Raw genomic sequence first — 56,242 nt, 5'->3', positions numbered from 1 at the left:
CGGGCGGCTCGACTGTGGCCGCACGCCGCCCACATTGCTGTTGCGCGCCAGCTCGCGGATGCCGGCATAGTGGCGCTTGACTTCGGCCACGTACGCGGGCTCCAGCGGCACATTGCGCATCGGCATCGTAAAGCTCGGCGTGCGCTGAAACACGAACAGCTCGCCCGCCTGCTTGCCCACTTCCTGCACGATCTGGATGCCGGTCGATCCGGTGCCGATCACGCCGACCCGCTTGCCGCTGAAATCCACCGGCTCATGCGGCCAGCGCGCCGCACGCAAAATCTGCCCGCCAAAGCGCGCAATGCCTTCAATCTCGGGCTCCTTGGGCACCGACAGCGGACCGGTCGCCATGATGCAGTAGCGCGCCTCATAGCACGCGCCCCGGTTGGTGCGCACCACCCACAGCTGGCGTGCATCGTCCCAGCGGGCGCTGTCGACGCGGGTATTGAACTGGTAGTGCTTGCGCAGGTCCAGCCGCTCGGCGACAAAATTGAAGTAGCGCATCAGCTCGGGCTGCGCGGCAAACTGCTCGGACCAGGTCCATTCCTGCTCGATCTCGGGTGAGAAGGAGAAGCTGTAGTCGATGCTGGGCAGGTCCACCCGCGCGCCGGGGTAGCGGTTCCAGTACCAGACGCCGCCCACATCGCCGCCGGCCTCGAAGGCCTGGATCTTCAGCCCCATCTCCCGGAACTTGTGCACTGCGCACAGACCGCCAAAACCGGCGCCCACGACGACCGCATCCACTTGGTGGATTGTGTGATTGTCCATTGCTCTTTGTCTCCTGCTGGCTGGTGCCGGCCGCCCCGCCACACCGCAGCGGGTCACCGGCTCGATAGGGGATGGCAGGCCGCCTCCGCCTTGTTCTCGCTGCATCATGCCTACTTGCCGACCGGTAAACAACAGGGTTTCCCCGCAAGCGCTTTGGAGGGGACAGGTCCAGGGTAATCCCGGGCTTGCAGCGCTGCTGCGGCTGCTAAACTTTTTACCTGCCGACAGGTATATAAAACAAAACAAGGAGCAACATGCAAGGGCTAATGCAGCAGCGCGCGCTGCGGATTTCCGGCTTGCTGGAACATGCAGCACGCTTTCATCCCCAGGTGGAAGTCGTCTCCCGCACGCCGGATGGTGCGCTCACGCGCTCGAACTGGCTGACCGTGTCCCAGCGCTCGCGGCGCCTGGCCGCTGCCCTGCTGCGCCAGGGCATGGCCAGCGGTGCGCGCATCGCTACCTTGGCTTGGAACACGCACCGCCACCTGGAGCTGTACTACGCCGTATCGGGCGCCGGCGCCGTGCTGCACACCGTCAACCCGCGCCTGTTTGCCGACCAGATCCGCTACATCCTCAACCACGCGGCCGATGACTATGTGTTCTTTGACCTGAGTTTTGCCGGCCTGGTGGCCGAGCTGGCGCCCAGCCTCACAACCGTGAAGGCCTATGTGGCGCTGTGCCAGCCCGGCCAGCTGCCCGCCATGGACCTCCCCGCCCCACTGCTGTGCTACGAGGACCTGGTGGCCCAGGACGCGGGCGATTTTGACTGGCCCGAACTGCCCGAAGACAGCGCCTCCTCGCTGTGCTACACCTCGGGCACCACCGGCAACCCCAAGGGCGTGCTCTACAGCCACCGCTCTACCGTGCTGCATTCCTGGGTGGTCTGCGCTGCCGATGGCCTGGCCTTGCGCGCCCGCGATTGCGTGCTGCTCACCGTGCCGATGTTCCATGTCAATGCCTGGGGCCTGCCCTATGCCAGCGCCATGTGCGGCGCCAAGCTGGTGCTGCCCGGGCCGGATTTGAGTGGCAAGGCGCTGTACCAGCTGATGCGCGAAGAGGGCTGCACCTTCTCGCTGGGCGTTCCCACCGTCTGGATGGGCTTTTTGCAGTATGTGGAAAGCCTGCCTACCGGCGACAAGGATGCGCTGAAGCTCGAACGCATCATGATGGGCGGCTCTGCCGCGCCCCGCGCAATGATCGACCAGTTCGACAGCCTGCTGGGCGTCACCGCCAACCAGGCCTGGGGTATGACCGAGACCAGCCCTGTTGCCACCGTCAGCACCCTGCTGCCCCGGCATGAGGCCCTGGCCCGCGACGCGCGCATTGATGTGCGCGCCCGCCAGGGCCGGCCCATGTATGGCGTGGATGTGGCCATCTTCAATGACGAGGGCCAACAACTGCCGCCCGGCGACCCGGCCCCTGGCGAGCTGCGCGTGCGCGGCCCCTGGGTCATCTCCGCCTATTACGGGCAACACGCTGGCTCGGCGCTGGATGACCATGGCTGGTTCAGCACCGGCGATGTGGCCCGGATCGATGAAGAAGGCTTTGTGCAGATCACCGACCGCGCCAAGGATGTCATCAAGTCCGGCGGCGAATGGATCTCGTCGATCGACATCGAGAACCTGGCGCTGGCCCACCCCGCTGTCAAGGAAGCCGCCGTCATCGGCGTGCACCACGCGCGCTGGCAGGAACGCCCGCTGCTGGTAATAGTGCGCAAGCCCGGCACCGATGTGAGCGGCCAGGACGTGCTGGACTTCATGAAGGACCGGCTGGCGCGCTGGTGGCTGCCCGATGCGGTGGAGTTTGTCAATGAGCTGCCCCACACGGCCACCGGCAAGCTGCTCAAGACCCGGCTGCGCGAGCAGTTCAAAGGCTACCAGCTGCCGGCGGCAACAGCCGCCCACTAACTAAAACACCCGCCCGGTACGCGCACGGCCCCACCAGAAAAGGCCGGCGCAGCCGCAGCAGCCAGGCCCCGTTGGCTGCCGCACCAGGAGACAAGACATGAACGCCCTCACCGCGCAGGCGCTGGCCGCGCGCATCCATCCTCTGCTGCCCCAGCGCGATCTGCTGGGCGAATGCCCGCTGTGGGATGTGGCCACGCAATCGCTGTACTGGATTGATGGCCGCGCCCAGTTGGTACACCGCTACTGGCCGGCAGATGGCCGCCAGCAGCAGTGGGCGCTGCATGCCCATATCGGCTCGATGGCGCTGTGCCGCAGCGGGCGCCTGCTGCTGGCACTGGAGGATGACTTCCATTTTCTGGACCCGGACAGCGGCCAGACCACGCCGATGGGCGTGCAGGTGCAGCACAGCGCAGAGCGCATGCGTTTGAACGACGGGCGTTGCGACCGGGGCGGCCGCTTTGTGGTGGGCTCGATGAGCATGACGCCGCAGTCGCCCACCGGCAAGCTTTACCAGCTGAGCGGCGATGGCCGCCTGCGTGAGCTGGACCAGGGTTTTCAGGTCGCGAACGCCACCTGCTTCAGCCCCAATGGCCGCTGGCTCTACTTTGCCGACAGCCCGGCGCGCCAGATCTGGCGCTATGCCTATGACCCGGCCACCGGCGCCTGCGGTGCGCGTGAGGCCTTTATCGACACCGCCGCGCTGGGCCTGGCACCCGATGGCGCCACGGTCGATGCCCAGGGCCATCTCTGGGTGGCCATGGTGCTGAACGGCCAGCTGGCCCGCTTTACGCCCAATGGCAAGCTGGCGGCCACGGTGGATTTCCCCGCCGATGCCTACGTCACCTGCCCGGCCTTTGGCGGCCCGGCGCTGCAGACCCTCTACCTCACCTCGATCAGCAACAGCGGCAACCTGCTGCGCTCCAGCCACCCGGATGCGGGGGCCGTCTTCGTCATCGACGGCCTGGCGGCGACAGGGTTGGAAGAAGCGCGTTTTGACGACAGCCAGAGCCCCCGCTGAGACCGGCGCGGCGAACCCCATTTTTATTGAGACCAGGAGACAAACACCATGACACAACGCTTTGCAGGCAAGGTCGCACTCGTGACCGGCGGCGCACAGGGCATCGGCCGCGCCATCGTCCAAGCCATCGCTGATGAAGGCGGCAGCGTCGGCATTCTGGACCGCGCCGAGGACAAGGCCGCCAAGGTGGCCGCAGCCATCGTGGCCCAGGGCGGCCGCGCCCATGCCTATGGCGGCAATGTGGCCGACCGCGACAGCTTCCGCAGCGCGATTGCCGATCTGAAGCAGCGCTACGGCCGCTTCGACATCCTGGTCAACAACGCCATCTGGGTGCGCTACGGCCCGATTGCCGACATCACGCCCGAAGCGCTGCAGCGCATGGTGGGCACCGGCTTCAACTCCATCGTCTGGGGCATCCAGACGGCAGCCGAAGCCATGGACGACGGCGGCAGCATCGTCAACATCGCCTCGGCGGCCGCCTTTATCGGCATGCCCCAGGGCATGGTGTATTGCGGCGTCAAGGCCGGGGCGCTGGGCCTGTCGCGCGCGGCAGCGGCAGAGCTGGGGCCACGCGGCATCCGCGTCAACTCAGTCTGCCCCGGCTCCATCCCGACCGAAGGCGTGGGCATCAATGTCGATGCAGAAAAAGTGCGCCTGCGCATCGCCAAGACGCCGATGGGGCGCCTGGGTACGGTGCAGGACATTGCCCGCGCCGCCTGCTTTTTCGCGTCTGACGACAGCCGCTTTGTCACCGGCGAATCGATGCTGGTCGACGGCGGCGCCACCCAGTCCTTCATCTGACCGGAGGCGCCGCGATGACTGCTCCCCCCGAGGCCGATGCCCCCATCCTGGAAGCGCGCCAGCTCTGCCGCCAGTTCAGCGGCTTCTATGCCGTCAAGGACGTGAACCTTAAGGTCAAGCGCCATTCGGTGCATGCGCTGATAGGCCCCAATGGTGCCGGCAAGACCACCTGCTTCAACCTGCTGACCACTTTCCTGCGACCCAGCTCGGGCCAGGTGCTGTTCAACGGGCGTGATATCTCGCGCAGCGACCCGGCCAGCGTGTCGGCGCTGGGTCTGGTGCGCTCGTTCCAGATTGCGGCCGTCTTCAGCCACATGACGGTGCTGGAGAACGTGCGCATTGCGCTGCAGCGCAAGACCGGCGGCACCTTCACGTTCTGGCGCTCGGTCAAGGTGCTGAGCGCGCTGGACGAGCGCGCGATGGACCTGTTGGGCAGCGTGGGCCTGACGCGCTGGAAAAACGTCAAGGCTTGCGACCTGCCCTATGGCCGCAAGCGCGTGCTGGAGCTGGTCACCACCATCGCGATGGAGCCCGAAATGATCCTGCTGGACGAGCCCATGGCGGGCCTGGGCCATGAGGACATCTGGCCGGTGGTGGAGCTGATCCGCAAGGTAGCGCAGGGGCGCACCGTGCTGATGGTCGAGCACAACATGAAGGTGATATCGCAGCTGTGCGAAACCGTCACCGTGCTGCAGGCCGGCCAGGTGCTGGCCGAAGGCAGCTATGACGAGGTATCGCGCGACCCCAGGGTCATTGAAGCCTATGTCGGAGGGGCCGCCCATGCCTGAGAACAACAACACCGCACCGCGCCAGATGCTGCAGGTGCAGAACCTGCGCGCCTGGTATGGCGAAACCCTGGCGCTCGACGGCATCGACCTGCATGTCGGCGAAGGCGAGGTCGTCTGCCTGCTGGGCCGCAATGGCGCCGGCAAGACGACCACCTTGCGCGCCATCATGGGCCTGCTCAAAAAGCGTGAGGGCCGGATCAGCATCCAGGGCAAGCCTACCGAAGGCCTGCCGCCCGAAGCCATTGCCCACCTGGGCGTCGCCTATTGCCCGGAGGAGCGCGGCATTTTTGCCAGTCTCAGCACCGAAGAAAACCTGATGCTTCCGCCCGTTCTGCACCCCGGCGGGCTGACGGTGGAGGAGATCTACCAGGTCTTCCCCAACCTGCAAGCGCGCCGCAAGAGCCCGGGCACCCGCCTGTCGGGTGGTGAGCAGCAGATGCTGGCCATTGCCCGCATTCTGCGCACCGGCGCACGCCTGCTGCTGCTCGACGAGGCCACCGAAGGGCTGGCACCGGTCATCGTGCAGAAGATCGGCCAGACGCTGGAGATGATCCGCGCGCGCGGCTACACGGTGCTGATGGTGGAGCAGAACTTCCGCTTTGCCGCATCGGTGGCCGACCGCTTCTACGTGATCGAGGAAGGGCGCGTGGCCAGCCACTTTCACCGCGCCGAGCTGGAAACGCGGCGCGACGAGATCGAAGCACTGCTGGGACTGTGACAGGCGGAGACAACACTATGGATACTCTTTTCGGAATTCCGACAGCCGCGCTGATCGGCCAGCTCGTGGTGGGCCTCATCAATGGCTCGTTCTACGCGCTGATGAGCCTGGGCCTGTCAATCATCTTCGGCCTGCTGCATGTGGTGAACTTTGCCCACGGCGCGCAGTACATGCTGGGCGCCTTTGTGGCCTGGGGCCTGCTGCACTACCTGGGGCTGAGCTACTGGTGGGCGCTGATCCTGGCGCCGCTGGTGGTGGCGGCCTTCGGCATCCTGCTGGAGCGCACCATGCTGCGCCACCTCTATGCGGTAGACCATGTCTACGCGCTGCTGCTCACCTTCGGCATCTCCATCCTGATGGAGGGCGCCTTCCGGCTGTGGTTTGGCGTCAGCGGCCAGCCCTACCCCAACCCGCTGCAAGGCGGCATCGATGTGGGCCTGAGCTTTTTGCCGATGTACCGCGTCTGGGTGATCCTGGCGGGCCTGGCGGTCTGCCTGGTGACCTGGTACTTCATCGAAAAAACCAAGCTGGGCGCCTACCTGCGCGCCGCCAACGAGAACACGCCCCTGGTGCGCACCTTTGGTATCAATGTGCCGCGCATGCTGACCCTGACCTATGCGCTGGGCGTGGGCCTGGCCGGCTTCAGCGGCGTGATGGCCGCACCCATCTACCAGGTCAGCCCGCTGATGGGCTCCAACCTGATGATCATCGTCTTTGCCGTGGTCGTCATCGGCGGCATGGGCTCGATCATGGGATCGATCATCACCGGCTTTGCGCTGGGCGCCATCGAGGGCCTGACCCGCGTCATCTACCCCGAAGGCGCCGGCGTGGTCATCTTCATCGTGATGATCATCGTGCTGGCTGTGCGCCCCAACGGCCTGTTTGGCAGAGCGCACTGATGCGCCCGCACCGCCCTGCCCCCTGGGTCTCCACCCAAGCTCTTGTCTTTCCCAAGGATTGAACATGCATTTCTTCTCACAACGCACCAACACCATCTTGCTGGTGCTGGCGCTGGTGGCCCTGCTGCTGGCGCCGCTGGTGGCCTACCCGGTCTTTCTGATCAAGCTGATGTGCTACGCGCTGCTGGCCGCATCGGTCAACCTGCTGATGGGTTACGCCGGCCTGCTGTCCTTTGGCCATGCCATGTTTTTTGGCACGGCCGGCTATGCGGCCGCGCATGCCATCAAGGTCTGGGGTTGGGACGGCTCGGCCGCCATCCTGCTGGCCATGCTTTGCGCCATGGCCGTGGCCGTGGTCACCGGGCTGCTGGCCATCCGCCGCCACGGCATCTACTTCTCGATGATCACCCTGGCCTTCTCCCAGGTCATCTACTTCTTTGCGCTGCGCCTGCCCTTTACCGGTGGTGAGGACGGCATCCAGAACGTGCCCCGGCCGGAGGTGTTTGGCTTTATCTCGCTGGACGACAACACCACGCTGTATTACTTTGCCGCCACCCTGGTCGCCGCCGCCTTCTGGCTCATCTACCGCATCGTCTACTCGCCCTTCGGCCAGGTGCTGCGCGCCATCCGCGACAGCGAGGCGCGCGCCCAGTCGCTGGGCTACCAGGTGCTGCGCTACAAGCTGGTGATCTTTGTGCTGTCGGCCGCGCTCGCCGGCCTGGCCGGTGCGCTCAAGGTCATCACCTTCCAGCTGGCCACCCTCAACGATGTGAACTGGACCACCTCGGGCGAGGCGCTGCTCATCTGCATCGTCGGCGGCCTGCAGACCTTGCTGGGCCCCGTCATTGGCGCGGCCATCATCGTCAGCATGCAGAACTACCTGGTCGCCATGGCCGAGTGGGTGCTGATCATCCAAGGCCTTGTCTTTGTCGTCGTCGTGATGCTGTTCCGCAAGGGCATCATCGGCCAGCTCTACGCCTGGCTGGAAACCCGCCAGGCGCGCCAGGCGGCACCACAGCTGGAAGCCCAAAGCCAAGCCGAACGCCAGAGCCGCAGCCAGACCAGCCAAGGAGCATAAGCATGAGCGATCCAACATCCGTACCCACGCAAGCCCCTGTTCAGCCCCAGGCCCCCAGCCATTTCCCCGAGACGCCCGGCTTGCTGCAAGGCCGCCTTGCCCTTATCACCGGCGCAGCCAGCGGCATTGGCCAGGCCATTGCGATCAGCTTTGCCAAGGCCGGCGCCCGCGTCATCGTGACCGATCTGGACACTGCGCGCTGCGCCGACACCCTGGCCCAGGTAAAAGCCGCAGGCGTAGAGGGCTGGGCCTTTGCACTGGATGTGACTGATCTGGAGGCCTGCCAGGCGCTGGCCGCCCGCATCGGCAGCGACATCGGCCCGGTGGACACCCTCGTCAACAATGCCGGCCTGCTGATCCGCGAAGGCATCGACCACCCCCAGGCATCGCGCCACCTGCGCCAGGTCATCGATGTGAACGTCTTTGGCCTCTACAACATGGTGCAGTCCTGGCTGCCCGCGCTGCGCACCACGCGCGGCTGCATCCTCAACATCGCCTCCGGCGCGGCCTTTATCGCCCAGGGCAACGCCATGGGCTACTCCGCCTCCAAGGGCGCCGTCAAAATGGCCACCCAGACCTTGGCGCTGGACCTGGGCCGCGACGGCATCCGCGTCAACGCCCTGGCCCCCGGCGTCATCCACACCCCCATGACCGAAGCCACCCGCAACAACCCGCAGCGCCTGCAAGGCTTTATCCAGCGGACACCTGCCGGGCGCATTGGTGTGCCGCAGGAGCTGGCCGGGCCGGCGGTGTTTTTGGTGTCGGTGTTGGCTAGTTATGTGAATGGGGTGACGTTGCCGGTGGATGGGGGGACGCTGGCGGTTTAGGGGGGAAGTTGATGGGGGCGATAAGGGTTTAGTTGGTCGCGGTCTGCAATGGATTCTGAAATTGGCAGTGAGTTAGGACGGGAGCTTGCACGAAGTTGGGTCGTTAAGGCTCCAAATCTCCTTTTTCTCAGTTTTGCACTTCGTGCAGTTCTAGTCGCTAGGTTCTAAGTTTCGGGAGTGACTGGGTAGCGTCTATTAGCGCCGATAGTTGGCCTATTCAGGACGTCAAAGGGCTGATATGCAGCGATTGCAGCCGGCCGAGGCTATCTCGCTGGCTGGCCGCTGATGGCCAAAAAGCGGTTACTGGCTTGTGACCGCATCGGGGTATCCAAGGCGTTTTTTTGAACCGATCACCCAACAGATGCGAGCTTCATTTACCATAGACCTAGGCAGTACAAAGGCCCGCCAGTCATCAACCACAAAGCTAGGACATATCTTCATGAAAAATGTAAATTGGCATCTTTTTCAAGCAACATGCACGTTGCTTGCACCTCAACTGACGAATGTGCCAACACAAAAGGCGCTTGCCGACGAAACAGCACGGCGGTTTCGCAATCTCTATTTCAGTCTTCATGAAATTGCTCAGGAGATCGAAAGCGAGGTGGCTTCCGGCGAAACAATTATCCCACCCATCTCAGAGGATTGAGGAATCTCGAGGCACATATATTAAATCATTTCTAATAGGGAAATCATTTAATCGAAAATATGGCCTAGTTGCACATCCACCTAGGCCCTACTTATAAATTGCGACCTCTATTTAAAATAGGCCAAGCTCAATGTTGTCTTTTTCGTGCTGCGAATTGGCCGAGAGCCTTTCTCTATCGTCGCCAGCATTTCATACTGCCGCTTCAACCTAAAATTGAAGAAAGCACTATCATGGGAGGTGCCTAGACGCGGGACGAAAAAATACCGTTTAGTATGCCCTCGTCACTGACATTATGGTGGCACGGGCCACCACGAGCGGATGGAGAGAAGACAGGAGTCAGAGGCTGGCGCTGTTCCAGAGCTCTTTACTAGCAGGGCTTGGAACATGAGCTGTCAAGCGCGCCGATCTTCTTTACTCTTTTAACAAGTGGTACTAGCCGTGCCTTAAGCTAAAGGAGCTGCAGGCATACGCTCAGAGAGTGTCAGTTCAAATTTTTCCTCAATCATAGATCTAAGAGCATGCTGCACAGTGAAATTAATCTCTTTCCTCGCATCGGCATTCGGTGCATCGTTATAGGACCAGCGCAAACATGCAAAGGTCAGTTCGGATTTTTCCCCAATTATTCTCGAGCCACTAAAGAAAAATGAAACGTGGCAATGACCACTATTAGCTGTCACGTTGAAGGGGAATGTCACATTCATCCGAGTAATATAATAATGCTTATAGTATTTTTCATCATTAATTAGAAAAATATCATTTAGGCGCTCGCCATCCACATTAAGACGTCGAACAGTTTGCTTCATCCAAGAAACCTCTAAATCATCCGGAAGTGCAGGACCATCAGGATCAAGGCAGATTTCAATATCCCCAACGCTTCCGGCTGACAAGCAACTGCCATGCCCCGCAGTCAAACGTTTAAAGTAACGCACTCTCTCTTCGTTATCAAACGACCCAAAAGATACGGATACAGCCTCATCGGACGTTGCGACACCTGCATTATGAAGAATTTTAGAGACGCGAGAAGTTAGTTTTTTATTAATTACGTCGGTTTCTTTAGAGGAATGAGTTGAAATAAAATCGAGCTTTAATTTATCATCGATTTTCTCTAGTACGACTTGGCCATCAAATGTTAGCTCACGCTCAATCCAATCTTTACTAATATCCTGCCTGCAAATCTGATACGAGATTTGCACTCTATCTGCACCACGGACCACAAGAGATGGGTTTCTTGTAAATACTATTCCTGAATCATCACGGGTAGGATTAAAGGATGCATCAAATAGATCTTTCTTTAAAACAGCAATCCAATCGACATCATTTCCAACGAGAGCTAGTCCAGCCACCTTTACCTTAGGTTGAGACTCCCGATTAACACTCGCCTCGATGAGACGAGTAAAATTATCAGGAGTTAAAAGAGTGGATGATAACAGGGGAACCGTTATAGATTTATCTGAGTTCCCAACAAAAACCCCTTTCTCCTTTAAAGTCGAATGAACCTCTCCATAGCTAAGATGGTCGCTGTTGAGAAGAATGCGGAGATCAGAACCACAAACAATTGTTGAATTCAAGTCAATTACACGCCCCACTATCATGGTCAATTCTCCTCAAGTAGAGACAGGATGGAACGATTAAAAGAGAAAGGCTCTATCTTCTCGTCACGCTCCGAAAAAGCAAGCCTCGCTCTCTCAGCCTCAGGGGCATCTGTCGCTGCGTTGTAATCAGGCAATCCTATCTTGATCGTTGAAACAAGGCCTAGGCTAAATTTCAAACCATACGCCATCAACTTCTTATAAGAGTTTCCATCAAATGCTTGATTAGCATAAATTAGCAACTCACTCCTCTCACCTTCGCGAGTCAAAATTGGTACAACATCGGATGCAATGATTTCCAAAGGCAAAAATGTTCTAGTTCTTGACTCATCGACCGTCAACGCAGTGCCTATGCTTGGAAAATAGAAACTCCAAGATTCGCATCGCATTTTGACATCATCCAAAATTTTCAACAAGAAGCCTGCACGACCCGCATCTATTAGGTAGACTGGTATATCGGACTCTTGTTCCAGGCGCATCTTAGAGAGGACTGGCTTTATATCTCTATCTATGCTATTTGAGTCATTGTGCACCCATATTAATAGCCCGGAATGAAATGTATTTTTTCGGCCTTTGAAATGTGTTAATGCTTCAGCGACCTCCTGACTATAAATTGCACACTCCATAATCTCATGAAGCTCGGCCAAATGCTCTTTAAATTCACGACGCAAGGATGCCTCCGATGTCGGATAAGCGCCCAATTTATTTTTTACAGATACATGAACAATGTCTGTTCTAGCATCGTGAAAAGGATTATTGTAGAAAAAAACCCTATCTTCCCCGTGAGATGTACGCTGATTTCCTCTCTCATTAACATGCGTCCGTGTATTACACGGTATAGGGATATTTTTTTAAGCTTGCCGCCCATCCAATCTTGTGCAGCAAACCGCCTGCAATTTTTTCACCGATTTCACCAGAAGTTTTTGATTTTTCACCCGCCATCAGTTTCCCTCCGAAATAATGTCAATTACCGCACGATAGCCGTTTTTCGTTTTGATAAGCGAAAAATTTTCCATCCGCACCCTTGCATCTGATATGGAAAGCGTAATGCCATCTGTTAACGGATATTGATGCAAGATATTTTTTGTTTGCTTACCCAAAAGCTCGCACTCCATCTCACTTTCCACAATAGAGAATCCTGATCGCTCCTCCAACTGCTGAGTAAGTTGTGCAACTTGATCCTTTTCTAGGTAGCGCTCTGTTGCCTCCGATATATCTTTATAGCGAACTGAATCCCCTGCAGAGAAGATGTCAACTAGGTCTCTTCTTAAAGAAACTCCTGATTCAAAATCAATTCTGGAACATACCTGCTTGACAAATTCAGCAACCACTTTCGTTGTAGAGGAATTTGTTTGGCGAGGGCGTGCCTTTAGAAAATCCTCGACCCAGTATTTTGTGTGCTGCCCCCCCGACTCCTTAACAAAAAGTTTGAGATCATCATCAACAATGAGAACGCCCTTCTGAATATTATTGAGAGAAATTCCATTAATCCCAACAAGATTCAAGGAATCATTTTTTGCCTCAATATCAAGAAAAACTTCTCGCTGCTCAATTTTATACAAGCCTAATGCTAAAGAAGATCTTTGATCCTTTCGCACATCTTGAAATAATATTGCAATGAATTCCCCATTGAGGATGCTAGGGTGCGTTGAAACCGAATACAGATGCTTTGCAATACTCTGACTTAAATCTAAAAAATTTTCTGGACTATCAAAAACCTTGCGAGCAAAACTGCTTATCGCGTTTAAGCTTATATCGGATTCATGATAGAAAGAAAATTCCTGTCCACTCTTCACGAGAGGGGACAGATAGCTTCTTAACAAAGCTCCATGCAGTTCTGCAGTGCCCTGCACCTCTTGCGAGGAGAGCTTGCAACCTTCTTCGCGTAGTCGGTTACCGATCCGATGAACGGCACAATGAGTTATACGGGACGAACTTATGTCGTACATCAACCTCTCCAAATATATTGCTCCATCAGAGCGAATGAATGTAGCCGCGTATAGGTAGGCCAACGCCTAGCGAGCTGGGCCATTGATGTAGTGTGACCGAAGTAGTGCCCTCTGGTGACTAATCCTGCTTACTGCTGATATGCACTCAAGGCCAAAGAACAATACGATTCACCCACAAGCATACAGAAAGTTACAGCCATTCCTAAGCTCAATTTGAGTCAGGCCTGATTTGGCAGGATATGCGTCTAAACAAGCTCCCCGGCCTTGCTGGTATGCAGGGGGGCAACCATGGTGCAACCCAAGGGGCCGCGAAGCCACTTGATTGCGATAAAGAGCAGAAGGCGAGAAAGATGCTGAGGAAGGCCTGTGCAAATTGCCAACACATATGCTTAGACCGGCTAATACAACTGTTCGACGAATCGCGAACAAATGATGGCAGCGGCCAACATGAGCGGTGCGTGGTGGATGTCCAGCCTACGCTCGAAGCGGATACGCAGCTTGCCAAAGCCGGCAAACCATGCATGGGTTCTCTCCACCATCCAGCGATGTTTACCCAGGCGCTTGCTGCTTTCGATGCCCCGCCTGGCAATCCTGCTTGATATGCCATGGCTGCGCAGGTGCGCTCGGCATCTCGCGTAGCTATAGCCCTTGTCCGCATGCAGCTTCGAGGGCCAGCGCCGCGGCCTTCCGCGCAGTCCCTTGACTGCTGGGAGTGCATCGATGCACTTTTCGAACATCATGGAGTCGTGCCGACTGGCGCCACTGACCAGCATCACCAAAGGAATACCCCAGGCGTCTACGACCATGTGCCGCTTGGTGCCGAGCTTGCCTCGATACGTTTCCAGGCCCCCCGAGGGCTGGGCACTTGCAGCGGCGCGGTCCTCCCTCGGCTGAGGCCGTGAAGGCAGGAATCAGGGGCGGCAGTTGTTGCCACAGCTCTTTGCTAACAGGGCGTCAGGACATGAGCTATCAAGCGTACCGCTCTTGGTCCAAGTTTCGGCCAGTCGTGTTAGCCGCACTAAATCGGCACGTGAAAAGTGCTGCAAGGGGCTTGTAGCTTACTTTTGTCGCGTGCATTCTGAAATAATAAATTCAGCCATGAAACCCGTCGCCCTTCCTGTGTTACGCGCCGCACGGTTGCTGAATCATGGCCGTGAGCACATTCGTTCCAAACACTATAGCTTGCGCACGTAGTGGGGCCATGCCATGGGTTCCGTACATCGGTAGATGACGGCTTTGTAGCTTTGCCTTAACCGGCTGCTCCGGGTCGGTAGCACCAGTTCGCAGCTTAGAAGAGCTGTCGTTCATGTTGTCTGGCGCACTCCGATGCAGCCACCTACCGGTTTGAGGTACACAGCAGACGTCTAGTCAGATAGAAGGTCAACGTCTGGTATTGGCGGCAGCGGTCAAAGGCTTGCCAAATCTCAGCGGCTGCATCCAGCCTGAAGCGGCCTCCAGCAGCCATGACTTACAGGGCCACTTATGGCCCACGAATGTACTTAGAACACCGCAAACTAGCTGCGGACACTAGCGTGCCAACGACGAATGCGAGTTCCCTGAAGCCTCTAAACGCGCATACGTCCAGTTCAAATCATGGCGCGAAAAAAATCAAATATCTTCAAGCGTTGGCGCGCATAGCCACCCAGACGACACCCTGCTTTGCCCCTCCTGCAGTGACCCCAATCACCTGAGCGACACCCCCACCCCTCCCCCGTACCAACCCGCTTGAGCCCTCCGCCGTTATTCGCTAATATTTACTTGCCGACCGGTAAATTACTAGTATTCAACCAGGAGACCCTGCATGGCCTACAACACGCTCATCGTCGACATCAAGGACAAGATTGCCGTTGTCACCCTCAACCGCCCGCCCGTCAACGCGCAGAACAAGGAGTTCCGCAACGAGATCATGGAGCTGTTTGACGAGCTGTCTGACCGCGACGATGTAGCCTGCATCGTGCTCACCGGCACGGGCAAGGTGTTCTCGGCCGGTGCCGACATTCGCGAGCGCCCCAACCTGGCGGGTGAGCCCGGTGCCTATGGCCGCCACAACCGCCTGGTGCGCGAGTCGAACAACGCGATCATGGAATGCTCCAAGCCCATCATTGCGGCGATCAATGGGCCAGCGCTGGGGGCTGGCTTTGGGCTGGTGATGGCTTCGGACATCTGGGTGGCCTCGGAAGATGCCTATTTCTCGATGCCTGAAATCAATGTGGGCCTGGCGGGGGGTGTCACCTTCCTGCAGCGCTATTTCAGCCAGTCGCGCGCACGCCGCATGTTCTTTACCGGCATGAAGGTGTCGGCGCAAGAGATGTACCGCCTGGGCCTGATCGAGGCCTGCCTGCCCGCCGACCAGCTGATGCCCTATGCGATGGAGATGGCGCGCGAGATTGCCTCCAAGAGCCCTATTGCCTTGCGCCTGGCCAAGGAGGCTGCGCGCATGACCCTGCTGATGCCCACGCGTGATGCCTACCGCTACGAGCAAGGCAACACCGTGGCGCTGTCCAAGACGGAAGACACGCGCGAGGCGCAGCAGGCATTTTTGGAAAAGCGCGAGCCGGTCTACAAGGGCCGCTGAGACCAGCCGGGAGCCGCTAAGAGCCGCTGACACAAGCCTTGATAGGTTATTGCCTCGCCGGCTGCGCCCTGCCTTGCCGGGGGCGGCGAGCTTCCATCGCAAACCTTCCGTTTGCTGGGTCCTGTTAGCGGCTCTCAATCCCACGTGCCGAGAATCATCGATGGCTGCCGCCCCTGGGCTACAACACCGGGGCAACGCAGCCTTTGCGCCCCCTCCCGACAGCGTCGGGCTGGGCCCGGTGGATGGATGATTTTCGTTGAACTATGATGGTGCCACCGCCCAGAAGCCACAAGCCGCCGGGTGCGGATCGGCCGTCTCCCGGGCGATATCAGCGCACATAAATTTTGGTGACTATGCAAAAAAACACGACGAAAACCTCCGACGCCCCCGAAGAAGGCAGCAGCACGCGCATGCGTGTGGAAGACCGGAAAGAGCAACTGATAGAAATAGCGATGCGGCTGTTTGCCACCAAGGGCTTTGACGGCACCTCGCTGCGCGACATTGCTGAAGAGGCCCAGATCACCAAGGCCGCGCTGTACTACCACTTCCCCAACAAGGATGCGCTCTACGAAAGCATCCTGGTCGATGGCATGCGCACCCTCGTCAACTACGTGTCTGCCGCCATGGGCAAGGTGACCAGCCCCGAAGCCAAGGTGCGCGAGTTCATGCTGTCCTCGGCAGACTATATGGAGCGCAACCGCGACTCCTGGATCGCCGGCTCCAACATGTTCTGGTTTGGCGACAATGCCAAGCCCCGTACCGAGAACCTGGCCCTGCGTGACCAGTATGAAAAACTGCTGCGCGACGCGATCCAGCAAGCTGTGGACAGCCAGGTGTTCCAGAAGGTGGACCCCACTATTGCCAGCCGCATGCTGCTGGCCGTGCTGAACCAGCTGCCCCGCTGGCACTCGCCCACCGGGCGGCTCAGCACCCGCCAGGTGGTGCAGCAGTACATTGACATGATTTTCCAGGGGCTGCTGGCTAGCAATCCAACACGCTAAAGCTACTCCCCATAAAAAGGGCCCAGGCGCTGCAAACGCCTGGGCCTTGTTGCTTTCGCCTGCCGTTAGAAGCTGTGGATGATGCCCACCCGGTAGGCATTGCTGTTGCCATTGTTGGTAAAGCCCGCAGCGGTCACCGCGCCGGTCAAGGTGTAGCCAGCACCGTTCTTGTTCTTCACATAGCCATAGTCGGTGTACAAGGTAGTGCGCTTGGACATGGGGTACAGGTAGGCCACGCCGTACTGGCGCGCATCGCGGTTCAGCGGGCCGGTGTCGTTCAGGTCGATGGCGTTGAGCAGCAAGGTGCCAGGGCCGAGCTTGACCGAGGCGCCGATCGAGAAGCTGCGGTCGTCCTGGCCTTCGTAGTAGCCGACCGAGGGGAAGCCGGCGAGCTGGCCGCTGTTGTCCAGGCCGGTGTTCACGGTCGGCGTGATGGCCGCGCCGGGGTTCTTGAAGGTGGCAAACGAGCCAAACAGCTTGAAGGCCTTGAAGTCATAGGCCAGCGCCGAGTTGAAATAGCGCGTCGCCGATCCATCGGTGGGGTTGGTCATGCGCGTGGCCGATACCGCTGCGCTCCAGGCATCGTTCTTGTAGAACAGCGCCAGGGTGTACTGGTGGGCACGGTGCTCGATGTCGATGTTCTGGCGCGTGTACTCGCTGATGGTGTAGGCCGCCTTGCCGATAAAGCCACCGATCGACGGGCTCTGGTAGAGGATGTTGTTGTTCTGCCGGCCGGGCGATGGCTGGATGCCCTGCAGGTTGCCGCCGCCGCCCAGGCCAAAGGGGTCACCCACGGCCTGCACCTCGGTCGGCAGCGATGCCAGGGTACGGCCCATGCGCAGCTCGCCAAAGTTGCCGGTCAGGCTGATCAGCGAGCCCCGGCCAAAGGCCTTGGCGCCAAAGCCCTGGTTTTGCTGCTGCGCGCCGTTGGAGGTGTTGATACCCATCTCCAGCTGGAAGTTGGCGCGCAGGCCGCCGCCCAAGTCCTCGCTGCCCTTGAAGCCCAGGCGCGAGCCCATCATGTGGCCGCTTTCCAGCTTGGTGGCGCGCTGGCCTTGCATCGATACGCTGGCCACGCTGCTGTCGATCAGGCCATAGACCTGCACCGAGCTGCTGCTGCCCAGCGCCAGCCCCCCGGCTGGCGAGGTAATCTGCTTAAGCTCCTGGGTCTGCGCGGTTTGCGCCGCTGCGCCCCCGGCCGCCGTGGTAGCGATGAGTGCTGCAAGCAGCGGATGAAGTCTGGGCTTGTTGGCTTTCATGGTTTGTCTCCTGTAGTACTTTTGGAAAGACGTGGTCGGGCCTGGCCCCATGCACGACCACGGTGAAAACGCTTTGCTGTTTTTTAGACCGAGCAGATCCGCACCGCGCTAGGTACGCAGTGAGAAAGAAAGTCCCTGCAGTCAGATGCAGGGGCAGAAGGGGCGGACGCGATCCGCCAGATGGAGCGCGGTTAGCGGCGCGGCTATGGGCTAGCGGGCATGGCCACCTCGCGCATCAACGCGTACCAGGGGTCGTCAGGCGCCCTGGCGCCAATAGGCAGGCGCCGGCCAAAGCGCGTGGCTTCGTCCTGCGTGGGCGCGGCCCAGATGTCCTGCCAGTCGTAGACCACCACGCGCTTGGCCACCCGCCATTCGCGCGCGGCGGTGGCCGTGGCGCGGCAGGTGAACAGATCGACATAGCGGCCGCACAAGAAAGTGGCGCGCGGCGCGCCAGCGGCATCGGTGTCCGTCTGGTAGGCCAGAAAATACGCCTCCACCGCTGCGGCATCGCCGTTCAGGTGGATGGACAGGTTGGCGATGTTGTGGATGTAGCGCCCCTTGGCCAGCTGGGGCAGCGCTGCCTGGATAAAGCCTTCCGCACTGCCCTGGTAGGCGCCATGTCGGTCCGTGGCATCGGGCCAGTAGGCGGCGCGCAGGGCCGCTTCGTCGCCCCGGTCAATGCCCCGGCAGTAGGAGTAGAGGGCTTCGCGGATCGCCTCGCGGTCGCTCAGGGCCTGGAGCCGCGCCTCCAGTTGGGCCAGCCGTGCTTCGCTGCTCATGGCTGTTCCTCCTGCGCGGGCAGCTCGATCACCGCATCCAGGCACATAGCACCCTGGGTGCGCACCATCAGCGGGTTGATGTCCACGCTCTGGATGCTGTCGGCATGCTGCACCGCAAACTCCGACAGCCGGCACAGCGCCTGCACCAGTGCGGCTTCGTCATACTTCGGGCCGCCGCGCCAGCCGCGCAGCAGCTGGCTGGAGCGCACCGCATCGACCAGCGCCTGGGCGCGGGCTGTGGTCAGCGGCGCCGATGCCAGCGCCACATCCTGGAACAGCTCCACCGCCGTGCCGCCGCTGCCATACATCACCATCTGGCCAAAGGTCGGGTCGCGGTGCAGGCCCAGGATCACCTCCACGCCGCCACTGAGCATCGGAGCGATCAACACGCCCTCCAGGCGGGCATCGGGCCGCGCTGTGCGGGCGCGGTCCATCAAGGTACCAAAGGCGCGTTCGACGGCAGCGGCATCCTGCAGATTGAGCATCACGCCGCCGACCTCGGTCTTGTGCGCGATGTCGGGTGAGACGATCTTGGCCACCACCGGGAAACCGACTTCTGCCGCTGCTGCGGCCGCCTGGGCAGCGGTGCTGCACAGGTACTCCGGCGGCACCGGCAGGCCGGCGGCCGACAGCGCCCGCTTGGCGCCGCTTTCGGTATGCACATCGTCCAGCGCCAACGCGGGCGCGGCAGGCTGCGCGCTGCCGGGCAGCTGGTACAGCGTCTGCCTGCGCTGGCGGATCTTGGCCAGGCCGGCAACGGCGCGCACGGCGCGGGTCGGGTCCTCAAACACGGCCACACCCTGCTGCTCCAGCGCGCTGCGCACCTGGGGCAAGGCCAGCATCACCAGGATAGTGAGGCGCTCGCGGTGCTGCGCGGCCAGCGCGGCAATCTCTTGCTGGGTGCTGGCAAAGCGCTCGGGCGACAGGCCCACATGGGCCAGGTAGCCCAGCACCGCGCCATAGCGTGTGTGCTCCAGCATCACACCCAGCGTGCGCGCGGTGCCACTGGCCACCGAGGTGACCTGGGCCGTCATGTCCAGCGGGTTGGCGGCCACCGCAAAAGGCAGCAGCGCCAGGGTCGCCTCGCGGGCGGGGGCAGGCAACGGTGGAAGCTCCATGCCCTGGGCGCCCGCCTCGTCGGCCATCAGCACGCCGATGCCGCCCGAGCCGGTGAAGACACCCAGCTCGTCATTGGCTGGCAGCACGCCGCTGACGGTGTAGAGGTAGGCGATGTCCAGCATCTCCTCGATGGACTCGGGCCGCAGGGCGCCGCATTCGCGGAACACCGTGTCGTAGACCTTGTCGTTGCCGGCCAGCGAGCCGGTATGGGTGGAGGCAGCAGCGGCACCCAGCTCGGTGCGCCCTACCTTCATGATCAGCACCGGCTTGCCGGCGTGGGCCGCCTTGAGCAGGGCGCGGCGCAGGCGGTTGCCGTCGCGGCAGGATTCGACCGCCGCGCAGATGATGCGGGTGTCCGGGTCGTCGGCCAGGTAGTCGATGCTCTCGGCCACATCAACATCGGCCTCATTGCCGGTGGCGATGATCTTGCTGAAACCCAGGCCACGCAAGGTGGCCAGGCCATAGGCGGCCGAGCCAAAGGCGCCGCTTTGCGTGGCCAGCGAGATGGCGCCCGGCCGGGGCTGGGCGCCGTTGAGAAAGGTCGAGAAGGTCGAGAAAAAGCGCGCCGGCACATTCAGCAGGCCCAGCGAGTTGGGGCCCAGCATGCGCACACCGGCTGCGCGGCACAGGCCGACCATGCGGTCCTGCAGCGCGCGGCCGGCTGCATCAATCTCGGCAAAGCCGGCCGTCATCACCTGGATGGCCTTGACGCCCTTGGCAATGGCATCGCGCACGGCCTCTTCCACCCCGGCCACCGGCACGCAGATGATGGCCTGGTCGACCGGGAACGGAATATCCGACACCTTTTGGTAGGACTGCAGGCCCTGGATCAGCGCGCCGCTGCGGTTGACCGGGTAGATGGGCGCGGCAAAGCCGGCTTCGAGCATGAAGCGCAGCGGCCGGCCGCCAATGCGCTCCGGATCGGACGAGGCGCCGACCAGCGCCACCGAACGGGGGTGGAACAAGGCGTCGAGGGACGAAGATGCGTGGCTCATGGCGGGTCCTCTCAGGCGCGGGCGGCGGTAGGTGCCGATTCAGCAGCGACTTCAGCCGCGATCTCGGCGGCCATGCCGGCGGCCAGGCTGTCGAGCTGCTCGTAGCGGTCGCCCCACTGCAGGCTGCAGCCTATCGCATGCATGGCCAGGCGGGCCGCAGGCAGCTCGCGCGACATGCCAATGCCGCCATGCAGCTGGATCGCCGACTCGCCCACCTGGCGGGCCGCGATCGACAGGTAGTGCTTGAGCAGCGCCACTGCATGCGCGTCACCATCCCCCAGGTCAAAGGACACGACGCGCTCGCGCACCATGCCGCGCACGCTCTCATAGGCCACATACATCTCTACCGTGCGGTGGCGCAGCGCCTGGAAGGTGGACAACTGCACGCCAAACTGCTGGCGCGTGTTCAGGTACTCGATGGTCTGCTCCACCATCGCGCCAATGGCGCCTACGATCTGCGCGCAGCAGACCAGCGCGCCCACGGTACCGGCGCGCTCGGCAGCAGCCACTGCCGCCCGGCCCCGTTGCAGCACGGCGCTGGCGGGCAGGCGCGTGGCCTTCAGCGCCAGGTCGGCCGTCACGCGGCCATCGTGGCCAGCCCAACTTTGCAGGCTCCCGCCCAGCTGGTCGCGGCTGGCCAGCAGCAGCAAGGCTTCGCCAGCAGCGCTGCGGGCCAGGAAGAGCAGATGGCTGGCCGGCTCGCTCAGGTCGATGCCGCGCAGGCTGCCCTGCAGTTGCACGCCTTCGGCATCGACCATCGCCGTCAGGTTGCAGCTGCCGTCATGCGTAAAAACCGGGGCGATCGAGACTTCACCAGCGGCCAGCAGCCCCAGCATCTGCGCCACATCGTCGCGGCGGGGGATGGCGCCCAGCACCGCTGGCACCACGGCGCAGCGTGCAACCAGCGGCGTGGTCAGGCCATAGCGGCCAGCGGCCTCTGCGATGGAGGCCACATCGGCGAAGGTCGAGCCCGCGCCGCCACTGGCCTCGGGCACCAGGACGGCTTGCCAGCCGAGCTCCAAAAACTGCTGCCAGCTGTCACTGGCCTGGTCGGAGGCCTGGGCTTCGGTCAGCGCGGCATTCACCGCCTGGGCATCAGCGGCCACCCGCAGCGTTGTGTCGTACAGGTCGCCCGGAAACATGGGAGAGGCTTGAAAAGGCATGGGTCAGGCTCCAAAGATATCGCGTGCAATCACGTTTTTTTGTACTTCGCTGGTACCACCGGCCAGGGTGCGCGAGCGGTAGAAGAGGTAGGTGTGGATCAGCTCGCGCTTCAGTTCCACATCGGCGGGGCTGCCCTCGGGCAGGCTTGGAATCAGGCGCGCCGCGTAGCCGGGGCTCATGTCAAAGGCGATGCCGATGATCTGCTGGGCCAGGTCGGAGCAGAACAGCTTGAGCGCCGAGGATTTGGACGAGGCCAGGGTGCCCTGCATCTCTTCGTCGATGGCGCTGATCAGCATCTCCTTGGCGCCAGCCACAGCCGCCTGCGCCAGGAACAGACGCTCCAGCAGCATGTGCTGGCTGGCGCCCTGTTGCGTACGGCCGCGCTCGCGCAGCGGCTGCTCGATCTGCTCGAGCAGGCGCACCAGGCGCGGCACGGTGGCCGGCGACAGGCGCTCGCGGTCGAGCAGGAACTTGGCGCAGGCCCAGCCGCCGCCCTCTTCGCCAATCAGGTTGGCCACGGGCACGCGCACATCGCGCAAGAACACCTCGTTGACATGGTGCCAGTGGTCAATCGTCGGGATGGGGCGCACCTCGATGCCGGGCGTGTCCATCGGCACCAGCAGCAAGGAGATACCAGCCTGCTTCTTGCCCTCCTTGGAGGTGCGCACGAGGGTGTACATCATGTCGGCCTCCTGCGCATGGGAGGTCCAGATCTTCTGGCCGTTGATGACGTAGTCATCGCCATCGCGCACCGCTGCGGTGCGCAGCGAGGCCAGGTCGGAGCCGGCGCCGGGCTCGGAGTAGCCCTGGCACCACCATTCGCTGCCGTCCACAATGCGTGGCAGGTAGCGCTCCTTTTGCGCGGGCGTGCCAAAGTGCATGATCACCGGGCCGATATGGCCGATGCCATGGTGGTAGAGCGGCGGGCAGTCTTCCTGCGCCATCACTTCTTCAAACAGGTAGCGCTGCTGCATGTCCCAGCCAGTGCCGCCCCACTCGATCGGCCAATTGGGCGCGCTCCAGCCCTTGCGCTGCAGGATCTTGGCCCACGCGCTCATCTCGGCGCGGCCCAGCTTCTCGTTGGCGCGGACCTTGGCTTTCAGCGCGGGCGGGCATTGCTGCTGCGCAAAGTCGCGCAGGGTTTGTCGAAAGTCGGCATAGGGATCGGTGGTTGCTGTCATGTTTCCGGGTTCAAGGTCAAATCAAACGACAAGGGGTTGGCAGGGGCTGAGGGCCCCCTGCCCTCATTCCTGGGTAATGTGCTTTTCTCGGATCACGGCGGCCCAGCGCGGGCGCTGTGCATCCAGGTAGGCCGTGAAGTCTTCGGGGCCGAGCAGGTGCAGTTCGCCACCAGGGCGGGTGACGCCCTCGGCCACCGTGGGCACTTCCACCACCGCGCGCAGAACGCGGTAGATGCGCTGCTGCAGGGCTGCGGGCACCTTGGCGGGCATGAAGAAGCCAAAGAAGCTGCTGCAGCTGTAGCGCTTGAGCTCGGGTGCCGACGATTGGGAGAACGGGGTCAGCGGCAGTGCGCTGCGCACGGGTTTGTCACTGGCAACGCCCAGCACCTTCATGCGCCCGGCCTGTACGTAGCTCACCGAGCTGGGTGCATCCAGCAACGCAGCCACCTCGCCGGCCATCAACGCATTCAAGGCCGGCGCATTGCCCCGGTAGGGCGCGTGGATGATGTGCGCGCCCACGGCCGAGGCCAGCATCTCGGCACAGATATGCGGGCTGGAGCCCACGCCCGATGACGCGAAGGCCACCTTGCCATCATTGGCGCGCATATAGCTGGCGAACTCGGCCAGGTTGTTGGCGGGCACCTGCTTGCCGACATAGAGCACGCTGGGCGACTCGGACACCATCATCAGCGGCTTGAGGTCCTGCGGGTCATAGGGCAGCCGGGCCATCATCAGCGGGTTGGTCAGGTAGCCCAGGCTGCTCAGCAGCAAGGTGTGGCCATCGGCGGGGGCCCGGGCGACCAGGGCCGTGCCAATCGTGGTGCCGCCGCCGGGGCGGTTGTCGATCACCACCGGCTTGCCCCATTTCTCGGCCAGCACCGGCGCAATGGCGCGGGCCACCTGGTCGGTAAAACCGCCGGCCGCATAGGGCACGACGATGGTGACCTGCTTGTCAGGGAACTCCGCCGCCTGCACCACCGCCCCGGCCCAGGCGCCGATGAGCACGCCCCAGCTGGCGGCCCGCTTGAATTTTTGAGAGATAGACACGGCAGGTCTCCATCACACAATACGTTGTTGCTATGGGCTGGCCAACTGCGGCCTAGCCAGCGGCAGCGGCCTGGGGCAAGCGGCGCTGCGCCGCCTGGTCCTGCCAGGCCTGTTGGGGCAGCGAGGCCATCATCGTGTGGGCCAGCCCGCCATCCACCACCAGCTCGGCGCCGTTGATGTAGGCGGCCGCATCGCTCAGCAAGAAGCTGACGGCACCGGCTATATCGCCGGGCTCACCAATGCGGCGCAGCGGCACGCGCTGCTCGCGGTGGGCCTTGGCGGCCGGGTCGGCATACGCCAGCGCAGTACCGGGAGTGGCAATCAAACCGGGCGAGAGCGCATTGGTGCGGACACCCAGCGGCCCCCACTCGGTCGCCAGCTGGCGCACCAGCATCAGCGCTGCCGCCTTGCTGGCGCTGTAGGCGCCCAGTGGTGGTGTGGCATGGCTGGCCGATACCGAGGTGATGACCACGATGCTGCCGCCACTGGCACGCAGCGGCGCCAGGGCGGCCTGGGCCAGCAGCAACGGCGCACGGGCATTGAGCGCAAAGGTCCGGTCCCAGTCGGCGACGGGGTAATCGCTCAAAGCCCCGGGAAAGGCCGCGCCGGCATTGCTGACCAGGCCATCGAGCCCGCCCCAGTGCTGCACGGCAGCAGCCACCGCCTGGGCGGCAAAGTCCAGCCCCGACAGGTCACCCGCCAGCACCTGGACCTGGGCGCCCAGCGCTTGCAGCTCGGCGGCCAGCGCATCCAGCTCGGCCGCATGCTGGTCCAGCAGGGTCAGCTGCGCCCTACCGCCCTGGTCCAGGGCGTCTTGGGCCAGGCGCAGCGCAATGGCGCGGCCAATGCCGCGTGCGGCACCGGTGACGAGGGTGCGGCCCATCACTGCCCCTTGAGCAGGTCGCAGACGCTTTCGGAGGCGGGGCGCCAGGCGTCTTCCGGCGCGATGGTGCCGATGATCTTGTAGTAGTCGAACTTGGCCTTGGACTCCGCCGGGGTCTTGACCTGCACCGCATAGAGCGGCCGCAGCACCTGGCCATCGGCCCGCACCTTGACCTGCTTGGAGAAGAAGTCGTTGACCGGCAGCTCGCGGATCTTGGCCGCCACGGCCTTGCCCTCGTCGGTACCGGCGGCCTGCACCGCCTGCAGGTAGTGCGTGGTGGCGCTGTAGGCACCGGCCATCAGGTAGGTGGGCGCGCCATTGTTGTAGCGCGCCATGAAGCGCTTGGACCAGGCCCGGGTCTCGTCGTTCTGGTCCCAGTAGAAGGGCAGCGCCAGCTGCAGGCCCTGGGCCACATCCAGGCCCATGGCGGTGACGCTGTTGATCGTCATGCCAAACACCGCTACCTTCTGGCCGCCCCGGGCAATGCGGTATTCAGCCGCTTGCTTGAGTGCGTTGGACAGATCCAGCCCCGCGTTGATGATGACAATCGCCTCGGCACCGCTGGCCTGCGCCTGCAGCAGGTAGGACGAGAAATCGGCCGTGCCCAGTGGATGGCGCGTGACCCCGGCCACCTTGCCGCCACCTTCTTTGATAAAGCGCGTGGCCTCATCCAGGTAGGCCTGGCCAAAGGCGTAGTCGACCGCGATGAAGTAGAAGCTCTTGACGCCTTGCTTCAGCAGCGCCTTCACCCCCGCCTTGGGCATCGCGTAGGAGTCGGCAACGAAGTTGAAATTCATCGGCGAGCAGGCCTTGTTCGTCAGGTCGGCCGTCGTGGTGCCTGCGATCAGGTAGGGCTTGCTGCGCTCCTTCATCAGCTGGGCCACCGTCAGCGCGATCGACGAGGCGGAGTTGCCGACGATCGTGTCGAACTTCTCCACATCCAGCCAGCGGCGGGTGATGCTCAGGCCAATGTCGGGCTTGTTCTGGTCATCGGCCACCACCACCTCGATGGGCTTGCCCAGCACCTTGCCACCAAAGTCCTCGACCGCCATCTTGACGGCCAGCGCATGGCCGGGACCGCCGTTGCCCGAGTAAGGCCCCGTCTGGTCCCCCATCACACCAATGCGGACCACGTCATCACTGACCTGGGCCCAGGAAGCAGACGGTGCGGTCATGGCCGCCAATAACGACAAAAGCAATGCATGCGGGCGTACAGATTTCACGTTGTCTCCTTGATCAGCTCTTTTTTTGCGATGAACCGTGTCTTTGGCCGGCCGTCCAGATCTTGGTGTTGGACTACATACCTGCCGACAGGTAAATAGTACAAACAAAAGCCTGAATGGCTTTCAGTGCTAACCCTTGGTCGCTGGGAGGGGTGTGTTTTTGCCCGGGGTGGATGGGGCTTGGGGTACGGCGCACAGGCTATGCTGGCTGGCATCCAAGGCCTGAGAAGCGCCACAGGCGCCCTGCGCTCGGCTTTGTTCAACCCATGAAAGCGCCGATGTTCCCTACCAGTGTCGACACCCCCATCCCAACACCCCGCCTGAGCTTGCGCCTAGCCGGCCCCGGCGATGGCCAAGCCGTTTACGCTGCCGTCGTAGAAAGCCTGGACAGCCTGCGCGCCTGGCCCACCTCGCTGCCCTGGGCACTGTATGAGCCATCGGCATCCGCCTCTGAAGACTTCTGCCTGGCCAGCATGCGTGACCGCGAAAACGGCACGGGCCTGGCCTTTCTGGTGTGGGACCACCAGCAGCGATTGGTCGGCAGCGTGGGCCTGCACACGATCCGCTGGGACATTCCCAGCATGGAGATGGGTTTTTGGATGCGCAGTGGCATGCACCGAAACGGATTTGCGAAGGAAGCGGTCACGGCCGTCCTGCACTTGGCGTTCACGCATTTGAAAGCGCGGCGGGTGTTTGCGCGCACCGATGAAGACAACGCTGGCAGCCGTGCGACCTGCGCCAGTGCGGGGATGCTGCTGGAGGGCGTGATGAAAAATGAGCGCATCACCCCTTCGGGGCAGTTGAGGAACGGCTGTGTCTATGCCTCTACACGGTAGCCGGCGAGTGCTGTAATGGGCCGGCGGCGGGCTGGGCAGATGGGCTGCTGCGAGCTGTCAGCCTCGCCTAGGTGGCATGCGGCCACGGCCATCTCTGCAGCAGACCGAGGCTTCTCCACGCCCCCCACAACCTTGGCTTGCAACTACTCGGGCTTGCCTTTCATCCCCAACAATTCGCTCGCGCCGATGATGGCCTGGGCGATCTCTTCGACGGATACGCGCTTTTTCATGGCCTGCTCGCGCAGCATTTCGTAGGCGCGGTCTTCACTGACCTGGTGGGTGGCGATGAGGATGGCTTTGGCGTCGGTCACACGGCGTTGGCCCAGCAGCTTGTTTTGCAGTTTGTGCACGTGCTGCTGCATTTGCCGGTGCTCCTTGTGGATCTGCCGCGCAACGACCAAGGTGGAGAGCAGGCCAAAGGAGCGTATCGGCGAAGGCAGGACGGCCTGGGCCTTGAGCTCCAGCACGGCAGACACGATGGTGGGGTTTTCATAGTTCACCACCGCGACCAGGGCGGGCGCCTGCTCGCCGCTCGCCCACGGCATGAGCAGGTGTAAAAAATCAGGGCGTACCGCCAACAGCACGATATCCGGGTCGCCCGGCAGCTGCTGCACCGGTGGCCAGACGCTGCGTACCTGGCAGCCGATACGCTGGAGCTGCTGGGCCAGCAGCAAGCCATCGGCATCATCGGGGTGCATCAGGATGATGTTCAGTTGCCGCAGCTCTTTGAGGTGCTGCGAGGTGGCGCGGGGCTGCTGCTGGTTCACGCTCAGACCTCGGTCTTCACCGTCCAGTCGCCCAGGGAATGGGTGACCAGATAAGGGTCAGGCGATACCGCGCGTTTGGCCTCGCGCAGAATGCTGAACGCTCCTTGCGCATTGGCCCGGCCAATGCGGGGGTAGACCCAGGTGTGGTGGTTGCCGGGATCGATGCGCACACGCCCCTGCGGGGCATCAAACTCGCTGCCCAGCAGGTGAGGCAGCAACTCGCTGATGGTGTCGCTGCCCGAGCGGCGAAAGGCATTGGCGAACATGTGCATCTGGAAATAGGAGGCTTCCCAGCACAGATTGGGGCGGCAGTCATCGCCGAACAGCCGTTTGAGGTGGGCCAGGCAGCGCTGGTTGGCAGCAGACTGGATCGACTGGAAATAAGGCGCCGAGGTGATGTGGCCGGCTGCGATGTCAAAGCCCATTTGTCCGATCTCGGCCTCCGACGTCGTGAGGCTGCAAATGGGCATTTCCTTGGTGTCGAACCCGGCATCGGCATAGGCGCGGTAGAGCTTGGCGGTGGAGTCGCCGACCACCGTGGAAAAGATGAAGTCAGGGCGTTTCTGGCGCACATCGTCCATGACGGTCTGGTAGTCCTGCTCGGTGGCCGTCAGCGGCAGGTAGCGCTCGCCGAGAATTTCGCCCTCGGGGTGCTGCAGAACCAATTCGCGCAGTATGCGGTTGGATTCATACGGGTAGATGTAGTCCGAGCCGATGAGGTACACACGCGCACCAAAGCTGCTGGTCATGAAATCGGCCAACTGCACGCTGTTCTGGTTGGGGGCGGCGCCGGTGTAGATGATGTTCGCCGAGAACTCGAAGCCTTCGTAGAGCGTGGGGTAGAACAAGAGCTTGTTCCATTTCTCGACCACGGGCAGCACGGCCTTGCGGCTGCTGGACATATAGCAGCCAAAGATGGTGTTGACGCGGTCGTGCATGATCAACTGCTCGGCCAGGCGTGCGTACTCGGCAGGATTGGACGCCGGGTCATAGCGCACGGCCACCAGCTCACGCCCAAGAACGCCGCCGGCGTTGTTGATTTCGTCGATGGCCAGCAGGCTGCCCTGCAGCTGCGATTGACCGATGGTGGACGTGGTGCCAGTTTCCGAAAAAAGAATGCCGACGCGCAAGGGATCGTTGTTTGCCAAAACCTGTCTCCTGGTCTGTCCCGCACCCCTGCGCTGTGCAGTGGAGCGGGCACGGTGAAATGGCTGCAAGCCAGCCAGCTTAGCGCAACTGCGGGCGCTGGCATGCCTGTCCTGTGCCAGGCTGGACAGCGCCCTGCGCATCTAGCGCCCAGCGGCCAGGCGCGCGCTCATCCTGGTCAGGCGCGGCACCAGTTGCGCGGCGTCGTCCGCGATGTCATAACCCCGCCAGCCGAAGATGTGGCGCACATAGGCATCGGCCTGGGCATCGACGGCCAGACAGCAAACGCGCACACCGGCACGCTTGGCTTCCTGAACCGCATGCCGCGCGTCTTCGATCAGGTAGCGCTTGTCGTGTACATCGATATCGTGGGGCGCGCCATCGGTGACCACCAACAGGCTGCGCTGCCCTTCGGGTTCATGGCGCAGCAAGCTGCTGGCGTGGCGCAGCGCCGCGCCCATGCGGGTGGAAAAGCGCCCGCGCACCGCCTGGATCATCGCGGCCGTGGCGCGGCTGTGCCCTTGGCCAAAATCCAGCAAGCGGTAGTAGTTGACTTCGGCACGGGTGTTGGACGAGAACGCATGGATGGCCAGGCGCTCAGCGCTGCGCGAGCTGGCCTGCGCCAGCAACAATGCGGCCTGCTTTTCCAAAGCCAGCAGGCTCTGGCCCTGGGGGCCTAGGTCGTTGACCGATTCGGAAATGTCGAGCAGCACCAACATGCTGCCAGGGCGTGGGCCCTTGCCGGCGCGCATGAAAAGGCGCGGATCGGGGCGCAGCTGCATACGCATGTCCACCTGCACCTCGATGGCTGCATTGAGGTCCAGCGCATCGCCCTCCCACTGGCGGCGAAGCCGGTGGTGCCGGTCGAGGATGTGGGGATGGCGCAGCGCCAGACGGTCAACACGGGTGGTACTGGAGGGGCGCGGGCCGCCGATCTCGCTCAGCCCCTGCCATGCGGGGAGTTTTTCGATCACCTGGCACCAGTCGTGCTTCATCTGCTCGCGCTGGCAGTCCCATTCCGGGTAGTGAAAGCGGGCGATCTCGAACTCTTCGGCCGCCTGGGGCGTTTGCGCCGGCTCGGGTGGCTGTTGCGCGTCTCTAGGGCGCGCCGCCTGCAGTTGCGCGGCGGCCTGGGGCAGATGCAAGGCCTCGTCCTGGTTGTCTTCGGATTCGGGATGCGCCCAGAGGTAGCTGTTGTCATCCCGGTAGAGCGTGGGCCCGGCGTAGTGCTGTGGATCCATCCGCACGCGCATCTGGCCAAGGTCATTGGCGAGGATGGAGGAAATGGCGCGGAATGCCGCATAGTCTTCCAGTCCATGCCGGTGCACCGTGTCTTCAAAAAGCTGCTGCGCCTTGTGCACCCAGTGGTTGGCGCTACCGCTGTCCACCTGCAACAAGATCCGGTCCAGCCGCGCGATGAAGGCGGTGAAACCCAGGTCTTCCGCCTCGGGCTCTGGCGCGATCTGCGCCTGGAACCAGGGGCGTGCGCCGGGGTAGTCGCGCAGCAACAGGCGCTCGGCGCGGGCGTCTTCTATCGCCGAGACGATCGCCAGGCCCATGGGCTTCAAGGCCTGGCTCGGCTGGCGCGCGGGTGAATGCAGCAGATGCGCCGCAGCATGCGCCACCATCGCGGTGTGCCGGTGGATACGTTCAGCGTCGGGCAGACCGTGCAGCGGTGGCAGCACCAAGCGCACCGCATTGGAAGACGCCCCCTCGTCTGCAGCCAGCACAATGGCGCGCTGCGCAGAGGCGGGTCGGGCCGCTGCGCCACCCAGCGGCCCTCCCGCCTGCTGACGCGGGCTGGCAGCCTGCAACGGATGGACTTGCACCTGCGTCAACGCCAGACAGGATGCCAGCCTGGCCAGGCGCTCGAAAGCGGGTGTGCCGTCGTCGATCCAGGTGGTGGCGGAGCGCTCGCTGTACAGAGGCGCGGATGTTGGGGCCATGGCGGTGTGCTTCCTAGTTACCAAATTTGGCATGCACGAGTTTCTTCAGCGCCTCGGTGGTGGCGGGGTCATCCGTCAAGGCCTGGGTGATGGTCATGTCGCAGCTGTCGGCGGGCGATACACCATCGCGCATCAGCAAGCCGGCATAGATGAGCATGCGGGTGGAGGCGCCTTCATCCAGGCCATGGTGCTTGAGCGCGCGCGTGCTGTGGGCCAGCGCGACCAAGCGCTCGGCCTGCGCATGGTCTATGCCCGCTTCGTGCGCGACGATGTCGGCCTCGGTGGCAAGGTCGGGGTAGTCAAACTCCAGCGCGGCAAATCGCTGCCGCGTCGAGGGCTTCATGTCCTTGGCGCTGCTCTGGTAGCCGGGGTTGTAGGAGACCACCAGCTGAAAATCCGGATGGGCGTGCACGACCTCCCCTTTCTTGTCGAGCGGAAGCACGCGGCGCGCGTCGGTCAGCGGATGGATGACGACCGTCGTGTCCTGCCGTGCCTCCACGACCTCGTCGAGGTAGCAGATGGCACCGTAGCGCACCGCCATGGTGAGCGGCCCGTCGTGCCAGGCCGTGCCATCGGGATCGAGCAGGTAGCGGCCGACCAGGTCAGAGGCGGTCATGTCTTCGTTGCAGGCCAGCGTGATGAGCGGGCGCCGAAGCGCCCAGGCCATGCGCTCGACAAAGCGCGTCTTTCCGCATCCGGTCGGCCCTTTCAGAATCAGCGGCATACGGTGCCGGTAGGCCTGTTCGTAAAGCGCGATCTCATTGCGCGCGGGCCGGTAAAACGGCTCTTGGGCCAGGCGGTACCCGGCCAGCGGGTCGTCGCCGCGAGCGGCTAGCAGAGGGTCTTTTGCGTTCATCATGTTCACCATTTCCCCGTCAACAACATCAAACCTGGAATCCAGCAGGTCACAATGCCCACCAGCACCGTGTAGGCCGCCAGAAAGCGCAGTTGCTTGCCCAACCCCAGCGCAAGAAAGAAGAAAAACCACAGACTCGACCAGACCAGCCACATGGCGATGACGCGGACATCACCCGCAGTGGCGGCAAAGGCCAGCGCGCTGACCGCTACAAACAGACAGTACCAACCCAGGCCAACGCCCTTGAGGGCCCACCACTGCACCACCGCCAGGTACAGGTAGGTGAAAGCAAAAAGCAGGCCGCCTGCGGCATCGAAAAAGTCAGGGTCGGTGTCCGCACGCAGAATGCCTACGGCATTGAGGAACAAAGCCAGCAAACCCACGAGCAGATTGACCGGCGCAGAGTCCCGCGCATCCATGCGGCCGCTCAGCCCCACACCGTTGACGATCAGCACGACGCCAATGAAAAAAAGCGCAATACCCAGCATGCTTGTCTCCTTGTTTTTTTATCGGATGGCATGGCTGCGCGCTACCGGGCGGCCATGCCCACTGGGGTACAGGCTTTAGCGGTGCTGGGGCGCTTCGTGCGGAATCCCTTCTATGGGGCATTCAGGGGTGCCCACTGTCGTGCGCGTGAACGACTCGACCATCTCGCGCGTTCCCTCGGGGTCGTTGACCCACTGGCTGTAGAAGCTGTAGGGGCAGGCGGCAACGCCCTTGTCGCCATCGCCTGAATTGATGGTGCCGGTGTAGCCCCGGTGCACCAATTTGAAGAGGTGGTTCTGCGACTGGCCGTTCTTGCGGGCGTCGCGAATCAGCGATTTGGACAGCTCGGCATACTGGATGCCCATTTCCTCTTCACCCGTCTCGCCCAGGGTGCGGCCGTCAAAACCGATGATGGCCGAGTGCCCGAAATAGGAGTAGACCCCGTCAAAGCCCGCCGCATTGGCCACGGCCACGTAGGTGTTGTTCATGAACGCCATGGCCTTGGACACCATGATCTGCTGCTCTTTGGCCGGGTACATATAGCCTTGGCAGCGGACGATCAGCTCGGCGCCGCGCATCGCACAATCGCGCCAGATCTCGGGGTAGTTGCCATCGTCGCAGATGATCAGGCTGATCTTCATGCCCTTGGGGCCTTCGCTGACATAGGTGCAGTCGCCGGGATACCAGCCTTCGATAGGCACCCAGGGCATGATCTTGCGGTATTTCTGCACGATCTCGCCCTGGTTGTTCATGAGGATCAGGGTGTTGTAGGGCGCCTTGTTGGGGTGCTCTTCATGGCGTTCTCCGGTGAGCGAGAAAATCCCCCAGACATTGGCATTGCGGCAGGCATCGGCAAAGATGGCCGTCTCTTCACCGGGAATGGCCGAAGCGGTCTCGTACATCTCCTTGGCGTCGTACATGATGCCGTGCGTCGAATACTCGGGGAACACCACCAGGTCCATGCCCGGCAGCCCTCGCTTCATGCCCACTACCATGTCTGCGATCTTGCGGCAGTTGTCCAGCACCTCGGCCTTGGTGTGCAGGCGGGGCATCTTGTAGTTGACGACGGCAACCCCTACGCAATCATTGCTGCTCGAAATATCTCCATGTCTCATGGCTGTGCTCCAGGTTGGTGAGAGAAAAGTGCGACTGGTCCGGCGGACAGCAGCGCAGGGGTTTCAGAGCAGCGTAGGCAAAGCTCCGCCTGCGAACCCATGCAGGGTCCGAAAAACGGGAATGCAAAAGCGGACAAAAAAAAGCCCGAATCGACTCTGGAATGAATCGATTCGGGCTTTATTGCCGGACATCTGCGCTGGCAACCTTGGCAGCTGATGTCAAAATCTGCAACGAAATCTGCGTGGCGTTGGTCCGCCGCCAGGCCATGTTAAAGCGATTGTGGCGATGGCCGCCTAGAACATCTACCGGTTGCAGCTGTGGAGCGATGGTGGTATTTGGCAAGCCGCGCCTGGCCCTCTGCAGGAACCGGACCGATGCGCGCCAGGCACAGCACCTATGGGCACAGCGGTGCAAGGCTGGCAGTGCAGCGCCCCGCGCGCTGGTCCAGTGCCCACCAAAACCACCTGCCGCCGTGGCCGCCTGCGCAGACAGCACGATGCCCAGCTTGACCTGTTTGGCCGGGGTGGCTCCGGTTTCCTGTTTTTCGGCTACATTCGCGATCGTAATCAGCGCCATGGGCCCAACCATCTGCTGAAGGCCCCAACCACTGCAACGAAAGCCTTTTCACCATGAGTCTCGTCACCGATCTTCTCGCCGGGGTCGCGGCATTCTTTGCCGATGTATGGGTGTTCAGGCGCCAGCGCCAGAAACGGGGCCATGCCAGTCGCGGCATCGCCGATGACGCCATCGCGGTCGCCCGTTTTGACTTCGTCACCGCCGTGTGGATCGCGCTGGTCAGCATCGGCCTGACCCTGCTGCTGGTGTTGGGCTTCGGTGTCCCCGTAGCCTGGGGAGTCGGTATCGGGGTCGTCGTCGCAGCGGTATGGGGCTACCGAAAATACGCGCAGCTGCTCCGGGAGCCGCAGTGATGCCGGTCAACGGCACCGGGCCGATCGGGCACGCGACCGGGGACCGGTAGCAGCCTGGGCAGCGCGCATGAGGACCATGGCGCAGTGCCTAGGGGTGCAAAAGCCGGATCAGCGCCTGCTGCAGGTCCGCCGTGGATACCGGCTTGTGCAGCAGCAGGGCCGCCGTGGACTGCGCATCACGCAGTCGTTGCGGCGAGGTGTCTCCGGTGACGATGATGGCGGGCACGGGATGCTGCCCATGCTCCCGCAGCAGCTGCAGCGCTTCCTTGCCGGTCTCGCCGTTGCGCAGACGGAAGTCGGTGATGATCGCATCCGGGAGCTGCTTTGTGGCGCTGAGTTGCTGCAATGCATCCGGTCCCGACTCCGCGCAGGTGCAGTGGCAATGCCAACTCTCCAGCAGCGATTGCATCGCGCGCCGTGCCGCCTCGTCGTCATCGATCACGACGATGTGCAGCCCGGCCAGGCGGTCTTCGGATGCAGCAGGGGCTGCAAGCGGGTCCGGCACGCTCTGCAGCGCACCCGACCACAGCGGCAAACACAGGCGGAACACCGAGCCACGCCCGGGCAGCGAGCGCACGTCGATGCGGGTATGCAGTTGCAACGCCAGGCGTTGTGCGATGGCCAGGCCCAGTCCCAGGCCCTTGCGGCGGTCGCGCTCGGGGTTGCCCAGCTGGTGGAACTCTTCAAAGATGGACTGCAGGTGTTCGGGCGCAATGCCGCAGCCGGTGTCCCACACCTCCAGCGCCAGTTGCTGGCCCCGGCGCCGGCAGGCCACCAGAACGCCACCGGTCTGCGTATAGCGCAGCGCGTTGGACAGCAGATTGCGCATCACCAGATCCACCAATGCCTTGTCCGCCAATGCCGCCGCCGTGGTTTCGCGCGAGCGGTAGACCAAGCCTGCGGCATCGGCCTGCGCACCGAACTCCCGCTCCAGCGCGCTCAACAGCGGCTGGATGGCAAAGGGTGCCTCCTGCGTGCGCACGACCCCCGCTTCAACGCGCGAGTAGTCCAGAAGCGTCGTGAGCATTTCGGATGCGGCTACCGAGGCGGCGCGCGCATGCCCCAACACCTCTGCCTGCCGCTCCGACAGGGCGCTGCGCTGCAGCGAGTCCAGAAACAGCCCCAGTGCGTGCAGCGGCTGGCGCAGGTCGTGGCTGGCGGCGGCCAGAAATTTCGATTTGGCCCGGTTGGCGGTTTCTGCGCGGTCGCGCTCTTTTTTCAACTGATCGACCAGCGCGGCATTCTCGAAGCGCAGGCGCACGCTGTCCACCAGCGTGCGGTAGGAGACCCGGGTATAGAACAGGTTGGCGCCATACAGACACAGCGCGAACACCCCGTAGACGAGCGGCAGCCCATGCCCCTGGCCCAGGTTGCGCACCGCAAAGGGCAGGATCAGCAGCGTTTGCGCCGCCACGGCGGCTGGAGGAAACGCGGCGAAGGACGTGATGGAGCCGCAGGACATGCCCGCGATGACAAAGGCCAGGAACGCCAGCAACTGCGGCTGGTCTGAAAGGTAGAACGCCCAGCCCATGGCGCCCCACAGCGCGCTGGACAGCCCGCAGGCCACGGCAAAGCGCCAGGCCCAGACCCGGCTGGCGTCGGCCCTTGCGGCCATTGCGGGGTTCTGCGTATGGCGGCTCCAGCCACGTGCCAGCGCAATGCGTGCAAGCGTTACCAGCATGATCGATGCACCCCAGGCCAGCAGTAGCGCGTGTGGCAGATGGGACCAGAAGACGGCGACCGCTGGAATGGGGATCACGAAATTGATGAACAGCATCGCGTGCGACTGCCGGTAGAGCAGATCCACCAGCGCCGTCTGCTCGGCGGCACAAAGAGGGGCAAGGCTTGCGTCGTTGGGCATACCAGGCCCTTAAGCCGCGGACGCAGGCCCGGCATAGGCAGGCAATACATCCACCAGGCCCAGGTGCTGCGCGCGCAGCAATGCGGCGCTGCGGTTGTCGACGCCCAGTTGCGCAAAGATCGCTGTCACATGCCCACGCACTGTGCTTTCGCTCAAGTCGAGCTGCCGTGCAATGACCTTGTTGGGCTTGCCGGCACTCAGCAGGCGCAACACGTCACGCTGACGCGGCGTAAGCGCGACCCCGTCCGGCAGCGGGCCGGAGGACGCTGGCACGGCAAAGCACGGCTGCCCCGCCAGCACCGCACCGATGGCCTGCAGAATGTCATTGCCGCTGGCGGATTTGGACAGGAAGCCATCGGCGCCCCGTGCGCGCGCCTCGCGCACGCCATCAGGCGCCACGCTGGCCGACACAAACACGATGCGCGCCTGCGGAAATGCCTTGCGCAACGAGGGCATGCCATCGAACCCGTTCATGCCGGGCAGCATGATATCGAGCAACACCAGGTCAACCGCCCCACCCCCACCCGATACTGGGGCACGCTGCGCGAGCGCACAGGCCTCGGCGATGGAGCCGGCCTCGGAAATGGCACCCACCTCCGGATGCTCCTGCACGATCAGGCGCAGACCTGTCCGAAACAAGGCGTGGTCATCGATCAACAGCAAATGGGCGGGACGGGAAGACATATGCACAGTATGACGCTGGCCGCGCGCAGGCAACCCCAGCTATTTGTCCTATAGACGGATGGCAGCACCGCTGCTGATGCGGGCTGACTGCTGCGGCGGCCAGGCGCTCCAGGGGTTCGTCTGCAGAACCTGTGCCCCATCGGATGGACACGGACCAGATAAGACGCGAGGCGTCTTCTGCAGTCAATTGCAAGGTTATAGACAAGAAGACAACGCCGCAAATCGCACGTGCCTGCATTCTGGCCACGGCAGGGATTTTTGCAGAGAATTCCTAGCACAGCCAGATATTCAAATCCTTTTATTAATTTGAAGCATCTTTGGTTTTCTTGGAAAACTCATTAAAAAAGCATTTTATAAGCCTTTAATAGGGATAGGAAAAACACGCATACAGAAAATAATAAATCACCAAAATAATGGTGCTGCACTGGAATTACTTCACCTGGATATTCTCAAACGAGAGGCGGCGCCATGATTAATTTCAAATCCTGTTTTGGCAGAGCACGACAGCGCATGATGTGCGGCTTGCTGCTTGTGCTTGGAGGGCTGACGCAGGCGCAAGCGCAGGATTCCTCGTTGCTGGTGTGTCCCGCTGGCCAAATCTACATGTCCACGATCGAAGCCTGTCAGATAGTGTCGGATGCGACCTATCTCAGCACGTCACCAGACTCAGGGAGTACGCCTTCCGGCGCAGACACGATCGCCATTGCCAATGTGCTGGCGAATGACACGGTGTTTTGGAGTACGGATGACACCTTTGAGCCGGACAGGGTGGAGCCAGCCAGCATCCACTATTTTCAACTGGCCGTGGTCACCCCGGCGTCCCATCCGGGAGTGACGCTGAATACATCGACGGGTGCAGTGAAAGCAGCCGCTTCGGTGCCCCCGGGCACGTATTCGATGGAATACCAGGTGTGCTTCCCTGGGGGATTCCGAATGAATAATTCCACCGGCGAGATGACCGCAGAAACCTTGTCGGAAAAATGCGCTCCACCGACCGCCATATCCATCACGGTCACCGACCAGGTCGTGAACACCTGCGACACGTCCTTGGGGTATACGCCGGTGGTCACCGTGCCTGTGGGACCTGCCACGCCAGTTCCCAGCCTGGGCATTTTTGCCGTGGCAGGATTGGCGGCATTCATCGCAGTGCTCGCCTGGCGCAGCCGCCACGATGGCTACAAAGCGCGCATGCTGGCCATCACAGGCATGGCTGCAGCGGTCAGCCTGTTGTCGCTGGGGGGTGGATCATGGATCGAATCGGTGCGCGCAGCGGGCCCTTATGAACTTGTCAACCCAGCGGGCGGCACGCTGGCAGACAGCAGTGTGCCCTACGCCGATCCTGCGCCGCTGCTGACGGTCACCAACACCAGTGGTGTACGCATGCGCATTACCGCCAACGGCAATTCCGCAGAGACGGGAAGCTGCGCGGTGAATTCAGAAATCGCACCGGGCGCCAGTTGCACCACGCAAGCCTATTCATGCACACCGCCCGCGCCGCTTCTGCCCATCAGCGTCACCGCTGCGCCTACCAACACCTGCACGACGGACATCATTGCAAGCTACCCCTACAACTCGTCCGAGCCACTGGATGGACTGCTCTATGCGTATGCACCGCGTCTCGTGAACGGGCCCACCTTCAATGAGACGGGCGTGACGACCGTCATCAGCTATGTCCGCAATGCCACCGAGGCCACCTACGATGGCAGCCATATCCTGTCTAACCGGGAAGCGTTGACGTCGGGGTTCACCATCGTCACCTCTACCGCGCCGGACGGCTATGTGTTTGTACCCGGCAACACCAAGACAATGACCTGGACACTGCCGTACTCCTGCTGGAACGAGCCGGCTTAAATCTGGCAACTGCCAATGATGGAGGCGTGATCAGCGGCCATGCGCAGCGGATCAGGCCTCCACCGTCTGATGGCCACGGGTCTTGATGGCCCCAGGCGGCGGCAGGCAGGCCCGTTTGGCGGTCCGGCCGCTCCGGCACCGCCTGATCTAAGGCCGAACGATGAGATCCGCCCACAACGGGCGGATGCGCTCTTCCAAGTAATAGCCGCCGTATTCGGTGTACCGGAGAAACGCCCCCGAACAGCGGGCGCAGCGCCACAAGGTACTGCGGGTGTAGGGGTGCCAGCCAGGCGCTATCGGGGCATCGGGCGACCAGAGGTTGGTGCCCGCTGGATGAAACTCTTCCAGCTGCTCCCACGACGCTTCGCTGCCCAGCGCGCCCAGCAACGCCAGGTGGTCGGTACCCGCTGCGGCAGACATCGACTCCCAACCCGGCCGCCACAGCGTGTGCAGTCAGCGCAACGGGGTTGGGCTGCCGCCTCGGCCGCAAAGGCCTGCAGTTCGGCGTCGGTTATCTGGTGCTGGGTCGTCACGGGTGGGTTATAGCGCAATGGAGGGATGCGGGGGAGTGTATGCCAATCCCGGCTCCAGGTGGGCCGGCAGAGGTGCGGGCAAGCAGCGCCAACGCCACGGCACCCCCGGCGCTCGCCCCCTATGGATGCAGCGGCTGCTGCGCCTTGCCGCTGGCCAGATCCTGGAAGTAGATGAGCTCAGGGTCACCCGGGTCGAGATTCTCGACGATGCCGCTTCGCATGAAACCCGCGCGGACAAACAGGCTCTGCGCCGATGCATTGGAAGCATTCGTACTGGTAAACAGCTTGGGGGTGACGCAGCGATGCGCCAGCTCGATGAGCAAAGCAAGCGCAACCCCTTTGCCGCGATGTGCGGGAGCGACGCACACCAGCGGTATGAAACCGCATCCGAAGAAGTGGTATTCCAGCACCGCAAACCCCAGCAGCAGGCCGCCCTCGACGGCCACGATGCAGGAGGCTTGCTCGACCATGCGCCTGAGCTCGGACCGTCTGCTTTCATGCTCCTGTGCATACGGATCACAGGCATAGAGCTGCGGCAGATCAGCGTCCAGCGCTGGGCGGAATACGAGGTCGGGGACAGCAGGCATGGGCAATGAATCCCTTTAAACTGGTTGGCTGGCAGGATCATGCCTCATCGCGAGGCGATGCAGCAGGCTTTGCAGCGCAGGAAGAGCGCCTTTCGCCGCAGCACGCTGTTGTGCCCCGGGCCAGGACAAGCATCGCAACGGCTGCGTGGCGCTGACCTCCACTGCGGTGACCCTTTCACGCAGCTACAGGCCGCCGCTGCACAAGGCGCCCCGACGCGCAGAGAACCAATTTTTTAAAGTGGGCCGCACCCACCATTCAGATGAAAACACCACCCATCGACACCGTCATCTTCGATCTTGGCAACGTTTTGATCCAGTGGGATCCCAGACATCTGTACCGGAAAATCTTTGTGGGCGATGAGGCGGGCATGGAAGCCTTTCTAGCGGAGGTGTGTACCGCCGAGTGGAACGACCAGCAGGATCGGGGCCGGCCGTGGAAGCAAGGCATTGCCGAGGCCATTGAACGGCATCCGGCGCAGGAGGCCGCCATTCGCGCCTACTTCGACCGCTGGCCGGAGATGGTGCCCGGAGCGATCCCCGGCGCCGTCGCCATCCTCAAGGAGCTGCGGCAACAGCCGCTGCGTTTGCTCGCTTTGACCAACTGGTCCACCGAAACCTTTCCGATTGCGCAGGCGCGCTTTGATTTTCTCGCCTGGTTCGACGGCATCGTGGTGTCTGGCCATGAACGGCTTGCCAAGCCCCAAGCAGAAATTTTTGAGCTGGTCATCGCCCGTTTCAACCTGAACCCTGCATCGGCGGTATTCATTGACGACAGCCTGCGCAATGTCGAGGCAGCAATGCGCCAGGGATTGCAAGCGATCCATTTTGTAGGTGCTGACGATCTTCGGGCGAGATTGCGGGCACTGGGGATGGAGATCACCGAACGGGCTCAGTAGTTCCTATGCAGCAATGGCGGCACCAGGCGCGGATCACGCAGCTTGTCCACCCACCACTGCAGCGCCGGCCCTGCGCGGCGCGAATGCCATCCGACAAACAGCAGGTTGGGGTCACGCGGGTCCTGCGTGGCGAGCGCCACCAGGCTGCCGTGGGCCAGGTGATCGCGCACTTTCTCCAGCGGTAGCCAGCCAACGCCCAGTCCCGCTACCTGGGCGGCGATCTTGGCGCGCATGCTGGGCAGCGCCAGGCGATCCTGGTGCGTCTGCACACCGTAGCTGCGAGCGACCGCCAGGCGCGAGGTATCGGCCACGACGACCGAGCGGTGCGCGGCGATGGCCTCCACCGACAGCGGTTGCCCGTCTTGTGCCTCGCGTGCCAGCGGGTGGTGCGGTGCCACAGCAAACACCCATTCCAGCTGCGCCAGCTCAAACCATTGCAAATGCGCCATCGCCGGCGGCTCGTTCGTGGCGGCTACCACCAGGTCGGCACGCTGGTCCAGCAAGGCCTCCCTGGTGCCGCCCAGCACCTCATGGGCAACGCGCAGGCGCACGCCACTTTTGAGCGCATCAAAGTCGGCGATCAAGGGCAGCAGCGCCTCGATATTGGCCAGTTCGTCGGTGACGATGCGCAGCTCGGACTCCCAGCCCCGCGCCACCTGCTTGACCCGCTCCGTCAGCCGCCGCGCCTGGGCGTGCAGCTGTGCGCCCTGCTCCACCAGCAGCAAGCCGGCAGGCGTGAGCGCGATGCGGTAGCCCGCACGGTCAAACAGCAGGGCATCCAGTCGCTCCTCCAGCTGACGCGCCGCATAGGACACGGTGGACGCGGCCTTGCCCAGCCGCTCGGCCGCGCGCGACAGGCTGCCGGTGGCGCGCACCGCTTCGAGCAGCTGGAGATCTTCGAGACTCAACATATTCGGTATTTTTGCACGAGTTCATCGAAATCCTGGTGTCTGTAGAGCGATCCATCGGCAGATACTTCATCCATCAGCCCTGCATTTGGGCTGATAACCCAGCAAGACATCAACGAAACAACCGAAGGAAACACCATGAACCGCTTTGAAGGTAAGAATATCTTGGTCACCGGTGGCAGCAGCGGCATCGGCGCTGCAGCCGCCATCGCCTTTGCCCGTGAAGGCGCCCGGGTAGCGATCACCGGCCGCGATACCGACAGCCTGGCCCGCGTCAAGGCCGCGTTGGGCCCTGACGCGCTGGCCCTGGTCAGCGAAGCCGGTGACGTCTCCGCCCAAGCCGCGCTGGTCGCCGAGTTGCAAACGCAGATGGGCGTGATCGATGGCGTGTTCATCAACGCCGGCGTGGCCAAGTTTGGCCCGCTGCCGCAGATCGATGAGGCGCTGTGGGACAGCAGCTTTGACACCAATGTCAAAGGCCCCTACTTCCTGATCCAACGCCTGGCTGCGCTGATGACGCGCGGCGGCTCCATCGTGCTGAACGGCTCGATCAACGCCCACATCGGCATGGCCAACTCCAGCGTCTACGCCGCCAGCAAGGCCGCGCTGATCTCCCTGGCCAAGACCTTGTCGGCCGAGCTGCTGCCCCAAGGCGTGCGTGTGAACGTCGTGAGCCCCGGCCCCGTCAGCACCCCGCTCTACGGCAAGCTGGGCCTGGCCCCCGACCAGGCCAAGGCCATGGCCGCCGGCATCCAGACGCAGATTCCACTGGGCCGCTTTGGCACGCCAGAAGAAATCGCTGCGACGGTGTTGCATCTGGTGTCCAAGGAGTCTGGGTTTATTGTGGGGACGGAGATTATTGCGGATGAGGGGATGAGCCAGATGTGAGGGGGTGGGCGCTCGCTCTGCCGCAAACGCCCCCCGCATGGGCCAGGCGGAGGGGTGCAGGGAGTGGAAGCAACCGAGCAGACCGCAGCGATGGGATCGTCAAGCCAACGCCTGCCTGGCCAGTTGTGCAACAGCCAACTCCTCATGGGCCTCGGTTCTGCATCCGTCTTCCAAAAACCAGGCCGCTGACAACGCGGCATGGGCCATCACCCACCGGAGCAGGCGCTGACGCTCCAGGCCTGCCACATCGACGACCACGGCCAACTGCCGCGCAAAGCGTAGCGGGTCGGTACAGGTTTTCAGGTCCGGGTTGCACAGCACATTCACGTAGTCGTAGTACCGCTCACCGGTGACGCGCTTGGGGTCTATCGCGAGCCATCCGCGCTGTTCAAAATCGAGGATATTGCTATGGTGTGCATCCCCGTGCAGGACGACCTGCTCACGCTGATCCTGCAGCAGCTCTTGCGCCACCTTTGCGCATTCAGCCATCAGGCCGCCCTGCTGCGCGGCCATCGGCGCCAGCGATCGAAAGAAATCCGCCAAGGGCAGCAGGTTTTCAGGCGGCGGCGCAGAAGGCCGGTGGGAATGCAGTTGATGAAGGCTGAGGCAGATACAGGCCGTTGCTGCGTCATCTTCTCCCTCTAAAGCCATGCGCAGCAAATGCCTGGAGCCCGTGGCCCGCTCCATCAGCAGCGCGCCTGACGGCGGATCGGAGGCATAAACGCGAGCCGCACCGGCGCCATCCCACCATTGCAACACTTGTCCGCCGATGCGCTCGTCCAGGTCTCGGCTGATTTTGATCATCGCCGGGAGGCCATTCCACTTCCCCGTCAGGCTGACAGGCAGAAGATCGCTGGTAGACGTGGCCAAAGGCCTGCCAGCGGGCTGCGCGCCCCAGCGCTGGAGATGGGCTTGGAAGAGATGGAGATCGAGGTCTGGCATCCCCCAGATTGTCGTGGAAGTTCCCAGGCATCCAGCGGCAAGCCCGTTGATGAACATGGGGGCAGGTGCCGCCTGCGCCCGCTCCAGACTGCTGCAGATGATCGAAGACCTGGTGCGCAGCATCGATATCCAAATGCGCACCCAGCCATCACACCGCTTCGGCCTCAAAGCGTCACAAGACGAGCACCGCGCCATCGTGGCCGCCTGCCGTGCCAAGAACGCCCAGGCAGTCGCGCTGCTTCAGGCCCATATCGAGCACACGCAAGAAACGCTGCGCCAGGCGCTGTGATCCGACAGCCGCCCATCTGCCAGAAGCGCAGTCGCCACCTTGAGGATCGGCCACGATAGCGGGCGGCCCGACCGCTTTAGCCGCTGACTGACATGGCCCGAGGAGGCCCGTTTGCATACTGCTCTAAAGCAAGCTGGGCCTGGCACCCAGACAAGCCAAGGCCATGGCGGCCGGCATCCGGACGCAGATCCCGCTGGGCCGCTTTGGCACCAGCCCCTGCCCCTTCGCGCCGATTCACCCTGCATTCAGGCAAAATCCAGCCGATCAAGGCAGCCTGGGCTCAGGTCTGCCGGCATGCCCACCTTGAAGAATGGAACAACACCAATGGCACTGACGAAAAAGGGCGAGTTCATGTACGGGACGACGTCCGGCGATACCCAAGCCGAGCTGCGCAGCTACAGCGTCGCGAATGGCTATGAGGCCACCCGGTTTGCCTCGTCCAAATGCGATTGCGGCTGCCGTACTTTTGCGCTGCAGACCGATGAAGAAGCCGGCGTGGCCATCCGCACCTGCAGCGACTGCGGGCAGGAACACCTGATGGGCGACAGCGCGGACTACCTGGAAGAAGCCACCCCCGAGGGGCATGCCTGCGTGTGCGAGAACGAGGTGTTCGAGCTGGTGTCCGGCGTCTCCGTGTACAAGGGCACACATGACGTGCGCTGGTACTACATCGCTTGCCACTGCGTGGAATGCAATCTGGTGGGCGTCTTCGCAGACTGGAAGTGCGAAGCGGGTGACGCGGCGGCCTTTCTCGCCAAGGTATAAGCGCGCGCCAGGTGGTGGCGGCAGCGTGCGCGCCACCAAAAACAGGCGTTCCAGCGCAGCAAGACGGGCACCGGTGATGCGCGCTACCTCCACCCACATAGCCAGGCGCCCCATTGCGGTGGAACGCCTGCCTTGCTACTCAAAAGAGCCCTTGCAGCGCCCTGGCACCCAACCTCAGCCCACCGCCGTCTGGCTGGGCTTCCCATCCACCAACCGCCACAGCCCCAGCGCATTGCCATTCTGCAAAGCCACGGGCCGCAGCGCATCGGGCAGGTCCTGGTAGCAGACCGGGCGCAGGAAGCGGTCGATCGCGCTGGCACCGACGGAGGTGTACATGGCGTTGGAGGTGGCGGGAAACGGACCGCCGTGGACCATCGCGTGGCTCACTTCGACGCCGGTGGGGAAGCCATTGACGAGGATGCGGCCGCACTTGCGCTCGAGCACCGGCAGCAGCGCGCGGGCGCTGTCGTGGTCGCCCTGCTCCAGGTGCAAGGTGGCGGTGAGCTGGCCTTCCAGGTGCTGGGCGACCTGCAGCAACTCCTCCACGCTGCTGGCTTTGACGACGATGGAGGCCGGGCCGAACATCTCCGACTGCAAGGCCTCGTTCGCCAACCAGGTCTGCGCGCTGGTCACATACAGCGCGGCCTGGGCGGCGTTGGCATGGTCGGCGGGCACGCCAGCGGCCAGCTGCTCCACACCAGCGGCGGCTTGCACCTGCGCACGGCCGGCCTCATAGGCCTGGTGGATGCCGGCAGTCAGCATGGTTTGTGCGTCCTTGGCACGGATGGCCGTGGCTGCCGCGCTGATGAAGGTGCTGAGCGCAGGGCTGTCGATGGCCAGCACCAGGCCGGGGTTGGTGCAGAACTGCCCTGCCCCCATCGCCAGCGAATCGGCAAAGCCCTGGGCCAGCGCCTCGGGCCGCGCAGCCAGCGCCTGGGGCAGCAAGAAGACGGGGTTGATGCTGCTCATCTCGGCATAGACGGGGATGGGCTCCGCACGGTGGTTGGCAATGCGCAAAAGCGCCAGGCCGCCTTGGCGCGAGCCGGTAAAGCCAACGGCCTTGATCTCCGGGTGGGCCACCAGCGCCTCGCCCAGTTCACGGCCTGCGCCCACCAGCAGCGAGAAAACGCCTTCGGGCATACCCTGGCGCTGCGCGGCCTTTTGCACTGCCCGCGCCACCATTTCAGAGGTGCCCAGATGCGCGCTGTGCGCCTTCACAATCACCGGCGCGCCAGCGGCCAGTGCCGATGCGGTATCGCCCCCAGCCACCGAGAACGCCAGCGGAAAATTGCTGGCACCAAACACTGCCACCGGGCCCAGCGGAATCTTGGCCAGGCGCAGATCGGCACGCGGCAGCGGTTGGCGATCGGGCTGGGCGGTGTCGATGGTAGCGCGCAGAAAATGCCCGTCGCGCACCACCTGGGCAAACAGGCGCAACTGGCCCACGGTGCGGCCGCGCTCGCCCGTCAGTCGCGCGATGGGCAAGCCGCTTTCCGCATGGGCGCGCTCGATCAGCGCATCGCCCAGTTGCAGGATTTCTTCGGCAATCGCCTCCAAAAAGGCCGCGCGCTGCGCCAGCGGCAGATGGCGATACGGGTCGAAGGCGGCAGCGGCCAGGCGGGCCGCCAGCTCGACCTCGTGGTCGCCACCGAGGCCAAACTCGGGCTCGGCAATGGGGGCGTTCAGTGTGGGGTTGAAGGCGCGTTGGCTGCCGCTGGTGCCGCGCACTGTGCGGTAGCCAATGACCATGTCTCCAGTGATCTGCATGGAGGGTTTCCTCAAGAAGTTGCGTTGGGGGAAAAGATGAAGGGGATGCGCGAAGGCCGCCAGGAAGGGCAAGACCTGCCGCAGGCCAGCAGCGCTGCGGCAGGTCCACTCAGGCCAGCATTCAGGCCATCACTCGTCCAGCGGCAGGCCGCTGCGGTCGCGGGCAATGCCGACAGCGACGATGGACACCAGCGCACAGAGCACCAGGAAGACCACCACCGGCACATAACTGCCGCTGTAGTAGGCGATCAGCGCGGTGGCGATCAGTGGCATCGGGCCGCCCACCAGGGCTGCACCAATCTGGTAGCCCAGCGACATGCCGGTGTAGCGGATGTCCGGCGGGAAGGCCTCGGCCAGCAGGGTGCCGATCATCGCGCCATAGCTGGACCAGATGATGCCCAGGCCCACACCGACGGCCAGCGCCGCCGCCCCGACGGATTTCTGGTCGAGCAGCCAGAAGTACGGGAAGATCCAGAGCATGAACGCGATGCTGCCGCCAATGAAGACCTTCTTGCGGCCGATCTTGTCCGACAGGTGCCCGAAGAACAGCATGCAGGGGAAGGCGATCAGCGCACAGACCAGCACGATATTGAGGATCGTCGCGCGGGCAAAGCCGTGGTCCATCATGTACGAGATGGTGAAGGTGGCGTAGAGGAAGAAGGTCGAGGTCTCCACCACCTTGGCGCCGATGGCGATCAGCACTTCACGCCAGTGGAACTGCAGGGTCTGCTTGATGGGAATGGGCGCGCTGCTGCGGCTGGCCTGGATTTTCTTGAACGAGGGTGTCTCGCCCACCGCATTGCGGATCCACATGCCGACCATCACCAGCACGATGGAGCCGACAAACGGAATGCGCCAGCCCCAGGAGAGGAAGGCCTCTTCGCTCATGCTTGCGCTCAGCAGCGAGGTGATGATGTTGCCCAGCGCCAGGCCCAGCACTGCGCCGGTCTGCGGCACCGCACCGTAGAAGCCGCGCTTTTTGCGCGGCGAGTATTCGACCGCCAGCAGCACGCCGCCGCCCCACTCGCCGCCCAGCGCCAGGCCTTGGAGCAGGCGCAATACCGTCAGCAGGATGGGCGCCAGTATCCCAATCTGCGCGTAATTGGGCAGCAGGCCCATCAGCACGGTCGACAGGCCCATCATCGACAGGGTCATCGCCAAGGTCTTCTTGCGGCCAATGCGGTCGCCGATGTGCGAGAAGATCACGCCGCCAATCGGGCGGATCAGGAAGGCCAGCGCAAACGTGGCCAGCGACAGCATCTGGCTGACCAGCGCGTTGTCGCTGGGGAAAAACTGCTTGGCAAAAATGATGGACGACATGGTTCCGTAGAGGAAGTAGTCGTACCACTCGATGGTGCTGCCCACCGCGCTGCCAATCAGCGCGCGCCTGCGTTCCGCATCCGGAACCATGGTTTCCTTGTCGGCCATCGTGGCCGTGTGATTCAGAGAGCTGCTGCTCATGTCTCCACCTCGGGTTGTTGGTTTATCAATGTCTGCCTGTGCGCAAGCCTTCGGCCTGCCATCCGTTGCGGCGGCGGGCCGGGCTTGCGTCTGTTTTTAGAAAGTGCCGGTTTACATCGACTGGCGCAGCATCTCGACGTAGTCGTCTGCGCTGGCCTCACGCGGGTTGGTGCGGTGGCTGTGGTCGGCCAGCGCGCCCTTCACAATGCGCTCGAACAGGTCTTCGCTCACGCCCAGCTCGGCCAGGCCGGTGGGCAGCTGCAGTGCGCGGGATTTGGTGACCAGGGCTTCCTCTACCGACACGCCGTCGGGCAGACCCATGGCCTGCGCCAGGCGCGCGATCTTGTCGTCGCGCACCACCGACTCTGCGCCCCGGTTGAAGCGGATCACCGCCGGCAGCAGGATGGCGTTGAGCGTGCCGTGGTGCAGCTTGGGGTTGATGCCGCCCAGCGAATGGCTGAGGCTGTGCACGCAGCCCAGGCCCTTCTGGAAGGCGAGCGCACCTTGCAGCGAGGCACTCATCATGTTGCTGCGCGCCTGCACATCGGCGGGATCACGGAAGGCCACCTCGATATGGCGCCAGGCGCGCCACAGGCCATCGAGCGCAATGCCATCGGCCGGCGGGTTGAAGGCAGGCGCCAGAAAGGTTTCGATGCAGTGCGCAATCGCATCCATGCCGGTGGCGGCTGTCAGGCCCGCCGGCAGGCCCAGGGTCAGGTTGGGGTCGCAGATGGCGACCTTGGGAATCACATGGGGCGAGAGGATGCCGACCTTGCGGCCATCGTCCAGGATGATGATGGCGCCACGCCCTACTTCGCTGCCGGTGCCCGCCGTGGTGGGCACCGCGATGATGGGCAAGGTGGCGGCGGTGATCCTCAGCGCACCGCCCTCGATCAGCGCAAACTGGCGCAGCGGCCCGGCATGGCGGGCCGATACCGCCACCGCCTTGGCCAGGTCAATCGACGAGCCGCCGCCCACGGCGATGATTCCGTCGCAGGCGCTGCCATTCAGCGCCTCGACGCCGGCGCGCACGGCCGTCTCCGACGGGTTGGGCGGTGTGCCGTTGAACAGGCCGAACCGGGCAGCGCCCAGCTCCTGCCTGACCTGGTCGATGATGCCAGCGGCCTCCACACCCTTGTCGGTCACGATCAAAGGATTGGTAATACCCAGCTTCTCGCACACTTCCTTCAGTTCCGCCAGCACACCGGCGCCAAAGCGCACTTCGGTCACATAGTTGATCAGAGCCATAACGTTTTACCAGTTATATCCATTGCTATCAGAAGGCTCGAAGTCTAGGCAGCACCGCCCATTCGGTACACTGACGACTTCCCATACCGATATAACTTTTATTCATGGCCAGCGGCATCCCCAGCCTCAATTCCGTCATGTCGCGCCTGCATGCCAAGCAGCTGCGCCTGCTCATCGCCATCGAGGAAAGCGGCTCCCTGCTTGGCGCCGCGGACAAAGTCGGCCTCACACAGCCGGGCGCCAGCAAGGCGCTGCGCGAGCTGGAGTCGACGTTGCAGGTGGACCTGTTCGAACGCACAAACCGAGGGTTAATCCCGACGGAGGCCGGGCACTGCGCGCTGCGTTTCGCCCGCCTGATCCAGTCGGACATCAACCAGCTGCGCTTTGAGCTCGATGCCATCGCCAGCGGCGTGGGCGGCCACCTGGCCATCGGCACCATCATGGGCGCGGTGCCGCTGCTGTCCGATGCGCTGTCGAACGTGCTCGCGCGCCAGCCCCACATGTCGGTGGAGATCATCGAGGACACCAGCGAGACCTTGCTGGGCATGATCGAGCGCGGCCAGATCCATGCGGCGATCTGCCGCTCCTCGGTCAGCCGCACGCCCGAGGTCTATGACTCCCTGTTCATCAAGCAGGAGTCGCTGTCGGTGATTGCCAGCGTGCGCCACCCTGCCATGGGCGCCAAGGCCGTGCAATTGCAAGACCTGCAGGACAGCCGCTGGCTGGTGTACCGCGCCCGCATGCCGATGCGCCGTTTGCTGGAGCGCGAGTTCCAGGAAGCGGGACTCCATTTCCCCTCGCACCTGATCGAAACCACTTCGGCGCTGGCCACCGTCACCATGCTCGGGCGCAACAACGACCTGGTGGCCCTGGTCTCCGACGACATCGCGACCTACTTCTCGCGCAACGGCCTGGTCGGCATCATCGATTTGACCCTCCAATCGCGCAGCGAGCCCTATGAGCTGGTGCTGCGCAAGGGCGCGCCCCGCAGCGCTGCACTGGGGCTGCTGGAGGATGCGCTGTGCGGCAGCAACGCGGCGATGTGAGAAACGGAGCGCGTTTGGGCTGAACCTGGCTTGCCAAGCGATTACGCCACTGTCCATCTGGTCTGACAGACACTGCCTCGGTTCGGGACATCACCGGCTGATGAGCACTTAATACACTTATTAGCTTCACAAATGAGTTCCCGCGATCGCTTTCATCAGAATCGAGCGGGAGAACCACCTGGGGCACAGCATGGATCGTGTGCCCTCCGCACGAAAGTTTTGCCTGTGCTCCAGCCACCATTCAACGCCCAGCCCCACACCGGCAGGCAGCCGGTCAGCGTGCCGCCTGTGCAAGGCCACAATTCCGAGGTCTAGCCAGATGTTGCAAGCTTTCAGCCCTACCGTCCTGGTCCTGGCCGCCGGCCACGGCCGGCGCTTTGCGCACTCGGGCGGTACGGCCCACAAGCTCGACGCGATGCTGGGCGATGGGACGGTGCTGGCGCAGGTGCTGCGCAGCGTTGTGGCATCCGGCCTGCCCTGCCATGTGGTTCGCCGTGCCGAGGGTGTTTCATCCTCCGGGATGGACGGCATGGGCTACTCGATTGCCCGGGGCGTGGCGGCGACGGCAGATGCCGATGGATGGCTTGTCCTGCCTGGCGACCTGCCGTTGGTGCGCTGGCAGAGCCTGACAGCGGTAGCGCAAAGCCTGGCCACGCATGCGGTGGTGGTTCCACAATGTGGCGATCAACAGGGCCACCCGGTGGGTTTTGGCAGAACTTGCCGTGAGGCATTGCTGCAGCTGCAGGGCGACACAGGGGCCAGTGCCATTGTGCGTGACCATCGGCAAGCGGGAACGGCCCACAGCTTGCTGCTGGACGATCCTGGCATCGCCATCGATATCGACACCTGCGATGACCTGGCGCGGGCACAGGCGCTGCTGGCCAGCGGAGCTTTTGCACAGGGGGCCAGCGATGGAAAACGTTGATGCGCGGGTGCTGCGCTGCGCGCGCGGCTGGCTGGCCAGCGGCTACCGCGTCATGCTGGTGACCGTCGTCAAGACGTGGGGATCGTCCCCCCGCCCCATCGGCTCGATGATGGCGCTGCGCGAAGACGGTCCCTGCATCGGCTCGGTGTCCGGCGGTTGCATTGAGGACGATCTGGTGCACCGTTACACCAGCGCCTATGGCGCCAGTCCCCTGCCGCAGTCCACGCCGGAGCTGGTGCGCTATGGCATCACGGCCGACGAGGCCCACCGCTTTGGCCTGCCCTGTGGCGGCACCTTGGAATTGCTGCTGGAGTTTGCACCGGCGCCAGCGGTGATGGATGAGCTGGTGCAACGTCTGGAGGCGGGGCAGCTGGTGCAGCGCACGGTCGATTGCCAATCCGGGCGGGTCAGCCTGGCAGATGCCTCGGCACCCGAGGCGGTGCAATTTGATGGTGCCAGGCTCTCTGTCACCCTGGGGCCCCAGTACCGCATGCTGCTGATCGGCGCGGGCGCACTGGCAGAGTATGTGGCCGTGATGGCGCTGTTCAACCACTTCGAGGTGACTGTCTGCGATCCGCGCATCGAGCACCGCGACACCTGGTCGGTGGCAGGCGCCCAGCTCAGCACCGAAATGCCGGACGACGCCGTGCGCAGCATGAAGCCAGACGCGCGCAGCTGCATCCTGGCGTTGAGCCATGACCCCAAGCTCGATGACCTGGCGCTGCTGGAAGCACTGCACAGCCCGGCTTTCTTTGTCGGCGCGATAGGATCGCGGCGCAACGCCGACAGCCGCAAGCAACGCTTTATCGAGCACTTTGACGAGACGGAGCAATCGCTGCAGCGGCTGCATTCGCCAGTGGGCCTGCCTATTGGCAGCAAGACCCCGGCCGAGATCGCGGTGAGCGCGATGGCCGAGGTGCTGGCCGTGAAGAACAGCATTCTGCAACCCCGCCGCTGACCGTATCCGGGGGCGAGCGGATGGACTGCAGCGGACCGGTGCGCAGCCCGCTGCCTTACACGTTGCACTTACAGCAGCTTGTCCGGCGTGATCGGAAGACTGCGGATGCGCTTGCCGGTGGCATGGTAGACGGCATTGGCGATGGCCGCCGGAATGCCGACCATGCCCAGCTCGCCCATGCCCTTGACCCCCAGCGGATTGACGATGGTGTCGTCCTCCTCGACAAACACGGTCTCGATCGCATGGATGTCCGCATTGACCGGCACATGGTAGTGCTGCAAATTGGCATTCATGAAACGCCCCGTGCGGTGGTCCACCTCGGTGCCCTCTTCCAGCGCCATCCCGATGCCCCACACCACTCCCCCGATCTCCTGGCTGTGCGAGGCGAGCGGATTAAGGATCTTGCCGCAGGCGGTGATCTCGATCACGCGGGTGACCTGGACAGTCCCCAGATCGGGGTCTACCTTGACCTCGACAAACTGCGCGCCATGGGCGAGCGAGGCATATTTGTCACGCTCGGGCGATGGGGTTGATTGGTAGACCTCGGTGATCTCGTCCGTGCCGGTGCTGCGCATGAGCCCGGCAATATCCACCCCACGCGCCGTATCGCTCTTGCGCTGCAAGCGGCCATCGAGCATCTCCACATCATCAGCACTGGCGCCTTGCAAAGGCGAGTGGGCATCGCGCTGGGCCAGCGCCAGCAGCTTGGCGGTGATGGCCAGGGCCGCGCCGCGCACCGCCGAGCCGACGCTGGATGTGGTCCAGGACCCGCCTTGCGCAGGCGCCTTCGGCTGGCGCGTGTCGCCCAGTTCAAAGCTCACCTGGTCCAGCTGCAGGCCCAGAAACTCGGCCGCAATCATCGTCATCACGGTGTAGGTGCCCGGGCCAATGTCGCTGGTGGCACTCGAGACGGTCGCCGTCCCATCCGGCCGGAACGTGATCTTGGCGCTTGCAGGCATCTGCATGGCTCCCCACACGCTCGATGCCATGCCCCAGCCCACCAGCAGCTTGCCGTCGCGCATCGACCGCGGCTCTGGCTCGCGGTTTTTCCAGCCGAACTTCTCAGCCCCCAGCCGGTAGCACTCGCGCAGCGCCTTGCTGGAGAAAGGCTTGCCACTCTCGGGATCCACCTCGGCATAGTTGACCAGGCGCAGCTCCATCGGGTCCATCTTCAGGGCATAGGCCAGCTCGTCCATCGCGCTCTCCAGCGCAAACATACCGCTCACTGCGCCGGGTGCACGCATCCAGGTGGGGGTGGCCAGGTCGGTGGCGGCCACCTTCAGCGGCATGTTCAGGTTCTCGCAGGCATAAACCTGCTTGAGAAATCCGGTCGTATTGTCCGAGAAGGTCTCGAACGACGAGGTGTTGTGGAAAGCCTCCTGCACCATCGCCTGCAGCTTGCCATGGGCATCTGCGCCCAGCCTGACCTTCTGGATCGTCTGCGGCCGGTAGCCATGCGCGGTGAACATCTGCGCGCGCGTCAGCACCAGCTTGACCGGACGCTTGAGCTCGCGGGCGGCCATCGCCGTCAGCGAGGGATAGTAGTTGGGCTTGAGCGAGGAGCCAAAGGCACCGCCGACAAAGGGCGACACCACACGGATGTTCTCCGCCGGCACGCCCAGGCCTTCGGCCAGGTGCTTTTGCACGCCATAGACCTCCTGGGTCTTGTCAAAGACCGTGAGCTTGTCGCCCTCCCACAGTGCGATCGCGGCATGCGGCTCGATCGGGTTGTGGTGGTTGATGGGGATGTGGTACTCGGCGTCCACCTTGACGGCCGCTGCTTGCAGTGCCTTGTCAGGGTCACCGCGTGGGGGCGTGTTGTCGGACGAGGGCTTGGCCTTGTCCAGCACCGCCTCCAACGCCGTGGTATGGGCCTCGCTCTGGTAGCTGGCCTTGACCAGACGCGCCGCATGGCGCGCCTGCTCGTAGCTTTCCGCGACCACCAACGCTATCGGCTGGCCGTTGAAAAACACCCGGTCCGATTGCAGCGGCCAGGCCCATTGCGGCTCTGCATCGGCAGCCGGCGCTTTGCCCAGCCGCCCGGCATTGAGATGGGTGAACACGCGCACCACGCCGGCCGCCTGCTCGGCCTCGCCGGTGTCGATGGCCGTGATGCGCCCTTTGGCCACCGTGCTCAGCACGACAAAGCCATAGGCGGCATGCGGCACCTGGAATTCAGCCGTGTACTTGGCCTTGCCAGTGACCTTGGCCACCCCGTCCACGCGGGTGGTCCCTTTACCTAGATAACGTGCCATGGTGATCCTCCTTCGCCGTCAAACCCATTGGGCGGCACGCATCAGCGCCCGCACCACGGAACGTTGGCCCAGCTCCACCTTGTAGCCGTTATGGGCCAGCGGCCTGGCACCGCTCAGCGCCGCTTGGGCGGCCTTGGCAAAAACTGCCTCGTCGGCACGCTGGCCCACCAGGGCCGCCTCGGCCTCGGCACTGCGCCAGGGCTTGTGGGCAACGCCGCCCAGTACCACGCGCGCCTGGCGGATGGTGCCCCCTTCCAGTTGCAGCGCTGCTGCCACGGACACCATCGCAAAGGCGTAGGAGCTGCGGTCGCGCACTTTCAGATAGTGGCAATGCCTGGCAAATTCCGCAGACGCAACGGGCAGCTCGATGGCCACGATGAGGTCGCCATGCCCCAGGTTGGTATCGTGCTGCGGCGTATCGCCGGGCAAACGGTGGAGATCGGCAATCGGAACCAGCCGCTCGCGCCCGTCCGTGGCCCGCACGCGCACGCTGGCATCGAGGGCATACAGCGCGTTGGCCATGTCGCCCGGGTAGGTGGCGACGCAGGCATCGCTCCAGCCGAACACCGCATGGATCTTGTTCAGGCCTTCGCGCGCACCGCAGCCGGTGCCGGGCTCGCGCTTGTTGCAGGGCGAGGCAGTGTCATAAAAATAATTGCAGCGCGTGCGCTGCAGCAAATTGCCGCCATTGGTTGCCATGTTGCGCAACTGCCCCGAGGCGCCTGCGACGATGGCCTGGGTCAGCAGCGGATAGTTCTCGCGCACCAGGGGATGGTTCGCGGTCTCGGTGTTGGTGGCCAACGCGCCCAGCGACAGTCCCGCGCGGCTGCGCTGGATCTGCCGCAGCGGCAGTTGGCGGATGTCGACCAGGCGCGTGGGCCGCTCGATATCCTCCTTCATCAGATCGACAAGGTTGGAGCCGCCAGCGAGAAACTGGGCGCCTGGCACACCACCGATGGCCGAGGCGGCGGACGCGGCATCGGACACCCGGAGATATTCAAATGGTCGCATGGCCATCCTCCTTGCGGTCGGACGCGATCTGCGTCTGGGTGGCGTAGCCCCAGGTCTGGGCCGCTTGCCGCCCTGAATGGACATCCTGCACGGCCGCAACCATGCCCGGGTACGCACCGCAGCGGCAGATGTTGCCACTCATGCGTTCCTTGATTTCTTCGTCCGTCAGGCGGGTGGTGGTTTTGCGCACGTCGCCCGTGACATGGCTGACATGGCCGCGCTGGGCCTCGTCGAGCACACCGATGGCCGAGCAGATCTGCCCCGGGGTGCAGTAGCCACACTGAAAGCCGTCGTGCTTGATAAAGGCCGCTTGCACCGGGTGCAGCTGCTCGCCCTGGGCCAGGCCCTCGATGGTGGTCACCTCGCGCCCTTCCAGCGTCGCCGCCAGGGTCAGGCAGGACAGCACGCGCTGGCCGTCCACCAGTACCGTGCAGGCGCCGCACTGCCCCTGGTCGCAGCCCTTCTTGGAGCCCGTCAACGCCAGATGCTCACGCAACGCGTCCAGCAACACCACGCGCGAGTCGAGCTCAAGCGTCTGCGCTGTGCCGTTGACCTGGAAAGTCACCTTCACGACGTTCTGCGCATTGGTGGGCGCCACCGCCGCGCCGTCGGGCAGCGGCATCTGCGCCAGCGCCGCCTCCTGCGCCAGCAGATCAGCGGCAAACAGGCCCACACTGCCGGCAGCCGAGTGGATCATGAAGCTGCGCCGTGCCTGGCCTACGCCCTGGAGTTGCGGCATTGCTTGGAGCAAGGCCGCCTCGTCAGCGCTCAGCCTTGCCGGAAAATCAGCATCGTCGGAATGTGTCATCGTGGGTTCCTTGGTGGCGCGCCGGAAAAAGGCGCATGCAATGGGACAGCGCTGACCAGGCCAGGGCGTTCGAGGCGACGCATGGGGGCTTGGCATGCAACGGAGCAGTGGGTCGCGGAGGCCATAGCGGCGCTCTCCAGCTTTCCAGCATGTCCCGCCTGGCGCTGCGCGGTGCCGTGGCCCGGCCCGGGACATGTGGCACCGCACGCCAGTACATCCTAGTGCCGGTAGCGGAAAACGCAGGTGGGACTGCAACCCCGTTT

52 protein-coding genes and 1 pseudogene (1 of these 53 running past the window's edge) are annotated in these 56,242 nt (G+C 63.1%); 21 read left to right on the top strand and 32 right to left on the bottom strand.

The annotated features are described in order from the left end of the window. Positions 1-768: the 5' end (the start) of a flavin-containing monooxygenase gene (locus ACCQ08_RS08785; protein ID WP_373449529.1), read on the bottom strand. It extends 897 nt beyond the left edge of the window; the window shows 768 of its 1,665 coding nt (coding positions 1-768); it begins with the start codon at positions 766-768; its stop codon lies off the left edge, out of view. A gap of 254 nt (positions 769-1,022) precedes the next feature. Between ACCQ08_RS08785 and ACCQ08_RS08780 the strand changes: the two genes are divergently transcribed. The 9 genes from ACCQ08_RS08780 (at position 1,023) to ACCQ08_RS08740 (ending at position 9,450) form a co-directional block, all read left to right on the top strand. Then, entirely contained in the window at positions 1,023-2,675 is a 1,653-nt protein-coding gene (locus ACCQ08_RS08780; protein ID WP_373449528.1) for a long-chain fatty acid--CoA ligase, read from the top strand. Between the two features lie 97 nt (positions 2,676-2,772). Further along, positions 2,773-3,693, top strand: a complete 921-nt coding sequence (locus ACCQ08_RS08775) for an SMP-30/gluconolactonase/LRE family protein (protein WP_373449527.1) — start codon at positions 2,773-2,775, stop codon at positions 3,691-3,693. A 48-nt stretch (positions 3,694-3,741) separates the two neighbouring features. Next, on the top strand, positions 3,742-4,494 hold the full coding sequence (locus ACCQ08_RS08770; RefSeq protein WP_373449526.1) for an SDR family NAD(P)-dependent oxidoreductase: 753 nt from the start codon (positions 3,742-3,744) through the stop codon (positions 4,492-4,494). A 14-nt stretch (positions 4,495-4,508) separates the two neighbouring features. Then, a complete protein-coding gene (locus tag ACCQ08_RS08765) occupies positions 4,509-5,282 on the top strand; it encodes an ABC transporter ATP-binding protein (RefSeq protein ID WP_373449525.1) in 774 nt (257 codons plus the stop codon). Next, positions 5,275-6,000 (top strand): ABC transporter ATP-binding protein, encoded by a 726-nt coding sequence (locus ACCQ08_RS08760; RefSeq protein WP_373449524.1) that lies wholly within the window; start codon positions 5,275-5,277, stop codon positions 5,998-6,000. The genes ACCQ08_RS08765 and ACCQ08_RS08760 overlap by 8 nt, the downstream gene beginning before the upstream one ends. Positions 6,001-6,017: 17 nt before the next feature. Beyond that, a complete protein-coding gene (locus ACCQ08_RS08755; RefSeq protein WP_021028133.1) occupies positions 6,018-6,899 on the top strand; it encodes a branched-chain amino acid ABC transporter permease in 882 nt (293 codons plus the stop codon). Positions 6,900-6,963: 64 nt separating this feature from the next. Further along, positions 6,964-7,977 (top strand): branched-chain amino acid ABC transporter permease, encoded by a 1,014-nt coding sequence (locus ACCQ08_RS08750; RefSeq protein WP_373449523.1) that lies wholly within the window; start codon positions 6,964-6,966, stop codon positions 7,975-7,977. Between the two features lie 2 nt (positions 7,978-7,979). Then, a complete protein-coding gene (locus ACCQ08_RS08745) occupies positions 7,980-8,804 on the top strand; it encodes an SDR family NAD(P)-dependent oxidoreductase (protein WP_373449522.1) in 825 nt (274 codons plus the stop codon). Positions 8,805-9,243: 439 nt separating this feature from the next. Beyond that, on the top strand, positions 9,244-9,450 hold the full coding sequence (locus tag ACCQ08_RS08740; RefSeq protein ID WP_373449521.1) for a hypothetical protein: 207 nt from the start codon (positions 9,244-9,246) through the stop codon (positions 9,448-9,450). A 443-nt stretch (positions 9,451-9,893) separates the two neighbouring features. Here ACCQ08_RS08740 and ACCQ08_RS08735 read toward each other — a convergent pair whose 3' ends face one another. The 4 genes and pseudogenes from ACCQ08_RS08735 to ACCQ08_RS08720 form a co-directional block, all read right to left on the bottom strand. Continuing rightward, a complete protein-coding gene (locus ACCQ08_RS08735) occupies positions 9,894-11,042 on the bottom strand; it encodes a hypothetical protein (protein ID WP_373449520.1) in 1,149 nt (382 codons plus the stop codon). 2 nt (positions 11,043-11,044) lie between these two features. Next, positions 11,045-11,710: a hypothetical protein gene (locus tag ACCQ08_RS08730; protein ID WP_373449519.1), complete on the bottom strand. Its 666-nt coding sequence runs from the start codon at positions 11,708-11,710 to the stop codon at positions 11,045-11,047. A 270-nt stretch (positions 11,711-11,980) separates the two neighbouring features. Then, positions 11,981-12,988 (bottom strand): nucleoid-associated protein, encoded by a 1,008-nt coding sequence (locus ACCQ08_RS08725; RefSeq protein WP_373449518.1) that lies wholly within the window; start codon positions 12,986-12,988, stop codon positions 11,981-11,983. 398 nt (positions 12,989-13,386) lie between these two features. Further along, a pseudogene (locus tag ACCQ08_RS08720) lies at positions 13,387-13,860 on the bottom strand (IS5 family transposase); the annotation flags it as partial. Between the two features lie 929 nt (positions 13,861-14,789). On the opposite strand from ACCQ08_RS08720, the gene ACCQ08_RS08715 reads away from it, so the two are divergent. Further along, the gene (locus tag ACCQ08_RS08715) at positions 14,790-15,563 is read left to right on the top strand and encodes an enoyl-CoA hydratase/isomerase family protein (RefSeq protein ID WP_021028139.1); all 774 of its coding nucleotides are present in this window, start codon (positions 14,790-14,792) and stop codon (positions 15,561-15,563) included. Positions 15,564-15,916: 353 nt separating this feature from the next. Then, positions 15,917-16,564 (top strand): TetR/AcrR family transcriptional regulator, encoded by a 648-nt coding sequence (locus ACCQ08_RS08710; RefSeq protein WP_373449633.1) that lies wholly within the window; start codon positions 15,917-15,919, stop codon positions 16,562-16,564. Positions 16,565-16,629: 65 nt separating this feature from the next. Here the strand turns inward: ACCQ08_RS08710 and ACCQ08_RS08705 are convergent, their stop codons facing one another. The 8 genes from ACCQ08_RS08705 to ACCQ08_RS08670 all read right to left on the bottom strand — a co-directional run bounded on the left by ACCQ08_RS08705 (position 16,630) and on the right by ACCQ08_RS08670 (position 26,166). Continuing rightward, positions 16,630-17,823, bottom strand: a complete 1,194-nt coding sequence (locus tag ACCQ08_RS08705) for a porin (protein WP_312415675.1) — start codon at positions 17,821-17,823, stop codon at positions 16,630-16,632. Between the two features lie 203 nt (positions 17,824-18,026). Beyond that, positions 18,027-18,602 (bottom strand): nuclear transport factor 2 family protein, encoded by a 576-nt coding sequence (locus ACCQ08_RS08700; protein WP_182327816.1) that lies wholly within the window; start codon positions 18,600-18,602, stop codon positions 18,027-18,029. Next, positions 18,599-20,716: an acetate--CoA ligase family protein gene (locus tag ACCQ08_RS08695; protein WP_373449517.1), complete on the bottom strand. Its 2,118-nt coding sequence runs from the start codon at positions 20,714-20,716 to the stop codon at positions 18,599-18,601. The genes ACCQ08_RS08700 and ACCQ08_RS08695 overlap by 4 nt, the downstream gene beginning before the upstream one ends. An 11-nt stretch (positions 20,717-20,727) precedes the next feature. Then, the gene (locus tag ACCQ08_RS08690; RefSeq protein WP_373449516.1) at positions 20,728-21,879 is read right to left on the bottom strand and encodes an acyl-CoA dehydrogenase family protein; all 1,152 of its coding nucleotides are present in this window, start codon (positions 21,877-21,879) and stop codon (positions 20,728-20,730) included. A 3-nt stretch (positions 21,880-21,882) separates the two neighbouring features. Then, complete coding sequence (locus ACCQ08_RS08685) at positions 21,883-23,061, bottom strand: acyl-CoA dehydrogenase family protein (protein WP_373449515.1); 1,179 nt, start codon at positions 23,059-23,061, stop codon at positions 21,883-21,885. A 63-nt stretch (positions 23,062-23,124) separates the two neighbouring features. After that, positions 23,125-24,108: a Bug family tripartite tricarboxylate transporter substrate binding protein gene (locus tag ACCQ08_RS08680; RefSeq protein WP_373449514.1), complete on the bottom strand. Its 984-nt coding sequence runs from the start codon at positions 24,106-24,108 to the stop codon at positions 23,125-23,127. 52 nt (positions 24,109-24,160) lie between these two features. Continuing rightward, complete coding sequence (locus ACCQ08_RS08675; RefSeq protein ID WP_373449513.1) at positions 24,161-24,991, bottom strand: SDR family NAD(P)-dependent oxidoreductase; 831 nt, start codon at positions 24,989-24,991, stop codon at positions 24,161-24,163. Further along, a complete protein-coding gene (locus tag ACCQ08_RS08670; RefSeq protein WP_373449512.1) occupies positions 24,991-26,166 on the bottom strand; it encodes an ABC transporter substrate-binding protein in 1,176 nt (391 codons plus the stop codon). Before ACCQ08_RS08670 ends, ACCQ08_RS08675 begins: the two co-directional genes overlap by 1 nt. Positions 26,167-26,492: 326 nt before the next feature. Here ACCQ08_RS08670 and ACCQ08_RS08665 point away from each other — a divergent pair, with 326 nt between their 5' ends. Then, positions 26,493-27,050: a GNAT family N-acetyltransferase gene (locus ACCQ08_RS08665; RefSeq protein WP_373449511.1), complete on the top strand. Its 558-nt coding sequence runs from the start codon at positions 26,493-26,495 to the stop codon at positions 27,048-27,050. Between the two features lie 143 nt (positions 27,051-27,193). Here the strand turns inward: ACCQ08_RS08665 and ACCQ08_RS08660 are convergent, their stop codons facing one another. From ACCQ08_RS08660 to ACCQ08_RS08630, 7 genes are all read right to left on the bottom strand, one after another. Further along, positions 27,194-27,817 carry an ANTAR domain-containing response regulator gene (locus ACCQ08_RS08660; RefSeq protein WP_239812571.1) on the bottom strand — a complete coding sequence of 208 codons (624 nt, stop codon included), beginning with the start codon at positions 27,815-27,817 and terminating at the stop codon, positions 27,194-27,196. A gap of 2 nt (positions 27,818-27,819) precedes the next feature. Continuing rightward, positions 27,820-28,965, bottom strand: coding sequence for a transporter substrate-binding domain-containing protein (locus ACCQ08_RS08655; protein WP_373449510.1), 1,146 nt, complete (start codon positions 28,963-28,965; stop codon positions 27,820-27,822). 141 nt (positions 28,966-29,106) lie between these two features. Next, positions 29,107-30,909 (bottom strand): nitric oxide reductase activation protein NorD, encoded by a 1,803-nt coding sequence (locus ACCQ08_RS08650; RefSeq protein ID WP_373449509.1) that lies wholly within the window; start codon positions 30,907-30,909, stop codon positions 29,107-29,109. A 13-nt stretch (positions 30,910-30,922) separates the two neighbouring features. After that, positions 30,923-31,765, bottom strand: coding sequence for a CbbQ/NirQ/NorQ/GpvN family protein (locus ACCQ08_RS08645; protein ID WP_373449508.1), 843 nt, complete (start codon positions 31,763-31,765; stop codon positions 30,923-30,925). A 5-nt stretch (positions 31,766-31,770) separates the two neighbouring features. Further along, positions 31,771-32,253 carry an AmiS/UreI family transporter gene (locus tag ACCQ08_RS08640; RefSeq protein ID WP_373449507.1) on the bottom strand — a complete coding sequence of 161 codons (483 nt, stop codon included), beginning with the start codon at positions 32,251-32,253 and terminating at the stop codon, positions 31,771-31,773. Between the two features lie 75 nt (positions 32,254-32,328). Continuing rightward, positions 32,329-33,366 carry an aliphatic amidase gene (locus ACCQ08_RS08635; RefSeq protein ID WP_373449506.1) on the bottom strand — a complete coding sequence of 346 codons (1,038 nt, stop codon included), beginning with the start codon at positions 33,364-33,366 and terminating at the stop codon, positions 32,329-32,331. A gap of 178 nt (positions 33,367-33,544) precedes the next feature. Then, entirely contained in the window at positions 33,545-33,943 is a 399-nt protein-coding gene (locus tag ACCQ08_RS08630; RefSeq protein WP_373449505.1) for a hypothetical protein, read from the bottom strand. A gap of 53 nt (positions 33,944-33,996) precedes the next feature. Between ACCQ08_RS08630 and ACCQ08_RS08625 the strand changes: the two genes are divergently transcribed. Beyond that, positions 33,997-34,296 carry a hypothetical protein gene (locus tag ACCQ08_RS08625; RefSeq protein WP_239812579.1) on the top strand — a complete coding sequence of 100 codons (300 nt, stop codon included), beginning with the start codon at positions 33,997-33,999 and terminating at the stop codon, positions 34,294-34,296. A gap of 88 nt (positions 34,297-34,384) precedes the next feature. Here the strand turns inward: ACCQ08_RS08625 and ACCQ08_RS08620 are convergent, their stop codons facing one another. Beyond that, positions 34,385-36,157, bottom strand: a complete 1,773-nt coding sequence (locus tag ACCQ08_RS08620; protein WP_373449504.1) for an ATP-binding protein — start codon at positions 36,155-36,157, stop codon at positions 34,385-34,387. Between the two features lie 9 nt (positions 36,158-36,166). Next, entirely contained in the window at positions 36,167-36,841 is a 675-nt protein-coding gene (locus ACCQ08_RS08615; protein WP_373449503.1) for a response regulator, read from the bottom strand. A 468-nt stretch (positions 36,842-37,309) separates the two neighbouring features. On the opposite strand from ACCQ08_RS08615, the gene ACCQ08_RS08610 reads away from it, so the two are divergent. After that, entirely contained in the window at positions 37,310-38,692 is a 1,383-nt protein-coding gene (locus ACCQ08_RS08610) for a midcut-by-XrtH protein (protein ID WP_373449502.1), read from the top strand. A gap of 147 nt (positions 38,693-38,839) precedes the next feature. Here ACCQ08_RS08610 and ACCQ08_RS08605 read toward each other — a convergent pair whose 3' ends face one another. Together ACCQ08_RS08605 and ACCQ08_RS08600 are read right to left on the bottom strand one after the other, a co-directional pair. Beyond that, the gene (locus ACCQ08_RS08605) at positions 38,840-39,112 is read right to left on the bottom strand and encodes a hypothetical protein (RefSeq protein ID WP_373449501.1); all 273 of its coding nucleotides are present in this window, start codon (positions 39,110-39,112) and stop codon (positions 38,840-38,842) included. Between the two features lie 232 nt (positions 39,113-39,344). Then, positions 39,345-39,812: an N-acetyltransferase family protein gene (locus ACCQ08_RS08600; protein WP_373449500.1), complete on the bottom strand. Its 468-nt coding sequence runs from the start codon at positions 39,810-39,812 to the stop codon at positions 39,345-39,347. Between the two features lie 260 nt (positions 39,813-40,072). On the opposite strand from ACCQ08_RS08600, the gene ACCQ08_RS08595 reads away from it, so the two are divergent. After that, complete coding sequence (locus tag ACCQ08_RS08595; RefSeq protein ID WP_373449499.1) at positions 40,073-40,708, top strand: HAD family hydrolase; 636 nt, start codon at positions 40,073-40,075, stop codon at positions 40,706-40,708. On the opposite strand, the gene ACCQ08_RS08590 is transcribed toward ACCQ08_RS08595, so the two are convergent. Next, positions 40,702-41,619 carry a LysR family transcriptional regulator gene (locus tag ACCQ08_RS08590; RefSeq protein ID WP_373449498.1) on the bottom strand — a complete coding sequence of 306 codons (918 nt, stop codon included), beginning with the start codon at positions 41,617-41,619 and terminating at the stop codon, positions 40,702-40,704. The genes ACCQ08_RS08595 and ACCQ08_RS08590 overlap by 7 nt on opposite strands. Positions 41,620-41,754: 135 nt before the next feature. Between ACCQ08_RS08590 and ACCQ08_RS08585 the strand changes: the two genes are divergently transcribed. Further along, a complete protein-coding gene (locus tag ACCQ08_RS08585) occupies positions 41,755-42,504 on the top strand; it encodes an SDR family oxidoreductase (protein ID WP_373449497.1) in 750 nt (249 codons plus the stop codon). Positions 42,505-42,603: 99 nt separating this feature from the next. Here ACCQ08_RS08585 and ACCQ08_RS08580 read toward each other — a convergent pair whose 3' ends face one another. Continuing rightward, positions 42,604-43,503, bottom strand: coding sequence for an aminoglycoside phosphotransferase family protein (locus tag ACCQ08_RS08580; RefSeq protein ID WP_373449496.1), 900 nt, complete (start codon positions 43,501-43,503; stop codon positions 42,604-42,606). Here ACCQ08_RS08580 and ACCQ08_RS08575 point away from each other — a divergent pair. Continuing rightward, the gene (locus tag ACCQ08_RS08575) at positions 43,496-43,735 is read left to right on the top strand and encodes an FCD domain-containing protein (protein ID WP_373449495.1); all 240 of its coding nucleotides are present in this window, start codon (positions 43,496-43,498) and stop codon (positions 43,733-43,735) included. The two genes, ACCQ08_RS08580 and ACCQ08_RS08575, sit on opposite strands and share 8 nt — an antisense overlap. A 324-nt stretch (positions 43,736-44,059) precedes the next feature. Further along, on the top strand, positions 44,060-44,500 hold the full coding sequence (locus tag ACCQ08_RS08570) for a hypothetical protein (protein WP_373449494.1): 441 nt from the start codon (positions 44,060-44,062) through the stop codon (positions 44,498-44,500). 174 nt (positions 44,501-44,674) lie between these two features. Here ACCQ08_RS08570 and ACCQ08_RS08565 read toward each other — a convergent pair whose 3' ends face one another. The 3 genes from ACCQ08_RS08565 to ACCQ08_RS08555 form a co-directional block, all read right to left on the bottom strand. After that, the gene (locus ACCQ08_RS08565; RefSeq protein WP_373449493.1) at positions 44,675-46,267 is read right to left on the bottom strand and encodes an aldehyde dehydrogenase (NADP(+)); all 1,593 of its coding nucleotides are present in this window, start codon (positions 46,265-46,267) and stop codon (positions 44,675-44,677) included. A gap of 129 nt (positions 46,268-46,396) precedes the next feature. Beyond that, complete coding sequence (locus tag ACCQ08_RS08560; RefSeq protein ID WP_313330908.1) at positions 46,397-47,728, bottom strand: MFS transporter; 1,332 nt, start codon at positions 47,726-47,728, stop codon at positions 46,397-46,399. Between the two features lie 111 nt (positions 47,729-47,839). Continuing rightward, complete coding sequence (locus ACCQ08_RS08555; protein WP_373449492.1) at positions 47,840-48,976, bottom strand: iron-containing alcohol dehydrogenase; 1,137 nt, start codon at positions 48,974-48,976, stop codon at positions 47,840-47,842. A gap of 104 nt (positions 48,977-49,080) precedes the next feature. Here ACCQ08_RS08555 and ACCQ08_RS08550 point away from each other — a divergent pair, with 104 nt between their 5' ends. The 3 genes from ACCQ08_RS08550 to ACCQ08_RS08540 all read left to right on the top strand — a co-directional run bounded on the left by ACCQ08_RS08550 (position 49,081) and on the right by ACCQ08_RS08540 (position 51,905). Continuing rightward, positions 49,081-50,022 (top strand): LysR family transcriptional regulator, encoded by a 942-nt coding sequence (locus ACCQ08_RS08550; RefSeq protein ID WP_373449491.1) that lies wholly within the window; start codon positions 49,081-49,083, stop codon positions 50,020-50,022. Positions 50,023-50,341: 319 nt separating this feature from the next. Then, a complete protein-coding gene (locus ACCQ08_RS08545) occupies positions 50,342-50,947 on the top strand; it encodes an NTP transferase domain-containing protein (protein ID WP_373449490.1) in 606 nt (201 codons plus the stop codon). Then, positions 50,934-51,905: an XdhC family protein gene (locus ACCQ08_RS08540; protein WP_373449489.1), complete on the top strand. Its 972-nt coding sequence runs from the start codon at positions 50,934-50,936 to the stop codon at positions 51,903-51,905. Before ACCQ08_RS08545 ends, ACCQ08_RS08540 begins: the two co-directional genes overlap by 14 nt. A gap of 68 nt (positions 51,906-51,973) precedes the next feature. Here ACCQ08_RS08540 and ACCQ08_RS08535 read toward each other — a convergent pair whose 3' ends face one another. Genes ACCQ08_RS08535 through ACCQ08_RS08525 form a run of 3 tightly spaced genes read right to left on the bottom strand, consistent with a single transcriptional unit; the run spans position 51,974 to position 55,979 of the window. Next, a complete protein-coding gene (locus ACCQ08_RS08535) occupies positions 51,974-54,160 on the bottom strand; it encodes a xanthine dehydrogenase family protein molybdopterin-binding subunit (protein ID WP_373449488.1) in 2,187 nt (728 codons plus the stop codon). 18 nt (positions 54,161-54,178) lie between these two features. Then, a complete protein-coding gene (locus tag ACCQ08_RS08530) occupies positions 54,179-55,171 on the bottom strand; it encodes a xanthine dehydrogenase family protein subunit M (RefSeq protein WP_373449487.1) in 993 nt (330 codons plus the stop codon). After that, a complete protein-coding gene (locus ACCQ08_RS08525) occupies positions 55,158-55,979 on the bottom strand; it encodes a 2Fe-2S iron-sulfur cluster-binding protein (RefSeq protein ID WP_373449486.1) in 822 nt (273 codons plus the stop codon). The genes ACCQ08_RS08530 and ACCQ08_RS08525 overlap by 14 nt, the downstream gene beginning before the upstream one ends. Positions 55,980-56,242 lie beyond the last annotated feature (263 nt).

Origin of the sequence: Comamonas sp. SY3 (genome assembly GCF_041730275.1) — a bacterium.
Classification (GTDB): domain Bacteria; phylum Pseudomonadota; class Gammaproteobacteria; order Burkholderiales; family Burkholderiaceae_C; genus Comamonas; species Comamonas sediminis.
This window is presented reverse-complemented; position numbering and strand designations above follow the sequence as displayed.

Coding starts and splice junctions, on each gene's coding strand:
- ACCQ08_RS08670 (WP_373449512.1), bottom strand. CDS start 26,166: ATGACCGCACCGTCTGCTTCCTGGGCCCAGGTCAGTGATGACGTGGTC.
- ACCQ08_RS08530 (WP_373449487.1), bottom strand. CDS start 55,171: ATGCGACCATTTGAATATCTCCGGGTGTCCGATGCCGCGTCCGCCGCC.
- ACCQ08_RS08565 (WP_373449493.1), bottom strand. CDS start 46,267: ATGCAGATCACTGGAGACATGGTCATTGGCTACCGCACAGTGCGCGGC.
- ACCQ08_RS08605 (WP_373449501.1), bottom strand. CDS start 39,112: ATGTCTGCCGCAGCGGGTACCGACCACCTGGCGTTGCTGGGCGCGCTG.
- ACCQ08_RS08775 (WP_373449527.1), top strand. CDS start 2,773: ATGAACGCCCTCACCGCGCAGGCGCTGGCCGCGCGCATCCATCCTCTG.
- ACCQ08_RS08585 (WP_373449497.1), top strand. CDS start 41,755: ATGAACCGCTTTGAAGGTAAGAATATCTTGGTCACCGGTGGCAGCAGC.
- ACCQ08_RS08665 (WP_373449511.1), top strand. CDS start 26,493: ATGTTCCCTACCAGTGTCGACACCCCCATCCCAACACCCCGCCTGAGC.
- ACCQ08_RS08645 (WP_373449508.1), bottom strand. CDS start 31,765: ATGAACGCAAAAGACCCTCTGCTAGCCGCTCGCGGCGACGACCCGCTG.
- ACCQ08_RS08675 (WP_373449513.1), bottom strand. CDS start 24,991: ATGGGCCGCACCCTCGTCACCGGTGCCGCACGCGGCATTGGCCGCGCC.
- ACCQ08_RS08770 (WP_373449526.1), top strand. CDS start 3,742: ATGACACAACGCTTTGCAGGCAAGGTCGCACTCGTGACCGGCGGCGCA.
- ACCQ08_RS08715 (WP_021028139.1), top strand. CDS start 14,790: ATGGCCTACAACACGCTCATCGTCGACATCAAGGACAAGATTGCCGTT.
- ACCQ08_RS08600 (WP_373449500.1), bottom strand. CDS start 39,812: ATGCCTGCTGTCCCCGACCTCGTATTCCGCCCAGCGCTGGACGCTGAT.
- ACCQ08_RS08545 (WP_373449490.1), top strand. CDS start 50,342: ATGTTGCAAGCTTTCAGCCCTACCGTCCTGGTCCTGGCCGCCGGCCAC.
- ACCQ08_RS08610 (WP_373449502.1), top strand. CDS start 37,310: ATGATTAATTTCAAATCCTGTTTTGGCAGAGCACGACAGCGCATGATG.
- ACCQ08_RS08745 (WP_373449522.1), top strand. CDS start 7,980: ATGAGCGATCCAACATCCGTACCCACGCAAGCCCCTGTTCAGCCCCAG.
- ACCQ08_RS08740 (WP_373449521.1), top strand. CDS start 9,244: ATGAAAAATGTAAATTGGCATCTTTTTCAAGCAACATGCACGTTGCTT.
- ACCQ08_RS08650 (WP_373449509.1), bottom strand. CDS start 30,909: ATGGCCCCAACATCCGCGCCTCTGTACAGCGAGCGCTCCGCCACCACC.
- ACCQ08_RS08780 (WP_373449528.1), top strand. CDS start 1,023: ATGCAAGGGCTAATGCAGCAGCGCGCGCTGCGGATTTCCGGCTTGCTG.
- ACCQ08_RS08575 (WP_373449495.1), top strand. CDS start 43,496: ATGAACATGGGGGCAGGTGCCGCCTGCGCCCGCTCCAGACTGCTGCAG.
- ACCQ08_RS08570 (WP_373449494.1), top strand. CDS start 44,060: ATGGCACTGACGAAAAAGGGCGAGTTCATGTACGGGACGACGTCCGGC.
- ACCQ08_RS08590 (WP_373449498.1), bottom strand. CDS start 41,619: ATGTTGAGTCTCGAAGATCTCCAGCTGCTCGAAGCGGTGCGCGCCACC.
- ACCQ08_RS08695 (WP_373449517.1), bottom strand. CDS start 20,716: ATGAGCCACGCATCTTCGTCCCTCGACGCCTTGTTCCACCCCCGTTCG.
- ACCQ08_RS08555 (WP_373449492.1), bottom strand. CDS start 48,976: ATGGCTCTGATCAACTATGTGACCGAAGTGCGCTTTGGCGCCGGTGTG.
- ACCQ08_RS08620 (WP_373449504.1), bottom strand. CDS start 36,157: ATGCCCAACGACGCAAGCCTTGCCCCTCTTTGTGCCGCCGAGCAGACG.
- ACCQ08_RS08640 (WP_373449507.1), bottom strand. CDS start 32,253: ATGCTGGGTATTGCGCTTTTTTTCATTGGCGTCGTGCTGATCGTCAAC.
- ACCQ08_RS08560 (WP_313330908.1), bottom strand. CDS start 47,728: ATGAGCAGCAGCTCTCTGAATCACACGGCCACGATGGCCGACAAGGAA.
- ACCQ08_RS08540 (WP_373449489.1), top strand. CDS start 50,934: ATGGAAAACGTTGATGCGCGGGTGCTGCGCTGCGCGCGCGGCTGGCTG.
- ACCQ08_RS08705 (WP_312415675.1), bottom strand. CDS start 17,823: ATGAAAGCCAACAAGCCCAGACTTCATCCGCTGCTTGCAGCACTCATC.
- ACCQ08_RS08685 (WP_373449515.1), bottom strand. CDS start 23,061: ATGACAGCAACCACCGATCCCTATGCCGACTTTCGACAAACCCTGCGC.
- ACCQ08_RS08765 (WP_373449525.1), top strand. CDS start 4,509: ATGACTGCTCCCCCCGAGGCCGATGCCCCCATCCTGGAAGCGCGCCAG.
- ACCQ08_RS08725 (WP_373449518.1), bottom strand. CDS start 12,988: ATGTACGACATAAGTTCGTCCCGTATAACTCATTGTGCCGTTCATCGG.
- ACCQ08_RS08700 (WP_182327816.1), bottom strand. CDS start 18,602: ATGAGCAGCGAAGCACGGCTGGCCCAACTGGAGGCGCGGCTCCAGGCC.
- ACCQ08_RS08760 (WP_373449524.1), top strand. CDS start 5,275: ATGCCTGAGAACAACAACACCGCACCGCGCCAGATGCTGCAGGTGCAG.
- ACCQ08_RS08580 (WP_373449496.1), bottom strand. CDS start 43,503: ATGTTCATCAACGGGCTTGCCGCTGGATGCCTGGGAACTTCCACGACA.
- ACCQ08_RS08635 (WP_373449506.1), bottom strand. CDS start 33,366: ATGAGACATGGAGATATTTCGAGCAGCAATGATTGCGTAGGGGTTGCC.
- ACCQ08_RS08550 (WP_373449491.1), top strand. CDS start 49,081: ATGGCCAGCGGCATCCCCAGCCTCAATTCCGTCATGTCGCGCCTGCAT.
- ACCQ08_RS08595 (WP_373449499.1), top strand. CDS start 40,073: ATGAAAACACCACCCATCGACACCGTCATCTTCGATCTTGGCAACGTT.
- ACCQ08_RS08630 (WP_373449505.1), bottom strand. CDS start 33,943: ATGGCGCTGATTACGATCGCGAATGTAGCCGAAAAACAGGAAACCGGA.
- ACCQ08_RS08750 (WP_373449523.1), top strand. CDS start 6,964: ATGCATTTCTTCTCACAACGCACCAACACCATCTTGCTGGTGCTGGCG.
- ACCQ08_RS08710 (WP_373449633.1), top strand. CDS start 15,917: ATGCAAAAAAACACGACGAAAACCTCCGACGCCCCCGAAGAAGGCAGC.
- ACCQ08_RS08615 (WP_373449503.1), bottom strand. CDS start 36,841: ATGTCTTCCCGTCCCGCCCATTTGCTGTTGATCGATGACCACGCCTTG.
- ACCQ08_RS08690 (WP_373449516.1), bottom strand. CDS start 21,879: ATGCCTTTTCAAGCCTCTCCCATGTTTCCGGGCGACCTGTACGACACA.
- ACCQ08_RS08535 (WP_373449488.1), bottom strand. CDS start 54,160: ATGGCACGTTATCTAGGTAAAGGGACCACCCGCGTGGACGGGGTGGCC.
- ACCQ08_RS08755 (WP_021028133.1), top strand. CDS start 6,018: ATGGATACTCTTTTCGGAATTCCGACAGCCGCGCTGATCGGCCAGCTC.
- ACCQ08_RS08735 (WP_373449520.1), bottom strand. CDS start 11,042: ATGATAGTGGGGCGTGTAATTGACTTGAATTCAACAATTGTTTGTGGT.
- ACCQ08_RS08625 (WP_239812579.1), top strand. CDS start 33,997: ATGAGTCTCGTCACCGATCTTCTCGCCGGGGTCGCGGCATTCTTTGCC.
- ACCQ08_RS08525 (WP_373449486.1), bottom strand. CDS start 55,979: ATGACACATTCCGACGATGCTGATTTTCCGGCAAGGCTGAGCGCTGAC.